Source organism: Pseudomonas sp. ok266 (genome assembly GCF_900110195.1).
GTDB classification, from domain to species: Bacteria; Pseudomonadota; Gammaproteobacteria; order Pseudomonadales; family Pseudomonadaceae; genus Aquipseudomonas; species Aquipseudomonas neuropathica.
In genome coordinates this window covers 56,098-110,832 of sequence record NZ_FOCU01000013.1, presented here as the reverse complement: position 1 = coordinate 110,832, position 54,735 = coordinate 56,098, and the positions used below count along the sequence as shown (strand labels likewise).

At 58.3% G+C, this 54,735-nt stretch carries 58 protein-coding genes and 1 tRNA gene (1 of these 59 only partly in view); 41 read left to right on the top strand and 18 right to left on the bottom strand.

The annotated features are described in order from the left end of the window. Positions 1-187: 187 nt before the first annotated feature. The 6 genes from BMY54_RS23425 to BMY54_RS23400 all read left to right on the top strand — a co-directional run bounded on the left by BMY54_RS23425 (position 188) and on the right by BMY54_RS23400 (position 4,582). Entirely contained in the window at positions 188-607 is a 420-nt protein-coding gene (locus BMY54_RS23425) for a hypothetical protein (RefSeq protein ID WP_139213441.1), read from the top strand. 261 nt (positions 608-868) lie between these two features. Then, on the top strand, positions 869-1,342 hold the full coding sequence (locus tag BMY54_RS23420) for a hypothetical protein (RefSeq protein ID WP_139213440.1): 474 nt from the start codon (positions 869-871) through the stop codon (positions 1,340-1,342). Positions 1,343-1,852: 510 nt separating this feature from the next. Further along, positions 1,853-2,155: a hypothetical protein gene (locus BMY54_RS23415; protein ID WP_093438349.1), complete on the top strand. Its 303-nt coding sequence runs from the start codon at positions 1,853-1,855 to the stop codon at positions 2,153-2,155. A 199-nt stretch (positions 2,156-2,354) separates the two neighbouring features. Continuing rightward, on the top strand, positions 2,355-2,750 hold the full coding sequence (locus tag BMY54_RS23410; RefSeq protein WP_093438344.1) for a hypothetical protein: 396 nt from the start codon (positions 2,355-2,357) through the stop codon (positions 2,748-2,750). A gap of 55 nt (positions 2,751-2,805) precedes the next feature. Then, positions 2,806-3,807 (top strand): hypothetical protein, encoded by a 1,002-nt coding sequence (locus tag BMY54_RS23405; protein ID WP_093438341.1) that lies wholly within the window; start codon positions 2,806-2,808, stop codon positions 3,805-3,807. A 241-nt stretch (positions 3,808-4,048) separates the two neighbouring features. Then, positions 4,049-4,582, top strand: a complete 534-nt coding sequence (locus BMY54_RS23400; protein ID WP_093438338.1) for a hypothetical protein — start codon at positions 4,049-4,051, stop codon at positions 4,580-4,582. Between the two features lie 307 nt (positions 4,583-4,889). On the opposite strand, the gene nadB is transcribed toward BMY54_RS23400, so the two are convergent. Continuing rightward, positions 4,890-6,497, bottom strand: coding sequence for an L-aspartate oxidase (gene nadB / locus BMY54_RS23395; protein WP_093438334.1), 1,608 nt, complete (start codon positions 6,495-6,497; stop codon positions 4,890-4,892). Between the two features lie 558 nt (positions 6,498-7,055). On the opposite strand from nadB, the gene rpoE reads away from it, so the two are divergent. The 3 genes from rpoE to BMY54_RS23380 are packed head-to-tail and all read left to right on the top strand — an operon-like array spanning position 7,056 to position 9,229. Next, positions 7,056-7,637 (top strand): RNA polymerase sigma factor RpoE/AlgU, encoded by a 582-nt coding sequence (gene rpoE / locus BMY54_RS23390; protein ID WP_003172477.1) that lies wholly within the window; start codon positions 7,056-7,058, stop codon positions 7,635-7,637. A gap of 30 nt (positions 7,638-7,667) precedes the next feature. Next, a complete protein-coding gene (locus BMY54_RS23385; RefSeq protein ID WP_034153146.1) occupies positions 7,668-8,255 on the top strand; it encodes a sigma-E factor negative regulatory protein in 588 nt (195 codons plus the stop codon). A gap of 8 nt (positions 8,256-8,263) precedes the next feature. Continuing rightward, entirely contained in the window at positions 8,264-9,229 is a 966-nt protein-coding gene (locus BMY54_RS23380; protein WP_093438329.1) for a MucB/RseB C-terminal domain-containing protein, read from the top strand. 14 nt (positions 9,230-9,243) lie between these two features. Here BMY54_RS23380 and BMY54_RS30665 read toward each other — a convergent pair whose 3' ends face one another. Then, positions 9,244-9,405 carry a hypothetical protein gene (locus tag BMY54_RS30665; RefSeq protein WP_175559653.1) on the bottom strand — a complete coding sequence of 54 codons (162 nt, stop codon included), beginning with the start codon at positions 9,403-9,405 and terminating at the stop codon, positions 9,244-9,246. Between the two features lie 34 nt (positions 9,406-9,439). Here BMY54_RS30665 and BMY54_RS23375 point away from each other — a divergent pair, with 34 nt between their 5' ends. Beyond that, complete coding sequence (locus BMY54_RS23375) at positions 9,440-10,870, top strand: DegQ family serine endoprotease (RefSeq protein WP_093438324.1); 1,431 nt, start codon at positions 9,440-9,442, stop codon at positions 10,868-10,870. Between the two features lie 81 nt (positions 10,871-10,951). Here BMY54_RS23375 and BMY54_RS23370 read toward each other — a convergent pair whose 3' ends face one another. Further along, complete coding sequence (locus tag BMY54_RS23370; protein WP_034153149.1) at positions 10,952-12,385, bottom strand: M48 family metalloprotease; 1,434 nt, start codon at positions 12,383-12,385, stop codon at positions 10,952-10,954. A 98-nt stretch (positions 12,386-12,483) separates the two neighbouring features. On the opposite strand from BMY54_RS23370, the gene BMY54_RS23365 reads away from it, so the two are divergent. Then, on the top strand, positions 12,484-12,723 hold the full coding sequence (locus BMY54_RS23365) for a sulfurtransferase TusA family protein (protein WP_007911399.1): 240 nt from the start codon (positions 12,484-12,486) through the stop codon (positions 12,721-12,723). Positions 12,724-12,754: 31 nt separating this feature from the next. Next, entirely contained in the window at positions 12,755-13,825 is a 1,071-nt protein-coding gene (locus tag BMY54_RS23360) for an AI-2E family transporter (protein WP_093438320.1), read from the top strand. 138 nt (positions 13,826-13,963) lie between these two features. Here BMY54_RS23360 and BMY54_RS23355 read toward each other — a convergent pair whose 3' ends face one another. Both BMY54_RS23355 and BMY54_RS23350 read right to left on the bottom strand, forming a co-directional pair. Further along, on the bottom strand, positions 13,964-14,437 hold the full coding sequence (locus BMY54_RS23355; RefSeq protein ID WP_093438315.1) for a peroxiredoxin: 474 nt from the start codon (positions 14,435-14,437) through the stop codon (positions 13,964-13,966). Positions 14,438-14,447: 10 nt separating this feature from the next. After that, on the bottom strand, positions 14,448-15,008 hold the full coding sequence (locus BMY54_RS23350; protein ID WP_034153153.1) for a glycine cleavage system transcriptional repressor: 561 nt from the start codon (positions 15,006-15,008) through the stop codon (positions 14,448-14,450). Positions 15,009-15,338: 330 nt separating this feature from the next. Here BMY54_RS23350 and dapA point away from each other — a divergent pair, with 330 nt between their 5' ends. The 6 genes from dapA to BMY54_RS23315 all read left to right on the top strand — a co-directional run bounded on the left by dapA (position 15,339) and on the right by BMY54_RS23315 (position 22,911). Then, positions 15,339-16,217 (top strand): 4-hydroxy-tetrahydrodipicolinate synthase, encoded by an 879-nt coding sequence (dapA, locus tag BMY54_RS23340; protein WP_093438308.1) that lies wholly within the window; start codon positions 15,339-15,341, stop codon positions 16,215-16,217. Between the two features lie 17 nt (positions 16,218-16,234). Beyond that, complete coding sequence (gene bamC, locus BMY54_RS23335) at positions 16,235-17,350, top strand: outer membrane protein assembly factor BamC (RefSeq protein ID WP_093438304.1); 1,116 nt, start codon at positions 16,235-16,237, stop codon at positions 17,348-17,350. 6 nt (positions 17,351-17,356) lie between these two features. Continuing rightward, positions 17,357-18,118: an MBL fold metallo-hydrolase gene (locus BMY54_RS23330; protein ID WP_093438300.1), complete on the top strand. Its 762-nt coding sequence runs from the start codon at positions 17,357-17,359 to the stop codon at positions 18,116-18,118. A gap of 28 nt (positions 18,119-18,146) precedes the next feature. Next, the gene (purC, locus tag BMY54_RS23325; protein WP_093438296.1) at positions 18,147-18,860 is read left to right on the top strand and encodes a phosphoribosylaminoimidazolesuccinocarboxamide synthase; all 714 of its coding nucleotides are present in this window, start codon (positions 18,147-18,149) and stop codon (positions 18,858-18,860) included. An 83-nt stretch (positions 18,861-18,943) separates the two neighbouring features. Continuing rightward, positions 18,944-19,033, top strand: a tRNA-Ser gene (locus tag BMY54_RS23320). Positions 19,034-19,410: 377 nt separating this feature from the next. Further along, positions 19,411-22,911: a glycosyltransferase gene (locus BMY54_RS23315; protein ID WP_093438292.1), complete on the top strand. Its 3,501-nt coding sequence runs from the start codon at positions 19,411-19,413 to the stop codon at positions 22,909-22,911. A gap of 117 nt (positions 22,912-23,028) precedes the next feature. Here BMY54_RS23315 and BMY54_RS23310 read toward each other — a convergent pair whose 3' ends face one another. Beyond that, positions 23,029-23,220 (bottom strand): YegP family protein, encoded by a 192-nt coding sequence (locus tag BMY54_RS23310; protein WP_093438287.1) that lies wholly within the window; start codon positions 23,218-23,220, stop codon positions 23,029-23,031. Between the two features lie 276 nt (positions 23,221-23,496). Between BMY54_RS23310 and BMY54_RS23305 the strand changes: the two genes are divergently transcribed. From BMY54_RS23305 to BMY54_RS23280, 6 genes are all read left to right on the top strand, one after another. Further along, positions 23,497-24,462, top strand: coding sequence for a glycosyltransferase family 2 protein (locus tag BMY54_RS23305; protein ID WP_093438283.1), 966 nt, complete (start codon positions 23,497-23,499; stop codon positions 24,460-24,462). Between the two features lie 3 nt (positions 24,463-24,465). Then, positions 24,466-25,176, top strand: a complete 711-nt coding sequence (locus tag BMY54_RS23300) for a class I SAM-dependent methyltransferase (RefSeq protein WP_093438280.1) — start codon at positions 24,466-24,468, stop codon at positions 25,174-25,176. Beyond that, positions 25,173-25,559 carry a GtrA family protein gene (locus tag BMY54_RS23295; protein ID WP_093438275.1) on the top strand — a complete coding sequence of 129 codons (387 nt, stop codon included), beginning with the start codon at positions 25,173-25,175 and terminating at the stop codon, positions 25,557-25,559. The genes BMY54_RS23300 and BMY54_RS23295 overlap by 4 nt, the downstream gene beginning before the upstream one ends. Beyond that, positions 25,556-27,652, top strand: coding sequence for a DUF6311 domain-containing protein (locus BMY54_RS23290; protein ID WP_093438271.1), 2,097 nt, complete (start codon positions 25,556-25,558; stop codon positions 27,650-27,652). Before BMY54_RS23295 ends, BMY54_RS23290 begins: the two co-directional genes overlap by 4 nt. 73 nt (positions 27,653-27,725) lie before the next feature. Further along, positions 27,726-28,646 (top strand): LysR substrate-binding domain-containing protein, encoded by a 921-nt coding sequence (locus tag BMY54_RS23285; RefSeq protein ID WP_093438267.1) that lies wholly within the window; start codon positions 27,726-27,728, stop codon positions 28,644-28,646. Positions 28,647-28,833: 187 nt separating this feature from the next. Beyond that, positions 28,834-29,199 (top strand): 5-carboxymethyl-2-hydroxymuconate Delta-isomerase, encoded by a 366-nt coding sequence (locus BMY54_RS23280; RefSeq protein ID WP_093438263.1) that lies wholly within the window; start codon positions 28,834-28,836, stop codon positions 29,197-29,199. A gap of 3 nt (positions 29,200-29,202) precedes the next feature. Here BMY54_RS23280 and BMY54_RS23275 read toward each other — a convergent pair whose 3' ends face one another. Both BMY54_RS23275 and BMY54_RS23270 read right to left on the bottom strand, forming a co-directional pair. After that, positions 29,203-30,138, bottom strand: a complete 936-nt coding sequence (locus tag BMY54_RS23275) for a LysR family transcriptional regulator (RefSeq protein ID WP_093438259.1) — start codon at positions 30,136-30,138, stop codon at positions 29,203-29,205. A 185-nt stretch (positions 30,139-30,323) separates the two neighbouring features. Then, positions 30,324-31,508, bottom strand: coding sequence for a cyanate transporter (locus BMY54_RS23270; protein WP_093438254.1), 1,185 nt, complete (start codon positions 31,506-31,508; stop codon positions 30,324-30,326). A gap of 412 nt (positions 31,509-31,920) precedes the next feature. Between BMY54_RS23270 and BMY54_RS23265 the strand changes: the two genes are divergently transcribed. From BMY54_RS23265 to BMY54_RS23250, 4 genes are all read left to right on the top strand, one after another. After that, the gene (locus tag BMY54_RS23265) at positions 31,921-33,570 is read left to right on the top strand and encodes a phosphoethanolamine transferase (RefSeq protein ID WP_093438249.1); all 1,650 of its coding nucleotides are present in this window, start codon (positions 31,921-31,923) and stop codon (positions 33,568-33,570) included. A gap of 163 nt (positions 33,571-33,733) precedes the next feature. Then, positions 33,734-34,867: a ribonuclease D gene (gene rnd / locus BMY54_RS23260; RefSeq protein WP_093438244.1), complete on the top strand. Its 1,134-nt coding sequence runs from the start codon at positions 33,734-33,736 to the stop codon at positions 34,865-34,867. Next, a complete protein-coding gene (locus tag BMY54_RS23255; protein WP_093438239.1) occupies positions 34,864-35,157 on the top strand; it encodes a YcgL domain-containing protein in 294 nt (97 codons plus the stop codon). The genes rnd and BMY54_RS23255 overlap by 4 nt, the downstream gene beginning before the upstream one ends. 104 nt (positions 35,158-35,261) lie before the next feature. Further along, complete coding sequence (locus tag BMY54_RS23250) at positions 35,262-36,194, top strand: D-2-hydroxyacid dehydrogenase (protein ID WP_034153168.1); 933 nt, start codon at positions 35,262-35,264, stop codon at positions 36,192-36,194. A 123-nt stretch (positions 36,195-36,317) separates the two neighbouring features. Here the strand turns inward: BMY54_RS23250 and BMY54_RS23245 are convergent, their stop codons facing one another. After that, entirely contained in the window at positions 36,318-36,911 is a 594-nt protein-coding gene (locus BMY54_RS23245) for a nitroreductase family protein (RefSeq protein ID WP_093438234.1), read from the bottom strand. Positions 36,912-37,190: 279 nt separating this feature from the next. Between BMY54_RS23245 and BMY54_RS23240 the strand changes: the two genes are divergently transcribed. Both BMY54_RS23240 and BMY54_RS23235 read left to right on the top strand, forming a co-directional pair. Continuing rightward, the gene (locus BMY54_RS23240; protein ID WP_093438229.1) at positions 37,191-37,640 is read left to right on the top strand and encodes a YcgN family cysteine cluster protein; all 450 of its coding nucleotides are present in this window, start codon (positions 37,191-37,193) and stop codon (positions 37,638-37,640) included. 35 nt (positions 37,641-37,675) lie between these two features. Next, positions 37,676-38,905 carry a hypothetical protein gene (locus BMY54_RS23235; RefSeq protein ID WP_093438226.1) on the top strand — a complete coding sequence of 410 codons (1,230 nt, stop codon included), beginning with the start codon at positions 37,676-37,678 and terminating at the stop codon, positions 38,903-38,905. Between the two features lie 102 nt (positions 38,906-39,007). Here the strand turns inward: BMY54_RS23235 and BMY54_RS23230 are convergent, their stop codons facing one another. From BMY54_RS23230 to BMY54_RS23215, 4 genes are all read right to left on the bottom strand, one after another. Then, complete coding sequence (locus BMY54_RS23230) at positions 39,008-39,385, bottom strand: YgaP family membrane protein (RefSeq protein WP_093438222.1); 378 nt, start codon at positions 39,383-39,385, stop codon at positions 39,008-39,010. Positions 39,386-39,466: 81 nt separating this feature from the next. Further along, entirely contained in the window at positions 39,467-39,937 is a 471-nt protein-coding gene (locus BMY54_RS23225; protein ID WP_007911337.1) for an RNA methyltransferase, read from the bottom strand. Positions 39,938-40,129: 192 nt separating this feature from the next. After that, positions 40,130-40,501 (bottom strand): YajD family HNH nuclease, encoded by a 372-nt coding sequence (locus BMY54_RS23220; RefSeq protein WP_007911336.1) that lies wholly within the window; start codon positions 40,499-40,501, stop codon positions 40,130-40,132. A 48-nt stretch (positions 40,502-40,549) separates the two neighbouring features. Continuing rightward, positions 40,550-41,236, bottom strand: a complete 687-nt coding sequence (locus BMY54_RS23215) for a spermidine synthase (RefSeq protein ID WP_093438218.1) — start codon at positions 41,234-41,236, stop codon at positions 40,550-40,552. A gap of 79 nt (positions 41,237-41,315) precedes the next feature. On the opposite strand from BMY54_RS23215, the gene BMY54_RS23210 reads away from it, so the two are divergent. Continuing rightward, entirely contained in the window at positions 41,316-41,600 is a 285-nt protein-coding gene (locus BMY54_RS23210) for a hypothetical protein (protein ID WP_093438214.1), read from the top strand. Here the strand turns inward: BMY54_RS23210 and BMY54_RS23205 are convergent. Then, positions 41,597-42,070, bottom strand: coding sequence for a cyclic nucleotide-binding domain-containing protein (locus BMY54_RS23205; RefSeq protein WP_034153174.1), 474 nt, complete (start codon positions 42,068-42,070; stop codon positions 41,597-41,599). The genes BMY54_RS23210 and BMY54_RS23205 overlap by 4 nt on opposite strands. A gap of 202 nt (positions 42,071-42,272) precedes the next feature. Further along, the gene (locus BMY54_RS23200) at positions 42,273-44,327 is read right to left on the bottom strand and encodes a S9 family peptidase (protein ID WP_093438209.1); all 2,055 of its coding nucleotides are present in this window, start codon (positions 44,325-44,327) and stop codon (positions 42,273-42,275) included. A 234-nt stretch (positions 44,328-44,561) separates the two neighbouring features. On the opposite strand from BMY54_RS23200, the gene BMY54_RS23195 reads away from it, so the two are divergent. The 3 genes from BMY54_RS23195 to BMY54_RS23185 are packed head-to-tail and all read left to right on the top strand — an operon-like array spanning position 44,562 to position 46,406. Further along, on the top strand, positions 44,562-45,059 hold the full coding sequence (locus tag BMY54_RS23195) for an MFS transporter (protein ID WP_093438204.1): 498 nt from the start codon (positions 44,562-44,564) through the stop codon (positions 45,057-45,059). Between the two features lie 15 nt (positions 45,060-45,074). Beyond that, on the top strand, positions 45,075-45,851 hold the full coding sequence (locus BMY54_RS23190) for a class II glutamine amidotransferase (RefSeq protein ID WP_008085906.1): 777 nt from the start codon (positions 45,075-45,077) through the stop codon (positions 45,849-45,851). A gap of 12 nt (positions 45,852-45,863) precedes the next feature. Continuing rightward, positions 45,864-46,406: a DUF2937 family protein gene (locus BMY54_RS23185; protein ID WP_007911321.1), complete on the top strand. Its 543-nt coding sequence runs from the start codon at positions 45,864-45,866 to the stop codon at positions 46,404-46,406. A 109-nt stretch (positions 46,407-46,515) separates the two neighbouring features. Here BMY54_RS23185 and BMY54_RS23180 read toward each other — a convergent pair whose 3' ends face one another. Continuing rightward, positions 46,516-47,427: a LysR family transcriptional regulator gene (locus BMY54_RS23180; protein ID WP_093438200.1), complete on the bottom strand. Its 912-nt coding sequence runs from the start codon at positions 47,425-47,427 to the stop codon at positions 46,516-46,518. Between the two features lie 160 nt (positions 47,428-47,587). On the opposite strand from BMY54_RS23180, the gene BMY54_RS23175 reads away from it, so the two are divergent. The 5 genes from BMY54_RS23175 to BMY54_RS23155 all read left to right on the top strand — a co-directional run bounded on the left by BMY54_RS23175 (position 47,588) and on the right by BMY54_RS23155 (position 51,971). Next, a complete protein-coding gene (locus BMY54_RS23175; protein ID WP_034153180.1) occupies positions 47,588-48,874 on the top strand; it encodes an MFS transporter in 1,287 nt (428 codons plus the stop codon). Positions 48,875-48,936: 62 nt separating this feature from the next. Beyond that, positions 48,937-49,689 carry a 5-oxoprolinase subunit PxpA gene (locus BMY54_RS23170; RefSeq protein WP_093438196.1) on the top strand — a complete coding sequence of 251 codons (753 nt, stop codon included), beginning with the start codon at positions 48,937-48,939 and terminating at the stop codon, positions 49,687-49,689. Further along, the gene (locus BMY54_RS23165) at positions 49,686-50,390 is read left to right on the top strand and encodes a 5-oxoprolinase subunit B family protein (RefSeq protein ID WP_093438192.1); all 705 of its coding nucleotides are present in this window, start codon (positions 49,686-49,688) and stop codon (positions 50,388-50,390) included. The genes BMY54_RS23170 and BMY54_RS23165 overlap by 4 nt, the downstream gene beginning before the upstream one ends. Continuing rightward, positions 50,387-51,304, top strand: a complete 918-nt coding sequence (locus tag BMY54_RS23160; protein ID WP_093438188.1) for a 5-oxoprolinase subunit C family protein — start codon at positions 50,387-50,389, stop codon at positions 51,302-51,304. The genes BMY54_RS23165 and BMY54_RS23160 overlap by 4 nt, the downstream gene beginning before the upstream one ends. Before the next feature lie 118 nt (positions 51,305-51,422). Next, positions 51,423-51,971 (top strand): hypothetical protein, encoded by a 549-nt coding sequence (locus tag BMY54_RS23155; RefSeq protein WP_093438183.1) that lies wholly within the window; start codon positions 51,423-51,425, stop codon positions 51,969-51,971. Between the two features lie 63 nt (positions 51,972-52,034). Here the strand turns inward: BMY54_RS23155 and BMY54_RS23150 are convergent, their stop codons facing one another. Together BMY54_RS23150 and BMY54_RS23145 are read right to left on the bottom strand one after the other, a co-directional pair. Continuing rightward, entirely contained in the window at positions 52,035-53,213 is a 1,179-nt protein-coding gene (locus BMY54_RS23150; protein ID WP_007956512.1) for a vWA domain-containing protein, read from the bottom strand. 25 nt (positions 53,214-53,238) lie between these two features. Further along, positions 53,239-54,084 (bottom strand): AAA family ATPase, encoded by an 846-nt coding sequence (locus BMY54_RS23145; RefSeq protein ID WP_025110627.1) that lies wholly within the window; start codon positions 54,082-54,084, stop codon positions 53,239-53,241. Between the two features lie 200 nt (positions 54,085-54,284). Here BMY54_RS23145 and BMY54_RS23140 point away from each other — a divergent pair, with 200 nt between their 5' ends. Further along, entirely contained in the window at positions 54,285-54,515 is a 231-nt protein-coding gene (locus BMY54_RS23140; RefSeq protein WP_093438180.1) for a DUF4160 domain-containing protein, read from the top strand. Continuing rightward, positions 54,503-54,735, top strand: partial view of a helix-turn-helix domain-containing protein gene (locus BMY54_RS23135; protein ID WP_093438176.1) — the start only. It continues 265 nt past the right edge of the window; the window shows 233 of its 498 coding nt (coding positions 1-233); the start codon lies at positions 54,503-54,505; its stop codon lies off the right edge, out of view. Before BMY54_RS23140 ends, BMY54_RS23135 begins: the two co-directional genes overlap by 13 nt.

The window sequence follows — 54,735 nt, the reverse complement described above, 5'->3', positions numbered from 1 at the left end:
CGTTAAGTGGTTCATCAAAGGAGGCTTCAAACGCGTGATGCAGCTATCTGCTTTAATTTGGCTTAAGGCGTTTACTTGGAACGCTCTTCGAGTACGCAATAATCTTGGTTAAGGATCGTGAGTTGGTGGTCGTCAATGTTTGCATTTTGGTTCGCGTGAATCACGCCAGATAGGATGAGTGAAGATGATGAGTGTGAATAAAAAGCGTTTGGTTTTTTTGGTGGGGGCAATGTTTCCACTCCTCAGTTATTCAGCATCTGCGGAAAAAAATTGGATAGGCCTTGCCACGTCTGACGATGGTACAAAGTGGGAAGCCAAGACCGGCTCGTTTGAGTTTTCAAAAAATAAGAGCGATGTGCCTATCGCGGTAATAGCAGGAAGGATGGTCAGCGCTAAGCCATCTAAAATAGATTTGAATAAGTGGTACGTCTCTGCTGGAGACTGCAAAAGTAAAATGGGAAAGCTGGTAACTTTAAGTGTTAGTGGTGAGTATAAATTCGAAAATGATTTTCTATTTGAGAGCGGGAATGTCGCCTCAAGTATCGCCAAATTCATTTGCGATGTGGCCGATCAAGCCATAAAAAATGCTGATGGTAAGAGTTTATAAGTTTCTTTTTAAACATTGACTTAGCGGATAGTCCCTGCACCGCTGCGTTGAAGAGACGAATAAAACTGTATGATTTTCTCGATCAAATACCCTATAAATCACAATAGGTAGGGCTTGAAATTGAACAAAGGACGTTCCACTTCCAGTGCCGTGCTTTTTATTACGCTTCACGCCCTCTCTGGATCCGCTGCTGCTGAGAGTCAATTATGGGTTAATACAGATCGCACGGATCGACACACCTGTCCTTCGATTGAGTGTGGGGTGGCAGGTCGTCTGATGTTCAGAGAGAGCGTCAAGGCTCTTGAGGAAAATGGTGGGTGGGTGCGGGTAACTAAACGATACTCAGCTTCCTGTGTGAATGGGAAAAGTGAGTATGTGAAGGATGGAAATGCATCCTGTATAAGCTCAAATGGCATCGCGGACGGTAAGTTTGCTGAGTGGGTTCAAGCTAAAGATTTGGCTGTGAATCGCCCTGAAGATCCAGCAAATGGCGCAATTGGTGATAATGCGCTCATTAAGGGGTCGGATGATTACAGACTTTATAGAGCGCAATTCTCTCAAGGTGCCCGCAAGCTAATCAATGAAGGCATTTGCAGCGAGAGCGACTTTGAAGAAATGGGTGGGTGGATGTCCTCACCGAATAGAGGAAAGGGGATGTACTTCACTTATTGCGGAGGGATGACACTTAGCAATAAGGTTTATCTGGACGTGGGAACTGGCGAGACCAGCCGCTGATCTTCTCAATATTCCTCAGGTAACCCCTGCATAAATGTCAACCGAAATTTAAAAACCCTCACTATGGCTACCGGGCAACGCACCAACGAAAATAAATCGTTGTCCGGCTGACTATTCAGATTCCTACCGGCTCCTCCATGGATCCGACCAGAGAACACCGAGTGCCAAGCGCGACCAGCTCGCCAACGCTCAAATGTCCCCGGTAAGCAGACCCCGTGTCTGGCTCCAGTAGGAAGGAGCGAACATTGAAATTGCTGATCGTTAGTCGGTGCCTCTTGAGGGCATCGCTGGGAAGCCTTGCACGGGATTGGGGCCACCGTGTACTGCTCAATGTTCATGGGGGCCTTTAACTTAAAGATTCTAAAGATTACTCATTGAGTAACTCTGATTATTATTCTTTAAATAAATCTTTGCTTTTGTCTTAAAGATTCTCTCAAGCTCTCTCTAAGTTAGGGACTGGTCTGGCGACCATGAATATCCCATTCTCTCAGTTCGTCTCAAAGGAGGCCCATGCGATTCCACTTCAAACTCAATGGTCTCGATCATCAACATCGTGAAACCTTGTTGTCTATCGAATCGGCAATGACCGGTCGATCCGCTACCGCTTTGTTCGATCTAAAAGCTCTCGATGTTTTCACTAACCGGCCCCCAGAGAAAACCAGTGAGTTCGTCTCGGGCAAGTTGGGAACATTCCTAATGAAGTCCCTTGAGGCTCTTATGGCTGCTACTGGTCTCGACCTGATCGCTCTTTACGGAGCCGTGAAGGGTGTTCCCGTTATCCTCAAAGCTCGTCCCATAGCAGCTCAGCAATAACCCAGTGTCGCCTCACTGGTGCCCTTCAGATGCCTTCAGGCTTGCCATGTCCTGATCCAGCATTAGCCACATAACCCAAACCAAGAACCTTTTGATCGACCTTGGAAGATGCCCATGCGGCTCCCTCCTTGCCGTCTTGTCGTGCGCGTCTATGGCGCCAAGGTCGATCAAAGGGTCACCTCATAGGAGATCCAAACCCATGAATATCACCATAACCAAAGTCCTGAAGAACGAAGTAACTGTGTCGGGGCAGACCCTCAATCGTGAGTACGTCGAAAGCGTCATGTTGCCCTTGCTGATGGCCCAGTGTGGCCGGAACAACGGCACCAAGTTTGGCGTTATCAAAGCCTTCGAGGAAGCCGGTTTGTCCCTCAAGGCCATCCAAGAGGACGCTCAGGTCTACTTCATGACCAAACGGGAGCAGAAAGAGACCCGTGAGCAACTCCAGCGGGAAGCTGACGAGCGTGCTGAGCGTTTACGCGAGCGGACGCCACGCGAACTGGCCCAAGCGAAAGCTGAAAGAGAAGCCCGTGCTGCTGCCATCCGTGAACAAGCTCAAAGGGTTTTGGCAGCACGCTCCCGTAATAACGGCTGATAGCTCCAGACCTGCACCAATCACTTCCCTACTTTTCTTCAGGAGACCTATTCCAATGAAACAGCTTAACCAATACGTCAAACCATCGACTTACAGCACTGCTCTCACCGATAGTCAAAATGGGTCGATCCGCTTCAATACGGCTGATGTCTGTGTGGAGACACAAGCGGCCACCGATGTGTCCGTCTATGTTGAAGCCCTTACAGAGGCCCTCAACGATTACCTCAACGGTGATGAGTGGCGCCAAGCGGCAATCGAACACACCCCTTGTGAATTCCGTCCGGCTGGCTCTGAAGCAACTGGTCAGCAAATCATCACGATGGCTGATCGCTCCGTCACTTTCGATCCTCGTAAGAACTGGGATAACCAGACCGTCTCGAAGGGCGAAGTCCTAGCCGGGTCTGTGATCTTCACCGAGCCAACCGATACAGCATTGGTCATTAGCAAGCGCTTCACCATCCTCGACCATAACCTGATGGCGGGATTCACTGAAGGCTCAATGCACCAGACCGGTGAGAAGCTCTTACGGGACATCGAACATGATGCCGCTGGCAAGATCGCCGGTATCCTCTCTAGCGCTCCATCCACTGAAAGCGTGTCAGCGACTAAGCCAACCGGTAAGCCTGTGGAGGTCGCTGAGGATCTGATCGACATCTTGACGATGAACATCAACCAGACCGTAGGTAGCTCGCTGTCGGACTTTGTGGTTCTGCTGCCGGTGTCGTTGCTCGCGGTTCTTGAGCGTGCTGCTCAGCGTGCAGGTGTTGAAGACATTGAGTCTCTGATTGGTGCCTCTGTGCAGCCTTATAGCGGTACTGACCGTGGCCTGTTCCTGCTGCCTAAAATGTTCACCTCGCTGAGTTATCGCGAAGGTGGTAACGGGGACATCTGGAGGATCCAAGCGACCCGTAATGGCGCCCATCAGTGCTGGGACGTGGAGATCATGACAGTTGTGGACATCGTGGCTAACGGCAAGGTCAAAGTGAAGCTGACTGCGGATGGTCTTCAAACTCAAACCGTGGCTTTCCCGATGATTACCAACATCAAGCTGACCTGAGGAATATCCTTTGGAAGCCCCGTAAGCCCGACCCGAGAGGGATCGGCAGGGGCAACGCTTAACAAAACCCCTCACCAACGAGGATAGGCAATCTCGCTTCAACCCTTCGCCCGTCGCTGGGCAATCATCCATACACAGTCTTTCTGTTTGCTCTCTGTGCCACCGGCCAGAACCCGTCATGGGGTCTGTGTGCTGGTCTGTGGGAGCGAACTCAGAGAGCAAACAAAAAGGACACCATGAAATGACAATCGACATCCAACACAAGCATGCCTCTCACGTTATCATCATCGAAGGACAAGCCTTTAAAGCTAACGACTCCGGTATGTGGGATCTGACAGACATCTGGAAGACTCTGGAACTGCCCAAGGGCAAGCAACCCGGCCAATGGCGAACCAAAACCGCTGAGCATCTGGAACGAATGCAATTTCTGCATGCGTTAAACAATGGTCGCTCCGGCTCCAAGGTATTTGCGACCAAACGGGCGACCATCGAGTATGCCGGGTGGGTCTCCGAAGACTTCAAGGATATGGTCTATGACGCCTTCGAGGCGATCCTTGAGATGCCGGAGGTAGCAATGCTGGTGGCCGATAAGATGGCCTCGCTGGGTAACGTCTATAGCGCAGACATCCTCAGGCGCATGACCTTCAATGACAGGTGCGACTGGAAGTCCCTCAAGACTCCCCGCAAGAACACTCAGGTTGGTCTCAAGGCTGCCGTAATGCGGGGCCACTTGAGTCCTCAAAAAGCCGCAGAGCTGGGCTTGAGGGCACGATAACCAAACTTAAGGAAATCTCATGGACAACCTACAGGCTGCCTACTGGGTCTGCATGGTTGTCCATCTGGTCTTGTGGCTGTACGGGCACTTCAAGACCTCTTAATGAGAATCTGACAGAAAAATCTGAAAGACCACCTCATTAATACTGACTGCCAAGGTTCCCCCGTAGGCCCTCGCGCAGGCCCGCACAGGCGCCATAGAGACCCTCATAGGCAGACGATAGAGACCCCAGAGCTGGGACAAATATGGCGCAAAGCTGTTACAAAACGGGGTCTTAGCGTGCTACGCTCAGGTCTCCTAACGTGCCTCATCTGGTCGGTGTAAGGATCGTATCCTTCGCCTCTGGCAGCATCTCTGGATAGTCCAGCGTGTAGTGCAGACCCCGAGATTCCTTGCGTTCCATCGCTGACTGGATCATCAGTTCAGCTACCTGAGCAAGGTTCCTCAGTTCAATCAAGTCTCTGCTTACTCGGTAGTTGCTGTAGAACTCGTCGATTTCGTCCAGCAGCAGGCGCACACGGTGCTGCGCCCGTTGCAGGCGCTTGTTGGTGCGCACGATGCCGACGTAGTCCCACATGAACCGCCGCAGTTCATCCCAGTTGTGCGCGATGATCACGTCCTCGTCGGAGTCGGTGACCTGGCTGGCGTCCCAGACGGGCAGGGCGCTTGGCGCGGCGACATCGTCCAGTTGCGCGAGAATGTCCGCCGCCGCCGAACGGGCATAGACGAAACATTCCAGCAGCGAATTACTGGCCATGCGGTTGGCGCCATGCAGGCCGGTGAAGCTGGTTTCGCCGATGGCATACAGGCCCGGCACATCGGTGCGACCGTTCTGATCGACCATCACGCCGCCACAGGTGTAATGCGCGGCCGGGACGACCGGGATCGGCTGTTTGGTGATGTCGATGCCGAATCCCAGGCAGCGCTCATAAACAGTCGGGAAGTGACTTTTAATGAACGCTTCGGGTTTGTGGCTGATGTCGAGATACACGCAGTCAACGCCCAAACGCTTCATTTCATGGTCGATGGCCCGGGCGACGATGTCACGCGGTGCCAGCTCGGCGCGCTTGTCGAAGCGGGACATGAAGCGTTCGCCATTGGGCAGCTTCAAATGGGCGCCTTCGCCGCGCAGGGCTTCGGTGATCAGAAAACTCTTGGCCTGCGGGTGATACAGGCAGGTCGGGTGGAACTGGTTGAACTCCAGGTTCGCCACCCGGCAACCCGAACGCCAGGCCATGGCGATGCCGTCACCGCAGGCGCCGTCGGGGTTACTGGTATAGAGATAGACCTTGGCAGCACCGCCCGAGGCCAGAATCACGAAGCGTGCACCGTAGGTGTCGACTTCGCCAGTCTTGCGGTTGAGTACGTAGGCGCCGAGGCAGCGTTCGCCTTCCATGCCCAGGCGTCGTTCGGTGATCAGGTCGACGGCGACCCGCTGCTCCAGCAGTTCGATATTCGAACGCTCTTTGGCCTGGGCCAGGAGGGTTTTGAAGATGGCAGCGCCGGTGGCATCGGCCGCATGGATGATGCGGCGGTGACTGTGGCCACCTTCGCGGGTCAGGTGAAATTCGAATCCGCCGTCTTCAGTGCCGGACTGATCGTCGCGGGTGAAGGGCACGCCTTGGTCGATCAGCCACTGGATGGCCTCTCGGCTGTGCTCGACGGTGAAACGCACTGCGTCTTCGTGGCACAGACCGCCGCCGGCGTTCAGGGTGTCGTCGACGTGGGATTCGACAGTGTCGGTGTCATCCAGCACAGCTGCGACGCCGCCCTGGGCCCAATAGGTGGATCCGTTGGCGAGATCGCCTTTGCTCAATACGGCAATGCGCAAATGACCCGGCAGGGTCAGCGCGAGACTCAAACCGGCAGCACCGTTGCCAATGACCAGAACATCATGTTGGAATTGTTGGCTCATTACAGGATTCCGCTCAAAGCGACCCGGGTCGGGGGTGGTGCAGGACTGCCGGATCGGCGAGTCAAGACAGCCACACAGCCCACTAGTATATAGAGGGGGGGAGCGGCACAATAGCCGGGCCGATATGGCATTGTGAAACTACTGTGACCGAAAAAACCGTGTGCTTCGTCGGAAGTTTTTCTCACCCGTTTGGGGAAAAGACGACTGTATCGGTGCTGAAACAGCCTTTTTCTGCACAGGGTCGCCCAATGTCAGGTGGTGAAGGCTATAAATAATTGGAACTTTTGCCAAAGGCCCAAGATCAATAGTCGGTGCCAGAGATAAGGGACAGTGTCGGCTTCAGTGCGGAATCTGCGGTTGGATTCCTGCCGGCGAAACCGATGACAAGATTATTCGCGCAGCCGGTTTATCCCGAGCTGCGCTTTTCGTGCGTGCCAAATCAGAGCCCGCAGGAAACTTGCCTGGAGGGGGAGAACTTTTGCGAAAAGCCCGAGTCTATGTTTGCAAGTCTGGTCGTTTAGTTATGCAAGTCTCCTTCGGGCTTATCGAGGAGTGTTCATGCTAACCCAGGAAGAGGATCAGCAGCTGGTCGAGCGCGTTCAACGCGGCGACAAGCGAGCTTTCGATCTGTTGGTGCTGAAGTATCAGCACAAGATTCTCGGGTTGATCGTGCGTTTTGTGCACGACACCCATGAAGCCCAGGACGTGGCTCAGGAAGCCTTTATCAAGGCGTATCGAGCACTTGGAAACTTTCGCGGCGACAGTGCGTTTTATACGTGGCTGTACCGTATTGCCATTAACACGGCAAAGAATTACCTGGTTTCACGCGGCCGCCGGCCGCCGGATAGCGATGTAAGTTCCGAAGATGCAGAGTTCTACGATGGCGATCATGGCCTCAAGGATCTCGAGTCACCAGAACGTGCACTGCTGCGGGATGAGATCGAAGGCACTGTCCATCGAACCATTCAGCAACTGCCAGAGGATTTGCGTACTGCGTTAACTTTACGTGAATTCGATGGTCTGAGTTACGAGGACATTGCGAGCGTCATGCAATGTCCGGTGGGTACCGTGCGCTCCCGGATTTTCCGCGCCCGGGAGGCCATCGATAAAGCCCTGCAGCCGTTGTTGCAGGAAAACTGAGACAGCGGCGACAGCCAAGAGAGGAACGCCATGAGTCGTGAAGCCCTGCAGGAATCGCTGTCCGCAGTGATGGATAACGAAGCGGACGAACTGGAATTGCGTCGAGTGCTCAATGCACTGGATGATGTGGATACCCGTGAGACCTGGGCTCGTTACCAGATCGCTCGGGCAGCCATGCACAAGGATCTGCTGCTTCCACGTCTGGATATCGCTGCGGCAGTGTCTGCTGCACTGGAAGACGAAACGGCTCCGGCCAAAGTATCTCGCAGCCCATGGCGCAATCTTGGCCGTCTGGCTGTTGCAGCCTCGGTGACTGTTGCCGTTCTGGCCGGTGTTCGTCTGTACAACCAGGACGAAATCGCTGGTGTCGAACTGGCTCAGCAATCCAATCAGCCAACCCTGGCCACCCCACAGGTCAAAGGTCCGGCTGTTCTGGCAGGCTATAGTGAAAGTTCGGAAGCCACTGGCCCTATGGCCAACGGCGTACTGCAAGGTCAGCCAGGCTGGCATGATCAGCGTCTGCCAGGCTACCTGCGTCAGCACGCACAACAGGCCGCACTGAAAGGCACTGAAAGCGCGTTGCCATACGCACGTGCAGCAAGTCTGGAAAACCGTTAAGGAGGATCATGCGCGCCATACCTCTACTTTCGCTTCTGCTCAGTGGCTGGTTCATAGTTCCAGCCCACGCTGATGAGGCCCAGGACTGGTTGACCCGTCTGGGCCAGGCCGAGCAGCAGCAAAGCTTTCACGGCACTTTCGTATACGAGCGTAACGGTAGCTTTTCTACCCATAACATCTGGCATCGCGTCCAGAATGGCCAGGTTCGCGAGCGTTTACTCCAGCTCGACGGTTCGGCGCAGGAAGTCGTGCGCATTGATGGACACACTCAATGCGTCAGCGGCACCCTGATTGCCGGTCTGGGGGATTCCCCCAACTCAGCCGCTCGTCCTCTCGATCCGCAAAAGCTGAAAAACTGGTATGACCTTGCCGTCATCGGCAAATCGCGCGTGGCTGGGCGAGACGCAGTGATTGTATCGCTGACGCCTCGCGATCAGCATCGTTACGGTTTTGAATTGCATCTGGACAAGAAAACGGGTTTGCCGCTGAAGTCGTTGCTGCTGAACGACAAGGGGCAGTTGCTCGAACGCTTCCAGTTCACCAGTCTCGATACTGACGAAGTCCCGTCGGACAAAGATTTGCAGGCTGATGCCGACTGTAAAGCGATAACGCTCGACAGCGACAAGGCTTCGGCGGTCAAGACCGCTCAGGTCTGGCATTCGGACTGGCTGCCGCCGGGTTTTGAACTGACCAGCAGCACCTCGCACAAGGACCCGGAAACCAAGACTCAGGTCAACAGTTTGCTGTACGACGACGGCTTGGCACGTTTTTCGGTTTTCCTTGAGCCTTTGAACGGCGCAACCGTCACTGACACCCGCACGCAACTGGGTCCAACCGTTGCCGTTTCACGTCGCCTGACAACGCCTGAAGGCGAGATGATGGTCACCGTGGTTGGTGAAATTCCAATTGGCACTGCCGAACGAATTGCTCTGTCGATGCGAAATACCGATGGCACTGCAACCAGTAAGCAGTGAGCTGATTTCAGTCATTACCACGTCTTCATCGAGACGTAGATGAAATGTTTGCTGAGCATTTTCATTTGCAAATACCCCGAAAATTTTTTATAGGTCAGAGCCTCACGGCTCTGGCCTTGTTTGTTGTTGCCGGAACAAAAATGCCGGTCGGTGGTTTCCGGCGTTCCTTGCTCCATATCGCTTAACCCTGCTCGTCGTAACGGGAGCTGTATGTCGATACCAAGTTTGAAATCCTATCTCTCCATTTTCGCCACTGTGCTGTTGCTCGGTCAGGCGGTGCCTGCGGCGCAAGCGGCCGATCTGCCTGACTTCACCCAATTGGTCGAACAAGCTTCGCCAGCCGTGGTGAACATCAGTACCACGCAGAAACTGCCGGATCGCAAAGTGAACCAGCAGATGCCTGATCTGGAAGGCCTGCCGCCGATGCTGCGCGAGTTCTTCGAGCGCGGCATGCCGCCTCAGCAGCGTTCGCCGGGTGGTGGTCGTCAGCGTGAAGCGCAGTCGCTGGGTTCGGGCTTCATTATCTCCCCGGATGGCTACATCCTGACCAATAACCACGTAATCGCCGATGCCGACGAGATCCTCGTCCGCCTCGCCGATCGCAGTGAAATGAAAGCCAAGCTGATCGGCACCGATCCACGCTCCGACGTGGCTTTGCTGAAAATCGAAGGCAAGGATCTGCCGGTGCTCAAACTCGGCAAATCCCAGGACTTGAAAGCCGGTCAGTGGGTCGTGGCAATCGGTTCGCCGTTTGGCTTCGACCATACCGTGACTCAAGGCATCGTCAGCGCCGTTGGCCGCAGCCTGCCGAACGAAAACTACGTGCCGTTCATTCAGACCGACGTGCCGATCAACCCGGGCAACTCCGGTGGTCCGCTGTTCAACCTGAACGGTGAAGTGGTCGGCATCAACTCGCAGATCTACACCCGTTCGGGTGGTTTCATGGGCGTGTCGTTCGCGATCCCGATCGACGTGGCAATGGATGTGTCCAACCAACTGAAGAGCGGCGGCAAGGTCAGCCGTGGCTGGCTCGGCGTGGTCATTCAGGAAGTGAACAAGGATCTGGCCGAGTCGTTCGGTCTGGATAAACCGGCCGGCGCGCTGGTTGCCCAGATTCAGGATGACGGCCCGGCAGCCAAGGGCGGCCTGCAAGTCGGCGACGTGATCCTGAGCATGAACGGTCAGCCGATCGTCATGTCTGCTGATCTGCCGCATCTGGTCGGCGCACTGAAAGCTGGCGCCAAAGCCAATCTGGAAGTGATTCGTGAAGGCAAGCGCAAGAATGTCGAGCTGACCGTTGGCGCGATCCCTGACGAAGACAAAGAGCTGGATGCACTGCCGAAGTCCGGCACTGAAAGCACCAGCAACCGCCTCGGTGTGTCGGTGGGCGAGCTGACCGCCGAGCAGAAGAAAACCTACGACCTCAAAGGTGGTGTGGTGATCAAGGAAGTGCAGGACGGTCCTGCGGCGCTGATTGGTCTGCAGCCAGGTGACGTGATCACGCACCTGAACAACCAGGCCATCGGCTCCACCAAGGAGTTCGGCGAGATCGCCAAGGCACTGCCGAAGAACCGTTCGGTGTCGATGCGCGTTCTGCGTCAAGGTCGTGCCAGCTTCATCACCTTCAAACTGGCTGAATAATCCAGCGCTAAGGTAAAAAAGAAACCGCCTCGAAAGAGGCGGTTTTTTTATGTCTGAAGCTTTGTCTGGATGGCAGGAGGCTTAGCCCATCATGTCCTTGACCATCCGCTCCTGTTCCATCAGCTCACGCTGGCGGGCATCGATGCGTGAAGACAGCGGGAAGTTGCTGCCCGCCTTGCGCTTGGCAAAATCGAGTTGCTGGATCGCCTGGCGATAATCGCCAACCAGCGCGAAATACTCGGCCCGCGCCTGGTGCAGGCCAATGATGTTCCCCGACAAGCCACGGGTTTCGGCGACCTGATACCAGACATCCGGATCATCCGGGCGGGATTTGAGTAATGCTTCCAGCGCCTTCTCGGCATCCGGCGCGCGATTCTGTTTCAGCAGCAGATCCACTCGAACCTGATTCAGCGGATAGTTGCCCGGATATTGTGTAAGCATCCGGTCCACACGGGACTGTGCATCCGGCAAACGATTATTGGTGATGTCCAGATCGACTTGGGCAAGGTTGTAGATGATTTCGTTCGGCGACGTCGCCAGCAATTGCTTGAGATTCTCGCGCGCTTCATTCAACTGGCCACCCTTGATCTGCGCAATCGCCAGACCGTAGCGCGCCACATCGTTCTTCGGGTTTTCATCCAGCTGCGCACGGAAACGCTTGGCGCCCAGGCCCGGGGTTTCTTCGTAGATCAACTGCACGCGCGCGCGGATCAATTGATAGCGCTTGGAGTCTTCAATGCCGCCCGGTTTGGCCTGTTCGGCACGGTTGCGGGTGTCGGCAATACGCGATTCGGTCACCGGGTGAGTCAGCAGGAATTCCGGTGGCTTGGCGTCGAAACGGTATTGACGCATCAGGCGTTCGAACATGGTCGGCATCGAGCGCGGGTCATACCCGGCCTTCTCCAGATTGAGAATGCCGATGCGGTCGGCTTCCTGTTCGTTCTGCCGGGAGAAGGTACGTTGCGACTGAATCGCCGCTGCCTGCGTACCGGCGATGGTCGCAATACCAGCGTCACCGCCACCGGCTGCGGCGATGACGATCCCGGCCAGCAGCGCGGCCATCATCGGCACCTGCATTCGTTGCGATGCCTCGACGCCACGCGCAAAGTGGCGTTGCGACAAGTGCGCCAGTTCGTGCGCCAGTACCGAAGCGTATTCACCTTCGGTCTGCGCATTGAGGAACAAACCGCCGTTGACCCCGACCACGCCGCCCGGCGCCGCAAAGGCGTTGAGCTGCGGGCTGTTGATCAGAATGAATTCAAGACGTCGGTCAGTGACTTGACTGGTCTCCACCAGCTTATAGACGCTGGACTCGACGTAGTCCTTGAGCTGCGGATCGTTGAGCTGTGAAACCTGGCTGCGCAACATCGCCAGCCAAGCGCGGCCAAGCTGGTATTCCTGTTGCGGCGAGACAATGGCAGAACTGGCGTCGCCGAGTGACGGCAGATCGTCGGCAAAGCCTGGTGAGGCGAGCAGGCAAGCGAGCGTCAGCAGGGTAGGGCGCAGAAAAGTCATGCACAAAGCCTTAGAAGACAAAGACCTTACTGTAGCCGGACACCGAAGCTGCGACCAGATATTCTAGGCAGCTCGAAGACCTGAACCGGAGTGACGCAATGACTGACGCTGTAGCCCATGACGTGGAACTGGACGCCAGTGGCCTGAATTGTCCGTTGCCGTTGCTCAAGGCGAAAATGGAGCTGAACAAGCTTCAGAGTGGCGCCGTCCTCAAGGTGATCGCCACCGATGCGGGCTCGCAACGCGACTTTCGCACCTTTGCCAAATTGGCCGGTCATACGCTGCTGCGCGAAGAAGACGAAGCAGGTGTTTACCGTTACTGGTTGAAAAAGGCCTGAAATCGACAGCGTTACAATCTAAGGATTATTGATGTTCAAAGTGTTACGCGACTGGATTCAGCGCTATTTCTCCGATGAGGAAGCGGTGGTGCTGGCGGTGCTGCTGGTTCTCGCCTTCACGGCCGTGCTCACCCTCGGCGGCATGCTCGCGCCGGTGTTGGCGGGGATGGTGCTGGCGTATCTCATGCAGGGCCTGGTGGTCACGATCGAGCGTCTGCGCGTGCCGGGTGGTGTGGCGGTAGGATTGGTGTTTGCGCTGTTCATGGGCGTGCTGATGCTGTTTATCCTTGTGGTGTTGCCGTTGCTCTGGCATCAGTTGATCACCCTGTTCAATGAGTTGCCGGGCATGCTCGCCAAATGGCAGTCGCTGCTGTTGCTGCTGCCGGAACGCTATCCGCACCTGGTGTCCGATGAGCAAGTGTTGCAGGCGATCGAGGCGGCGCGTGGCGAGATCGGCAAGTTCGGCCAGTGGGCGCTGACGTTCTCGCTGTCGAGTCTGCCGCTGCTGGTGAACATCATGATCTACCTGGTGCTGGTGCCGATTCTGGTGTTCTTCTTCCTCAAGGACCGGGTCATGATCGGCGAGTGGGTGCGTGGCTACTTGCCGCGTGAGCGCGCGCTGATCACTCGGGTTGCGCAGGAGATGAACCGGCAGATCGCCAACTATATTCGCGGCAAGGTCATCGAAATCGTGATTTGCGGCGGCGTGACCTACATCGCGTTTGTCGCCCTCGGACTCAACTATGCGGCGCTGCTGGCGTTGCTGGTCGGTGTGTCGGTGGTGGTGCCGTATGTGGGCGCGGTGGTGGTGACCGTGCCGGTGCTGCTGATTGCGCTGTTCCAGTGGGGCTGGAGCGATCAGTTCATTTATCTGATGGCGGTCTACGGGATCATTCAGACACTGGATGGCAATGTGCTGGTGCCGCTGTTGTTCTCGGAGGCGGTCAATTTGCACCCGGTGGCAATCATCTGTGCGGTGCTGTTGTTTGGCGGGTTGTGGGGCTTTTGGGGCGTGTTCTTTGCGATCCCGCTGGCGACCCTGTTCAAGGCAGTGCTGGATGCGTGGCCGCGCAAGGAACCGGTGGTGGCGCCACTGCTCTAGTGGTTGATCCCGATTATTCGGTGAAGTCAGGGCCCATTCGCGAGCAAGCTCGCTCCCACACTGGATCTGTGGCGTTCACAAGTCCAATGTGGGAGCGAGCTTGCTCGCGAAGGCGTCAATGAGGGCGACGCAAAGCCATCAGGCTTTATTCAAGTCCTGCGCAGCTGCCAAAACAGCATCCACATGCCCCGGCACTTTCACGCCACGCCATTCCTGACGCAGCACACCGTCCTTATCAATCAGAAACGTGCTGCGATCTACGCCCAGGTATTCCTTGCCGTACAGCTTCTTCAGCTTGATCACATCGAACAGTTGGCAGACGGCTTCGTCCTTGTCGCTGATCAGCTCGAACGGAAACTCCTGCTTGCACTTGAAGTTCTCGTGGGACTTCAGGCTGTCGCGGGAGATACCGAAAATCTCGGTATTGGCGGCCTTGAATGCGGCGTATTGATCACGAAAGCCCTGGCCTTCTGTGGTGCAACCCGGGGTGCTGTCCTTCGGATAGAAATAGATCACCACTTGCTTGCCCTTGAGGGCAGACAGGCTGACAGTCTGCCCGCTGGTGGCAGGTGCTGCGAAATCGGCAACCGGTTGGTCGATGACAACGGCCATGAAAGTTTCCTTACATTGGGTTCTGTGGGCGCCAAGGCTCGATCAGTGCGTCCAGGTTCATCGCGTCGGAGAAGTCGAGGAACTGGTCGCGCAGCCAGCTGATCTGGGTGCCGGCGGGCAGGGTCACGGTAAATGTGGCGTTGAGCATGGTGCCGCCGGTCTGCGGCGCCTGATACGTGTCGCAGGTCAGGTTTTCCAGTTCGACGTTGTGATCCATGAAGAACTGGCACAGCTCATTGATGATGTCCGGGCGATACGCCGAGCTGACATACGCCACGTACGGCAGGGCCTGCGGACGATTTTCCAGCGGCGCGCTGCGCACCACGTTGGCGGTGAAAGCGTGTTTCTTGGCCAGGCCCGGCAAGCTGCCTTCCAGGCGGGCGAGGGCATCCCAACTGCCGGAGACCTCGAGGACCAAAGCGCTGCACTCGCCGTGGCGAGTCAGGCGAGAAGTAACCACGGCGCAGCGATTTTCATGGCTGGCGCGGCACAGGACGTTAGTCAGCTCCATGGGGTTGGCGCCGAGGGCACTGATGACAAGGAATTGTTCGCGAACTGTGGGGGTGGACATGCAGCATTCCTAAAGCGATGAGCGGTCGGTAGGTTTAAGGGCGTTGGCCACCGGGGAGTGCCTGTTCTGGCTGTCCGTACAAAGAGGCCCGGCAAGCGCTCGCGGCTCGCTCCACTATAGCGGGAGCGCGTCGATGCGACGCAGGAACGGGGTCTGGGAGGCCGTAAAGGGAGGCTGGAACCCGGCGTACAAGCTGATCAGTACCGATCAAAGTCTGAAGGGTAGCGAAAAGCGGCGCCAAGGGGAATGGCGGCAGCGCAGTACTTCGCTTGTGCAAGCATCTTGGCGCCAGTACCATTACCGCTCTCTTTTTCCGGCAGGAGCGGTTTCATGATTGCGGGCAGTATGGTGGCACTGGTCACTCCCATGGATGCACAAGGGCGTCTTGACTGGGACAGCCTCAGCAAACTCGTGGACTTCCATCTCAAGAACGGCACCCATGCCATTGTCGCGGTCGGTACTACCGGCGAGTCGGCAACCCTTGATGTAGAAGAACACATCGCCGTCATCAAAGCCGTAGTCAAACAGGTTGCCGGGCGCATTCCGGTCATCGCCGGCACTGGCGCCAACTCGACCCGCGAAGCTGTCGAGCTGACCCGCAACGCCAAGGAAGCCGGTGCCGACGCCTGCCTGCTGGTGGTTCCGTACTACAACAAGCCGACTCAGGAAGGTCTGTACCAGCACTTCAAGCACATCGCTGAAGCGGTCGACATTCCGCAGATTCTCTACAACGTTCCTGGCCGCACGTCTTGCGACATGCAAGCCGAGACCGTGATCCGCCTGTCCACCGTGCCGAACATCATCGGTATCAAGGAAGCCACCGGCGACCTGAAGCGTGCCAAAGCAATCATCGATGGTGTGAGCAAGGATTTCATCGTGCTGTCCGGCGATGATCCGACCGCCGTTGAGCTGATCCTGCTGGGCGGCAAAGGCAACATCTCGGTGACGGCGAACGTCGCGCCGCGCGAAATGGCCGATCTGTGCGAGGCTGCGCTCAAAGGCGACGCCGACACCGCACGGGCGATCAACGAAAAACTGATGCCACTGCACAAAGACCTGTTCATCGAAGCCAACCCGATTCCGGTGAAGTGGGCTTTGGTGGAAATGGGCCTGATGCACGAAGGCATCCGCTTGCCACTGACCTGGCTGAGCACACCTTGTCACGAAACGCTCCGCTCGGCCCTGCGCCAGTGCAGCGTCCTGGTTTAATTGAGGAAGTACAACGCATGAAGCGAATGGCCGGACTTTCCGCACTTGCCTTGATTATCTCCAGCACCAGCGGCTGCGGATGGGTCTGGGGGCCGGAAGGTTATTTCCGCGACCGTGGTAGCGATTACCTGCAAGCGCAACAGACTGCACCAATGCAACTTCCACCGGAAGTCAGCACTTCCAAGCGTCTGGATCCGCTGTTGCCGATCCCGCGTAACGTTGCTGATGACACCGAGAAGGGCGAATACATTGTGCCGCGTCCTCAGCCGCTGTCGGCCGTTGCCGATGCCAGCGATTACTCGCTGCAGAAGAGCGGTGACTCTCGCTGGGTTGTGGCCCAGCACCCACCGGCCGAAGTCTGGCCAGTGGCGGTGCAGTTCTTCCAGGACAACGGTTTCCGTCTGGATGAACAGCGCCCGCAGACCGGCGAGTTCACCACCACCTGGCAGCATTCCGACGAGCTGTCCGCGGCCATGGCCAAGCGCCTGAGCGCAGCCGGCATCGCCAGCGACAGCGAAACCCGCGTGCGTGTGCGGATCGAGCCGGGCGTGCAGCGCAACACCAGTGAAATCTACGTTGTCAGCGCCGAGCGTCCTGCCGGCAGCACGGCCGACGTGGCCTTCACCAACCGTTCGGTCAACACTGGCCTGGACGCAGCGCTGGTCGACGACATGCTCGCGAGCATGAGCCGGATCTCCGAGAAGGGCGGTTCGGTGTCGATGCTGGCCTCGCGTGATTTCGATACGCCAAGCCGTGTCAGCCTCAGCGAAGACGGCAGCGGCAACCCGGTGTTGAACGTCGGTAACGATCTGGATCGTGCCTGGTCGAGCGTTGGCCGTGCACTGGAACAAGGCGAATGGCGCGTTGAAGACATCAACCGTAGCCTGGGCCTGTACTACATCAACCTGGCCGAAAAAGCCGAGAAGAAAGACGACAAGCCTGGTTTCTTCAGCAGCCTGTTTGGCAGTGCGCCGAGCAAGGAAGAAGTTGAAGCCCGTGCCGAGCGTTATCAGGTTCGCCTGAGCAAGGTTGGCGAGAACATTCAGGTGACCGTCGAGAAAAACATCAACACCGTCGCGCCGGCTGAAGTGGCACGCAAAGTGTTGAGCGTGATTCAGGACAACCTGGGCTGATCAACCATGCGTTTTGCCGTTCTCGGCAGCGGTAGCCAAGGGAACGGCACGCTGATCGCCAGTGCTGATACGTATGTGCTGGTGGATTGTGGTTTTTCCCTGCGGGAAACCGAAAAACGCCTGTTGCGCCTGGGTGTGAACCCGGCGCAACTGAGCGCGATACTCGTAACCCACGAACATGCCGACCACGTGCATGGCGTGGGTTTACTGTCTCGGCGCTACAATCTACCGGTCTACCTCAGTCGCGGCACACTGCGCGGGATGCGCAAACCGATTGAACCCGCAGGCTTTCTGGCCGGCGGCGAGCAACTGCAGATCGGTGCACTGAGCATCGGGGTCATTGCCGTGGCCCATGATGCGCAGGAACCGACCCAGTACGTTTTCAGTGATTACCAGCAGCGGCGCTTCGGCCTGCTGACCGACCTGGGTTCCTACTGCGAGCGGGTGCTGGATGGTTATCGGGACCTCGATGCATTGATGATCGAGTCCAACCATTGTCGCGACATGCTGGCCCGTGGTCATTACCCGTACTTTCTCAAGCAGCGGGTGGGCGGCGAGCTGGGACATTTGAACAACCATCAGGCGGCATTCCTGGTGTCCGAGTTGGGCTGGCAGGGCTTGCAACACCTGGTCCTGGCCCATCTGAGCAGCAAGAACAACCTGCCGCAGCTGGCCCGGCAATGTTTTGTCGACACCCTCGGGTGCGACCCGGACTGGCTGCAACTGGCCGATCAAGATTCAGGGCTCGACTGGCGCCACATCGCCTAGCCCACCTACTTAGCAAGCGGAGCCCATCATGGAAAAACGTGAAGAACTCTACCGCGGCAAAGCCAAATCGGTTTACAAGACCGACGACGCTGACCGCTTGATCCTGCTGTTTCGCAACGACACCTCGGCGTTCGACGGCAAGCGCATCGAGCAGCTCGACCGCAAAGGCATGGTCAACAACAAGTTCAACGCCTTCATCATGCAGAAACTCGAAGCGGCCGGCGTACCGACCCAATTCGACAAACTGCTGGCCGACAACGAAGTGCTGGTCAAGAAGCTGGACATGATCCCGGTCGAGTGCGTCGTGCGTAACTACGCCGCTGGCAGCCTGGTCAAGCGTCTGGGCGTTGAAGAAGGCCTGAAGCTCAACCCGTACACCTTCGAGCTGTTCCTGAAGGACGACGCCAAGGGCGACCCGTTCATCAACGAATCCCACGTCGTGGCCTTCGGTTGGGGCACCGCCGAGCAACTGGCGCGCATGAAAGAACTGTCGCTCAAGGTCAACGAAGTCCTGACCAAGCTGTTCGATGACGCCGGCCTGCTGCTGGTCGACTTCAAGCTTGAATTCGGCGTGTTCAGCGACGGCTCCATCGTCCTCGGTGACGAGTTCAGCCCGGACGGCTGCCGTCTGTGGGACAAGGACACCAAGAAGAAGATGGACAAAGACCGCTTCCGTCAGGGCCTCGGTGACGTTATCGAAGCCTACGAAGAAGTCGCCAATCGTCTGGGTGTACCGCTTTAATCGACGCAAGCATCTGATAGCACGAAGAAAATTTCGAAAGAGGGTTTGCTTTCGGTAAAAGTGTTGTTATGATGCGCGCCGTTGGAGAGATGCCAGAGTGGCCGAATGGGACGGATTCGAAATCCGTTGTACCTTCACCGGTACCTAGGGTTCGAATCCCTATCTCTCCGCCATTACATAGAAAAAGCCCCGTAGATGAAAATCTACGGGGCTTTTTCGTTTCTGCGAATCCAGTATTCGTGGCGATAGCGCTGAAGCGCGTCGTGCATGGTGAGGTCCTACGCAGAGAGGCAATTTAAGTAAACACAGCCTCTGCCGACATTAGAGACACAACGTTCACAGGACTCACCGACCCATTTAAAGCCGCGCTCGCAGAGTAGGGGCTGTCATTATTGGCCAGCGATCGGCTGCCAAATCACACCTGTCGTCGTTTATCCTCTGTCCAGTCATGAGGCCAGCGCTCTCACTAAAGTGGATACTTGCTCACCTCGGCCGTGAAAGGCGCATCCAGCGAGTTCCAGCCTCGCTCCCTATTTGAATTGGTTTGAATATGAAAATTCCACCATCAGCCCAAGGTGCTCACCGCGTTTCTGAACGTCAGTCCGTCAAGTCAGGCAGCAGCGCCGCACCCCACGTCGAAGACTGCGAAGTGCTGGTTGCGCAGCCGCCAGCGTTCGAGGATGGCGAGCCGCCAGTCGGCGTGGTTATCCATGCGTATTACCCCGAAGTGCTGAAAGATATTCTGCGTCGTTTGATTAAACAGACTGAACGCCTGCACCTCTACGTAACCTGCGTAGCCGGTCGTGAAGATGAGATCTGTGCTCAACTGACGGCCAGCACACTGAGTTTTTCGCTATACCGGGTGCCGAATCACGGCAGGGATGTTTTGCCGTTTCTGCGGGTGCTGCCGTTCTTGCGTGCCGATAACATCCGCATGCTGGTCAAGCTGCACACCAAGCGTTCGCTGCACTTGGGCGGGGAGATCGATTGGGGCGTTGAACTATTCGATGATCTGCTGGACCCGGTACGATTCAGTCGAGCGCTGGAACACCTGGCCGACCCGGTGCATGTGCCGATGCTGGGTCCTCAGCGATACCTGGTGCCAGTCACCCGATTCCTCAGCGAAAGCAACCGCGCGTTGCTTGTCACCCTGGCCGAGCGTGGCGGTATTGAGCCGCAGGGCATCAACGAAGCGGATTATTTTGCCGGCACCATGTTCTTTGCGCGCATTGAAGTGTTTGCGCCTTTGGAGCGGATTCAACTGACGGGCAGCGATTTCGAAGTTGAAAGTGGCCAGCTCGACGGCACCCTGGCACACACGTTAGAGCGTTTTTTCGGCGTTCTGGCGAATGTTGGCCGGCAGCAGCGCAATATTGACCTTTATCAGCGCTGGCTGGCGAGTCGGCAACTGGCCGCCGTCGAGGTCGAAGGTTTGCCCGCGCGACTGGCGAGCTGGCCGCGGCAACCGGACGTGTTGTTGGTGTTGACCGACACTACGGGTGATATCGGACTGTTGCGTTCGAGCCTGGAAAGCATTGACCGCCAGCTTTATCGGGCGGCGGCCATCGTGGTGCTCTCCAATGCCGAACCTGTAGGCGTGACGCCGGCCGATAATCTGGTCTGGCTGCCGTTGGCCGAATCGTGGCCGAGCCAGCTCAATGAACTGTTACAGGAGATCGACGTTGACTGGTGGTACCTGTTGCGTGGCGGAGACGAACTGGATCCCCACGCGCTGCTTTTGCTCGCCGAAGGCATCGCGCTCAATCCCGGTGTCAGCGCATGCTACAGCGATGAAGACTCACTGACCGCTGAAGGCTGCCAGAGTCCGGTATTCAAGCCGGATTTGAATCTGGATATGTTGCGCAGTTATCCCTATGTCGGCCGCGCACTGGCTTTCAGTCGCGAGGCCGCGCTGTCTGCCGACGGCTTTGATCCAGCCTTCAGCGAACTGGCGCCCCATGATTTGCTTTTTCGGCTGATTGAAACTCACGGTCTGGGCACTGTCGGGCACCTCGCGGATGTGCTGGTGCATCAGGCCATCAATTTCCCTCAGTGGCTCGGTGAACCGCAAGTCATCGCGAACTCGGCAGCCATCGTCGGGGCGCACTTGCAGCGTCTGGGCGTGGCGCATGAGCTGCTGGCCGGACCTTTGCCAATGGCGAATCGTGTGGTCTACCAACATGCGGAACAGCCGCTGGTGTCGATCCTCATTCCCACCAAGGACTGCCTGCCGATGCTGCTGCGCTGCATCGAAAGCATCATGGAGAAAACCAGCTACACGAATTACGAACTGATCATCGTCGACAACAACAGCGAAACAGCCGAGGCGCGAGACTGGTTCAACGGTATGGAGCTGTTGAACAATCCCAAGGTGCGCATCCTGCGTTATCCGCACCCGTTCAACTTTTCGGCGATCAATAATTTTGCGGCCAGTCATGCCCGCGGCGATTACCTGGTGCTGCTCAACAATGACACGGCGATCATTGATGGCGACTGGCTTGGTGCACTGCTCCATCACGCCCAGCGGCCGGAAGTGGGGATAGTGGGCGCCAAACTGTTATTCCTCGACGGGACTGTTCAGCATGCAGGTGTGGTACTCGGGTTGCGTGGTGTTGCAGACCACCCGTTTATCGGCGATTCAATGCAGTCCAACGGCTACCTTCACCGCTTGCATCTTGATCAGAATTACAGCGCGGTCACCGCCGCCTGCCTGATGATCAGCACCGAGCTGTACCAGCAAGTGGGGGGGATGGACGAGGTCGGCCTGGCCGTTTCCTTTAACGATGTGGATCTGTGCCTGAAAGTCGGCCAGGCTGGACGGCTGATTGTCTGGACGCCCTATGCGCTGCTCGTTCACGAAGCCAGTGTGAGCCAGAACAACGTCGACACGACCAAGGAAGAAGCCAAGCGCAAACGGTTCAAGGGCGAACAGTCGGTGATGTACCAGCGTTGGCTTGCGCAAATCGCCAACGATCCGGCCTACAACCGCAACCTGACCCTGGAGGGCAGTGGCTTTTCCTCCAAATACCGTACCGACACTGATTGGCACCCGTTTGCCAGTCGTGAGTTGCCTCATGTGCTGTGCCACCCTCTCGACTCTTTCGGCAGCGGACACTACCGCGTGCGTCAGCCTTTCGCTGCCCTGAAAGCTGCGCAACTGATCGGCGGAACGGTGAGCGACGAGGGACTGCAACCGACAGAACTGGAGCGCATTGCGCCGGACACGATCATTTTCCAGGGACAGCACACAACGCCTCATCTGGAGTACATGCAGGACACCAAGGCATTCTCCAGGGCGTTCAAGATTTACGAGCTGGATGACTATATTCTTGACGTGCCCGCTGGCAACTTGAACCACGAATTGCTGCCCAAAGACATCTCCAAACGCTTGAAGAAAGCCGTAGGGCTGTGCGATCGGTTGGTGGTGTCTACCGAGCCGCTGGCCAATGCGCTGAAGGGCTTCAATGCCGACATCCGGGTGATGGAAAACCGTCTGCCGAGCCATTGGTGGAGCGACCTGACCAGCCAGCGCCAACAAGGCCGCAAGCCTCGGGTTGGCTGGGCCGGCGGCTCGAGTCACAGCGCCGACCTGCAAGTCCTTGCCGAAGTGGTTCGTGCGCTGGAAGGAGAAGTTGAATGGGTATTCATGGGGATGTGCCCACCAGTACTGCGTCCCTATGTCCATGAGTTCCATAGGGGGGTGAGTATCGAAAAATACCCGCAAAGACTGGCTGAGCTGAACCTCGACCTGGCTTTGGCACCTCTGAAAGACAACTTTTTCAACGCCTGCAAAAGCAATTTGCGCTTGTTGGAATATGGCGCCTGTGGTTTCCCCGTGATCTGTTCGGACATCCCTTGTTATCGGGGTGATTTCCCGGTGACGAGGGTCAGGAACCGTTCGCAAGACTGGATTGCCGCTATTCGCGAACATCTGGCTGAGCCCGATGCCAGCGCCAAGGCTGGAGACGCCCTGCGCAGCGTTGTACTCAATCAGTGGATGCTCAAGGACGAACATCTGTTGGCATGGCGAAACGCCTGGCTGGCGGACTGAACAAGAGGCCAGCGTTGCGCGCTGCTTCTTCAATGTCTTTCGATACAAGCCCGAAAAAAAGCCTCACAGCCTTAAAGCTGTGGGGCTTTTTCATATCTGCAGGATCGTGCAGAGCGGCTAGATCTCCTTGACCGGCGTCTCCCCCCGCACAGCCTTGATCAGCCCGATCACATGCATGCAATCCGCCTTGTTCACATACGACTCGCCACTGGCGATGGTCTCGTGGTTACCCGCTCTCAGTCTCCAGCGCCATTGTCCTTTGCCGGTGCTCGGGGTGCCTCTGGATTGCCTGTAAATCTCGAAATACATTCAGTTCGCTCCATGCGATTCATTGTGCGACAGCCGCTGTGGCGCATGGTCGCAAGCCTAGCGCAGACGGCTTTTTTGGCTATCGGACATTTGTTTCCAATCGTTCGCGGATGTTTCTGAAGGACGCGGGCTAGAGCGCAGCAATAGGCCTGTGGATTGGCCAAAATGACGCCGTCTGATCCTTGCAACACCGTCGACGCTGCTGCTTAATACGGGACGGCTCATGGCGTCGAATATCGTTCGGCGACCGACAAACACTATAAGAAGAGCACTCCTTTGACTGAGCACGGAACGCAACAGGCCGGGCGGGTGACGTTATCGCTGGTGGTCCCCGTTTTTAACGAAGAGGACAGCCTCGACACGTTTCTGCGGCGCATCAATGAAGTCTTTCAGACGCAGGCGTTGATCGACCTTGAACTGGTATTCGTCAACGACGGCAGTACCGATGCCACGCTTGAGCGCCTGCTCGAACATCAGCGGGACGATGCGCGTCTGCGTATCGTCGATTTGAGTCGCAACTTCGGTAAAGAAGCAGCGTTGTCCGCCGGTTTGCAGATCGCGACCGGGCAAATCGTGGTGCCGATCGACGCTGATCTGCAGGACCCGCCCGAGGTCATTGTGCAGATGATCGAGCGTTGGCGAGAAGGTTTTGAAGTGGTGCTCGGTCACCGCATCAGCCGTCGCAGCGACACCTGGGCCAAGCAGACATCAGCGCACTGGTTTTACCGCCTGCACAACAAGATCGCTGAACAGCCTTTGCCCGAGAATGTCGGCGATTTTCGTCTGATGGATCGCTGCGTGGTTGATGCCTTGCTGACCCTGCCGGAGTCCCGGCGCTTCATGAAAGGCCTGTTCGCCTGGGTCGGCTTTCGCACCACTCACGTCGATTACGAGCGCCCGGAGCGCGTGGCGGGGCAGAGCAAGTTCAATGGCTGGCGCCTGTGGAACTTCGCGCTGGAAGGCATCACCAGTTTCAGCACTGAACCGTTGCGGATCTGGACGTATGTCGGCGCACTGGTGTCGCTGGTGTCATTTGCCTTCGCCATATTCATTGTCCTACGCACGCTGATTCACGGTATCGACATGCCCGGTTATGCCTCGCTGATGGTGGCCGTGACCTTTCTCGGTGGACTGCAATTGATCGGCATCGGTGTGCTCGGTGAGTACCTGGGCCGCACGTATATCGAATCCAAACGCCGGCCGGTTTTTCTGGTGCGTCGCGTCTATGACCCCAAGGACTGACACATGGATCTCAAGGAAACCGACATCCTCGGCGACGCCATCAACGAGCACTGGTATTACTGCTCCAAAGCCGCCGCCACCCGGCGTTTGCTGGGAAATGCACCCATCAGCCGAATCCTCGATGTCGGTGCCGGCTCGGGATTTTTCTCCCACCATTTGCTGACGCACACCGATGCACGCGAAGCATGGTGCGTGGATATCAGCTACCCCGCCGACTCCAGCGCGACCACCGCCGGCAAACCGGTGCACTACCGTCGCGGGATCGAAACCATCGAGGCCGATCTGGTGTTGCTGATGGACGTGCTGGAGCATGTCGATGATGACCTCGGTCTGCTCAAGATGTACGTCGACAAAGTGCCATCGGGCAGCCGGTTTCTGATGACGGTACCGGCATTCCAGTTCTTGTGGAGTGGCCACGATGACTTTCTTGAGCACAAGCGCCGTTACACCCTGGCGCAGTTCGAAACCCTGGCGCGTGATGCCGGTTTGACGGTGCAGCGCGGTGCCTATTATTTCGGCGCGGTGTTTCCGATTGCGGCGGCGTTGCGCTTGCTGCCGCAAGGCGCGCAAGCCCAGCCGCCGCGTTCGCAACTCAAGCGTCATCATCCGCTAGTGAACGGTGTTCTCAAGACGCTATGCAGTCTTGAACTGCCGTTGATGGGCATCAACCGTCTGGCCGGTTTGAGTGTGTTCGTGTTGGCGCAAAAACCGTGACCTCAACCGAAAAGTCAGCGCTGCTCCAGCGCGGTTTGCGCTTTGCTGTGACCGGTTTGTTTGTCACGGCTCTGCATGCGCTGGTGGCGGTGCTGTTCATCAACTTCATTACTGCGCAACCGCCGCTGGCCAACGGCGTGGCGTTCATCGTGGCGACGGTGATGTCCTACGTGATCAATACCACCTGGAGTTTCTCGGCACGTTTGCATGGCAGAACGTTACTGCGTTTTCTGCTGGTGTCGGCGTGCGGGTTTCTATTGGCGATGCTGGTCGCCTGGGTGGCGCAGATGGCCGGGCTGCACTATCTGCTGGGCATCGTTGCGGTGGCACTGACGATTCCAGCGTTCACCTTTGTCTTGCACAATTTCTGGACTTATCGATGAAGGCTTCACCAAACCATCCTGCGCTGGGCGTGTTGCCTTTACTGCTCGGCGTTCTGGCATTTTTCTGTGTGATCGGGCCGCAAGCGCTGGATCCGCAAAACATTGCCTGGCTGGAGCAGGGCGATCCGGCGACGCATTATCTGGGCTGGGAATATTTTCGCCATTCACCCTGGACCTTTCCGCTCGGACTCAACCCTTCCTATGGTCTGGAGCTGGGCAGTTCAATCATCTTTTCCGACTCCAATCCGCTGCTGGCGTTGCTGTTCAAACCGTTCAATGCGTGGTTGCCGGCGACCTTCCAGTATTTCGGTCTGTGGCTGCTGGCGTGTTTCGTGCTGCAAGCCTGGTTCGCCTGGAAACTGCTGGGGCTGATGACCGGCAATCCGCTGATTCGTTTGCTGGGTACCGGTTTGCTGGTGGTTTCACCGCCGATGTTTCTACGCATGGGCGGACACCTTTCCCTGTCCGGGCATTTTCTGATTCTGGCGGCGCTGTACCTCGCGTTGTTGCCGAACCTGTCTCGACGACGCCTGGCCTGGGGCGCGTTACTGGCGGTGACGGCGATGGTGCATGCGTACCTGCTGGCGATGGTGGCGCTGATCTGGGTAGCAGATCTGCTCGGCAAAACTTTCAGCCAACAACTGACTCGGCGTCAGGGGCTGCTTGAAGGCGTTTCGCTGTTTGCCGTGGTGAGTGTGTGTTGCTGGCAGGCCGGTTACTTCGCCATTGCCGACGGCGGGCAATCCGGCGGTTTCGGGTTGTACCGGATGAACCTGTTGTCGCCACTCGACCCAGCGGGCTGGTCGTTCATCTTGCCGGATCTGCCAAAAGCCAGCGGCGATTACGAAGGCTTTAATTATCCGGGGCTGGGTGTGCTGTTGCTGGTGCCGTTGGCGCTGATTGCCTTGCTGAGAAATCGCCAGCCGCTGAAGGATGAGCTTCGCGTTCGCCCTTGGCTGTTGCTGGCGTTGATCGGTTTATCGTTGTTTGCGCTATCGAACCAGATCGGTGTCGGCGCGCACACGTTCAGCTATCCGCTGCCGAAAATCGCCCTCAAACTGGCCAATATTTTTCGCGCGTCGGGGCGGATGTTCTGGCCCGTGTTATACGCGCTCATCCTGATGGTGATGTTCCTGCTTGTACGCGGTTACCGGCCACGTATCGTTGTCGCGTTGTTGGCACTGGCATTGACGATACAGATTGTCGACACGCGCAACGGCTGGATGGGCTTGCGCAACAGCAAAATGATGACGCCCGCCGCAGAATGGCCAACGCCGATGCGTGATCCATTCTGGGTGAGTGCGGCGGCGCATTACCCGAACGTGCGCAGTCTGATGCCACAGAATCAGTCCGAACGCTGGCAAGTGATTGCCGATTTCGCTGCGACCCATGGTCTGAAAACCGACGCGGTCTATCTGGGACGCATGAGTTCAACAGCGCTGGATCAGGCTCGGCAGAAAACGCAGCACATGCTCGAATCAGGGCAATACGATGCCGACTCGTTGTACATCCTCGACGACTCCGTGCTGGCCGATGCCGCCAGATACGTCAACAGTGAAACGGATCTGCTGACCCGAGTGGATGGCCTGGTGGTGCTGGCGCCGGGCTGGAAGCGTTGTTCGCAGTGCCTGAGCGTGCCTGATGAAGGACGCCGAATGTCATCGCTGGCACTGATGCGTCCCGGTCAGGCGCTGATCTTCAACTACTCCGCCCGGCAGTTGACCAGCGGTTGGTCGACCCCGGAAAACTGGGGTACATGGTCGGCGGGGCAGCAGGCGCAGGTCGACTTGCGGGTGTCACCCGAGGCGCGTTCGATTGCGCTGGAGGTCATGGCATTCGTTTTGCCGCAACACCCGGCGCAGCGAGTGATTGTCAGTTTGAATGGCGAGCAGGTACTGAGCACGCGGCTGGTGCAACATCAGGATAATCATCTGGAGATCCCTATCAGTCCTGCGATCCGTCAGCATCTGGCAGACAATGATCGCCTGACGATCGAGCTGCAATTGCCCGACGCCATCAGCCCTGAACAACTGGGCATCAATGACGATTCACGGGTCATGGCGCTGGGCTTGAAACGCCTGACGGTGAACTGACGCAGCGTGGTGATGGACGCCGGGGCCCCGGCCTTTCTACACTGCCGGTATTCCGGGGGGCAGGGGGCAATGGATGAACCGCAATGAACTACGCAAGGCTGACATCAACCTGATGGTGGTGTTCGAGACCTTGATGCTCGAACGCAACGTGACCCGGGCGGCCGAGAAGCTGTTTCTCGGCCAGCCGACCATCAGCTCGGCGCTCAATCGCTTGCGCACCATGCTCAATGATCCGCTGTTCATCCGCGTCGGTCACCGCATGGAACCGACCGCCCGCGCCGAAGATATTTTCCGCCATCTCAAACCTGCGCTGGATTCGCTGTCGGTGGCGCTGAGCCTGACCCGCGATTTCGATCCGGCCGTGAGCACCATGACGTTTCGCATCGGTCTGTCCGATGACGTCGAATTCGGCCTGTTGCCGCCGCTGTTGCGTGCGCTGCGCCAGGAAGCGCCGAACGTGGTGTTTGTGGTGCAACACGTCGATTACTGGCGCATCCCCGATCTGCTCGCGGCGGGCGACATCACGGTCGGCATCAGCCAGACCCGAGGCTTGCCGGCCAATGCCAAGCGCAAATTGCTGCGGCACATCCAGCCGAGCATCCTGCGCGCCGACGCCAGCGATACACCGCTGACGCTGGATGAATATTGCGCGCGCCCCCATGTACTGGTTTCGCACACGGCCAACGTCAGTGGTTTTGCTGATGAGTGGCTGGCCGAACTCGGTCGTACTCGCCAAGTGGTGCTGTCGGTGCCGCAATACAGCGCGTTGCCGGCGCTGCTGGCGGGCACTGACTTGATTGCCAGTCTGCCGGATTACGCGGCGGCAGCCATGGCCACTTCCGGATTGCTGTTTAAGGAGCCGTTTCCGTTTAAAACACCGACGCTGGATTTGTCGATGGTCTGGCTCAGCCACGTCGACAGCGATCCGGCGGAGCGCTGGTTGCGCTCCAGGCTGGAGCAGTTCATGAGCGAGCGGCCACTGACGCCATCCTGAGCCATAACACACACTTTGTGGGAGCGAGCTTGCTCGCGAAAGCGGTGTATCAGGCACCTTAAGTGTCGCTGAACGATCGCATTCGTGAGCAAGCTCGCTCCCACATTGATATGTGAAAGTCCCCGGGAAGGTAGGGCAGAGCTGTGCTATATGTACGACCTTTCTGCCAACTGACTGGGGACCTGCAATGCCACACCTGCACATGGAATACACCGCCAACCTGCCGCAGTTGAACGCCGATGTCGCGTTGATGCGGCTCAACAACACCCTGGTGGGCTCTGGTCAGTTCGCGGCGGAGTTCGATATCAAAAGTCGTGCGGTGAAAGTCGAGACCTTCAAGGTCGGAACCGCCATGGCCGAGCGCGCCTTCGTCTATGTGAAGCTGGCGCTGCTCAGCGGGCGTTCGCCGCAGATCAAGAAGCAGTTGTCAGAGAGCCTGTTGGCAGTCTTGCAGGACCTGTGCGAATGGCCGGCCGGTGTCGAGGTGCAGTTGTGTGTCGAACTGGTCGACATGGATCGCGAGTCCTACAGCAAAACCGCGATTGGTGTGTAGGACTCAGGCCGCTTCGAGTTCGCTGCACACCTTGACCACCTGCTCGCGCAACCACAGGTTTGCGCTGTCCTGATCAACGCTCTGGCTCCATTGCATGTCGAGGGTAAAGCCCGGCAAGCCATTTGGCGCCTCGCAGTGATTGAACACCGCCTCGTTGGTCAGTAAACGCTGGATACGGCGCGGCAGGGTGAGGATGAAGTCGGTCCCCGTGATCATTTTCAATGCCGCGCTGTAGCTGTTCGAGCGCGCGACGATCTGACGCTTCTGCGCCTGCCGCGCCAGCCAGCCATCGACCATGTTGGTGGTCGACGTCCATGGCGTCGGGAACACGTGCCGGCGTTCGGTAAAAGCCTGCAGGCTCAGGCGTGGCTCCAGTGGCGTGGCGCGTTTGTCGAAGACGCAGACCAGATCGTCCTCCAACAGCATTTGTGATTTCAGGTCAGCGTGATGACGGTGGAAGTTGGGGCCGAAGCTGATCACCAGATCGAGGCTGCCGTCGCGCAGCTCATCCGCCGGGACATCGGTCTCGAACTTGTGCATGTTGACCATCACCGGCAAATCATCGAAATCGAAACGCTTCAGCAGGCGCGGCAGGATCAGTTGCTCGAAGTATTCCGGGGCGCAGATGTTGAAGGTGACGGCTTGTCGGGTCGGGTCGAACGTGGGGGCACCGGCGTGGCACAGGTTGATGCTTTCGAGGATCTTCTGCACATGCCCGTACATGGTGCTGGCCTTGTAGGTCGGACGCATGCCGGTGCGGGTGTTGATAAACAGTTCGTCTTCGAAACTGGTGCGCAGTTTTTTCAAACAGTAGCTGACCGTGGACTGGCTGACGAACAGGGTTTCTGACACATCGGTGACGCTGCTCTGCTCATAAACAGCGACAAACACCATGAGATCCTGCATGTCGAGCTTTCTAAGCAAGTTACTGTTCAGCATCCGTTCCGTCTCGCTGTGCTCCTTGCGCTGAATCCGCGCAAACGTGTGCGAATGATCCTAACGGAACGATGGTGCCAGGACAAAGCCCTGTAGGACGTTTCACAGTCAGTTGTGGGACAGAAAGTTTTAGTAACACGACGTCTCGGGGCAAACCGCAGAAAGATGGCCAGAGGCCTTTAGCCCGATCAGGAAAAGTGCCTCGCGTAATGCCGGGGATCGAAGCGCCATACCATCAACAGCATCACCACCATTACCGCGGTCAATGACCACCACGCCCACTCGAAGCTGCCCAGTTGATCGCGGATCATTCCAGCCAGCAGCGGCGAGAGACCAGCAATCAGATAGCCAATGCCTTGCACAAATGCAGTCAGGCCACCGGCACGTTGCGGGTTGTCGAGATGATCAAGCGAGACAATCAGGCTCATCGGGAACAACCCGCCAATGCCCAGCCCCAACAGGCATGGCCACAGCAGGCTGAATTGTTGCGGGCTGAGGATCAGGCCGCAAAATCCGCCGATGATCAGAGCCAGTAGCGTCATCAGAATCACACGCCGATCCCGGCTGCGATTGGCGATAGCCGGAACCACCAGACCGGAAATCACCTCCATGGCCGTCAGCAAACCCAACAGCAGCCCGGCGTTCTGTTCGCTCCAGCCGTTTTCCACGTAGTACGGCGCGAGCCAAGCCAGCACGCAGGTATAGGACGCTGTCCCCAGACCAAAGAAGAGGGCCAGCAACCAGGCACGGGAATACTTGAAGAACGAATCCTTGCCGGCTGTCGCCGTCACCGTGGAGGACAGCTGGTTGCGTTGCGACCACCAGAACAGCAGAGCGATGAATGCCAGGATCGCCCAGATCGCCAAACCGCCGCGCCAGCTCCCGGTTTGCAGCATCACCAGCGGTGCGAACGAGGCCGCAATGGCCGCTCCACCCATGATCGACGTGACATATAAACCCATGCACAGCGCGACATTGTCGGCGAAGCGCGATTTGATCAGCTTCGGCATCAATGCCTGAATCAACGCAATGCCGACGCCAGCCAGCACCGCGCTGACGATCATTTCGGCTGCCGATTCGATAAACAGCCGCGACAGCGTCGCCAGGCCAATGATCAGCAAGGACAGCAACACCGTCCGTTGTTCGCCCAGCCGCTGACTGATGCCAATGCCGAAAAACATCGCCAGACCCATCGCCATCACTGGCAGCATGGTCAGCAGTGACGCGACGCTGAAACTCAGCGGGATGTCAGTGCGAATGGCCGACAGTAACGGACCGAGCGCCGCCATCGATGGACGCAGATTGAGGGCGACGAGCATGATCGCGAGCATCAACCAGACAGCGGGGCGAGCGGTAGCGCGGACGTTTTCCATCATCAGACCTTTGGGTGGGGCAGATGATTAAGCGCGGAGCGGTCTGGTCCGGGCAAACCAGAAAACCCACAGCAGTATTTAAAAAGTCGATATTCCCACTCTCTGTGGGAGCGAGCCTGCTCGCGAAAGCGGATTGTCTGTTGGCAAAAGTGTTGAATGTGCCGGCCTCTTCGCGAGCAGACTCGCTCCCACAATGGACAGCCGTGCTGTTTTTCTGAATAAAACCCGAACCATTCTCAAATACGTCACACGTTTCATCGCTTTGCCGAAAGCCAACTAATCGTTGGCGTCTTTTTCACAAAAAATTGATGGTTGCCTGCTTAAAGTTTCTCGTGCCTTGGTTAATGAAATTTTCACAATCGAAATTTCTGTCATTGACCGAGGCTCTTCTTTTCAGGAATCGCCCATTTCTATGTTGAAGTTAAAAGCCGTGCGCCCGGAATGGGTGACGTTGATTGCCAGCGCCTTTCTTTTAATTGGCTGCAATTTTGTCCTTTGGCAGCACCTGTTCGAGATCACCGCCGCCGATGGCAAGGGCATCGCCATGCGCGTGGCGTTCGGGGTGATGATCCTTGCGGCATTCAACATCGTGCTGACGCTTCTGGCATTCCGTCCGTTGCTCAAGCCGCTGTTGACCCTGATATTTCTGATCAGCGCCGGCGTGGCTTATTTCATGAGTCAATATGGCGTCATGATCGATGCCGGCATGTTTCGCAACTTTGCCGAAACCAATGCAACGGAAGTGCGTGATCTGCTCTCGTTGAAGTTGTTTGCTTATATTCTGTTGCTCGGTGTATTACCGTCCTGGTTGTTGTGGAAAGTGCCAGTCAACTATCGTCGATGGCACCGTGAGTTAATCAGCAAAGTTATTGTCGGTGTTGCTTCTGTGGCGGTGATTGGTGGGGTGGCGCTGGCCAACTATCAGGGCTTGTCATCGCTGTTTCGCAATCACCACGAAATTCGCTTGATGCTGGTGCCCAGTAATTACATCGGTGCTTCGGCGGGTTATCTACGTGAGCAAGTGGTCTCGGCGCGGCAGCCATTCATCAAGATCGGCGAGGACGCCGAGCGCAATCCGGATGTGAAGCTTCAACCGCGTAAATCGCTGACCGTGCTGGTGGTGGGTGAAAGTGCCCGGGCGGAGAACTTCGGCATCCTCGGTTACCACCGTGACACCACGCCGACACTCGATAAGGAAGCCGGCCTGATCGCTTTCACTGACGTGCATTCCTGCGGGACGGAAACGGCGGTATCGGTGCCGTGCATGTTCTCCAACATGGGCCGCAAGGATTATGACGCCAGCAAGGCGAAGAATGAGGAAGGCCTGCTCGATGTGCTCAAACGTGCCGGTATCGATGTGATCTGGCGTGACAACCAGTCCGGCTGCAAAGGCACTTGCGACCGGGTCACCCTGCAAGATGTCAGCAATCTGAAAGATCCGGCGCTGTGTGCCAACAGCGAGTGCCGCGACGAAATCCTCCTGCAAGGTCTGCAAAGTTTTATCGACCATCTGGACAAGGACACCGTGCTGGTTTTGCACCAGATGGGCAGTCACGGCCCGGAATACTTCAAGCGTTATCCCAAGGAATACGAGCACTTCACCCCGGTGTGTGAAAGTAACGCGCTGAACAATTGCAGCCGCGAAAGTATCGTCAACGGTTACGACAACACGCTGGTGTATACCGATCACGTGCTGTCGAGCCTGATCGATGTATTGCGCAGCAATCAGGACAAAGTTGATACCGCGATGTTGTACCTGTCGGACCACGGCGAGTCGCTGGGCGAGTACAACTTGTTCCTGCACGGTACGCCTTACATGTTGGCGCCAGAGCAACAAAAGCATGTAGCGATGCTGGCGTGGTTCTCCGATAACTATCAGAAGGCTTATTCGGTCGACACGCATTGCCTGCAAATGAGCCGCGACAAACCACTGAGCCAGGACAACCTGTTCCACTCGATGCTTGGCCTGCTCGAGGTCAGGAGCAAGGTCTATCAGCCGGGTCTGGACATGTTTGCCGGTTGCCGTGGTGCGGTGATCGACGGCGTACTCGCCAAGGACTGAGGCCAATCGGCTCCGTCGTTCTGATACGACGGGGCTTTCTGCTTCTTTTGTCAGACTATTCTTGCTCTCTGGCAGGACATTTCGTTACAGCTCTTGCCCTTCACAGGCGCGTAAATCGCCAGTGGCGATATATACTGCGCGCCATTCTTCAAGGGAGAGCCGTGTGGCCATCGATATTCACTGGATTCGCGACAACGAAAGCCTCGCGCAGTTTTGCGCCGAGTGGCAGCAGCTGCCGTTCGTTGCCCTCGACACCGAATTCATGCGGGTCGACACCTTCTACCCGATTGCCGGCCTGTTGCAGGTGGGCGACGGCAAACGCGCCTACCTGATCGATCCGCTGACCATCAATGCCTGGCAACCGCTGGCTGCGTTGCTTGAGAACCCGGCGGTACTCAAGGTCCTGCACGCCTGCAGCGAAGACCTCGAAGTGCTGTTGCGCCTGACCGGCAGCCTGCCGGCCCCGATGTTCGACACGCAACTGGCCGCCGCTTACCTGAACCTCGGTTTCTCGATGGGTTATTCGCGACTGGTGCAGGAAGTGCTCGGCATTGAACTGCCGAAGGGCGAGACCCGTTCCGACTGGTTGCAGCGTCCGTTGTCCGAGACGCAAATCAGCTACGCCGCCGAAGATGCGGTGCATCTGGCGGAGGTTTTCGTACAGCTGCGACCGAAACTGTCTGACGACAAATTCGCCTGGGTGCTGGAGGACGGCGCTGAGCTGGTCGCCAACCTGCGCCGTGAAACCGACCCGTACGAGGTCTATCGCGAGGCCAAACTGGCGTGGAAACTCTCGCGTGCGCAACTGGCGGTTCTGCGTGAACTGTGCGCCTGGCGGGAAAAGGAAGCCCGCGCCCGCGATCTGCCGCGCAACCGCATCGTCCGCGAGCATTCGCTGTGGCCACTGGCCCGCACGCAACCGGACAACCTCGCGGCGCTGGGCAAAATCGAAGACATGCACCCGCGTACCGTGCGTCAGGACGGCCAATTTCTGCTTGATCTGATCAAGCGCTCTGGCAGTGTGGGGCCTGATCAATGGCCGCCCGCCGTAGCGGAGCCCTTGCCGATCGAAGCCGCCGCGTTGATCAAACAATTGCGCGCATTGGGCCAGGCTGAGGCCGAGCGCCTGGGCATTGCCCCGGAACTGATGCTGCGCAAGAAAACCCTCGAAGCCCTGGTCAAAAGCGGCTATCCCGAGGGTCCTTACCAATTGCCTGAGTCGTTGCGTGGCTGGCGCCGCGAACTCATGGGCCAGAAGCTGCTCGACAGCCTGGCCACCGCCGGAGAACAGCCTTGAAACGTATTTGCTCTATTTACCAAAGCTCGAAGCGCAAGGGCATGTATCTCTATGTGCTCAAGAGCGATGAGCTGGAACGCGTGCCCGAGGCCCTGATGGCGGCTTTCGGCAAAGCCATATTTGCCTTCAGTCTGGTGTTGACGCCTGAGCGCAAACTGGCCAGCGAGGACATCGTCGTGGTCCTGGAAAACCTCGACAAGCAGGGCTACCACCTGCAAATGCCGCCGGCCGAGGACGAGTACATCGAGCACTTGCCCGAAGAGTTGCTGCGACGCAACGACCCGGTCTGATCTGCGCGGCTCTGTTCTGAGTCTCGGTTTACCCTGGAACTGTTTTTACCGCGATGGCCGCCCGAATCCGGCGGCTGTCTGCACGGTTTGCGAAAGGTTTGAAGATGCGCGTTCTGATTGCTGAACACGACCACGCGATATACGCCCGGCTGCTGCGTCAGGCAGCACCCGAGCTTGAAGTACTGACCAGCGGCGACTCCGCCGAGCTGGCCCGCCAGGCCGCCGATTGTCCGGTGTGGCTGGGGCAGCCGGATTTGCTCGCGACTCTGTTGCGCCAGGGGCATCAGCCACAATGGCTGCAATCGACCTGGGCCGGTATCACACCCTTGCTCGCAGACGGCTTGCGCCGCGATTACCGTTTGACCCGTGCAGTGGGGATTTTCGGTCAGGTAATGGCCGAGTATGTGCTGACCTACATTCTTGGCCATGAGCGCGAAGTGCTGGCGCGACTGGTCAGCCAGGTCGAGCGTAAATGGGACAACCGCAGCGGCCAGAGCCTGGTCGGGCGCAAAGTGCTGATCGTCGGCACCGGCGATATCGGCCAGAGTGTCGCGCAGTTCCTGCTGCCGTTCGGCATAGAGCTGTACGGGATTGCCAGCAGCGCCCGTGAGCAGGCGCCGTTTGTCGAGGTCGGTTCGATGGCTGATCTGCCGCGACTGGTGGGTGAAGTGGATTACGTGGTCAATCTGCTGCCGAACACCGAACACACCCACGATATCTACGACGCGGCGCTGTTCAAGCAATTCAAGCCAACCGGGTTGTTCATCAACGCCGGGCGCGGTGTCGCGGTGGTCGATGCCGACCTGGTGGAAGCGTTGAAGGAAGGCCATCTGGCGGGGGCGGTGATCGACGTTTGCCGTCAGGAGCCACTGCCGCAACGCCATCCATTCTGGACCGCTTGGGGCTTGCTGCTGACCGGGCACAGTTCGGCGCCGACGTCACCGGCGTTGATGGTGCAGCTGTTTGTCGAGAACCTGAAGGCGTATCAAGCGGGTGAAGCGTTGCGCGGGGAAGTGGATTTCAACCGCGGCTACTGACACACCACAATCAATGTAGGAGTGAGCCTGCTCGCGATGGCGGTGTGTCAGACAGCATTAATGTCGACTGACACGGCCTCATCGCGAGCAGGCTCACTCCTACACTTGGTTTTGCGCTGTGGCTTAGAGGGTGAAGTCGCCTTCCGCCGCCAGTTCATTCAGCGGGCGGCGCGGGCTCGGCTCTTCACGGGCCTGCAGGTATTCAGCCAGCGTTGCCTTGTCACCGAGCTTGCCGACGGCAACGGCCGCATGCAGCGCATAACCATCAGGAATGTTCAGCTCTTTGCGCGTCAGTTCCTGATCGAACCCGGCCATGCCGTGGGTGTGCCAGCCACTGAGGCTTGCTTGCAGCGCCAGATGGCCCCACGCCGAGCCGGTGTCGAAGGTATGCCACAGCGCCGGGGTTTCTTCAGTGGCGCCTGGTGCAGTGAAGGTGGTTTTCGAAATCACGATTACCAAGGCCGAGGCATGCTGCGCCCAGCTACGGTTGAATTCGTTGAGCAGACCCAGATAACGCTCCCAGTTTGGCGTATCGCGACGCGCATAGAGGAAACGCCAAGGCTGCGAGTTGTACGCCGAGGGCGCCCAGCGTGCGGCTTCGAAGAAGCTCAGCAGGGTTTCTTCCGGGATCGCTTCGCCAGTGAAGGCGCGCGGCGACCAGCGGTCGGTGAATTGCGGGTGAATGGCGTAATCGGCAACGCGTGGGTTGGCACTCATCAAGAGATTCCTTGCTACGTTTGAGTCAGGGATTTGAATGAAAACCCGGCGGGATCAGTTGCGCTGAGCGATGGGGTTTTCCGAGCCTGAGGGTTCACCACAATGCAACGCGGTCGAGCGTTAATGGCTTGCGGGCAAGGCTCCTTGCGACTGGCAAAGCTACGCGCCGCCACAAAAACTGACAAGCCCCGCGCAACCGGCAGTCGCCGGCGCTTGGCCCGCAAGGCCTTGGGCACTAGACTGGCGGCCTTTTCACCACCTGATGTTGATGCTTGAGCCATGGCCGCCAAAGTCGAACCGTTCTGGAAACGCAAAACCCTCGATCAACTCGATCACCAGGAATGGGAATCGCTGTGCGACGGCTGTGGTCTGTGCTGCCTGCAAAAGCTTGAGGATGAGGAAGACAACAGCGTTTATTACACGCGCATTGCCTGCAAACTGCTGGACCTGAAAACCTGCCAGTGCAGCGATTATCCGAACCGCATCAAGTTTGTCCCGGACTGCATCCAGCTCACCCCGGGGCAGGCCGAAGAGTTCAAATGGCTGCCGCCGACCTGCGGTTATCGACTGGTCAGCGAGGGCAAGGATCTACCGTTGTGGCACCACCTGGTCTGCGGCGATCGCGACGCGGTGCACCACGAGCGGATTTCCCAGTCCGGGCGCATGCTCGCCGAAGGCAGCGTGCCGGAGGATGACTGGGAAGATCACCTGATTTTCCGCGCGGGCTGAATACCTGCTGATTCAAGCTTTACCAAGGAGTGCGTATGGCTGTCGGATTGCAGCGAGCGTTGATGATGGCGCTGCTGGCGCTGAGCGCCCCGGTGTGGGCGGCGAAGAAAGTCGATCTGGATTATCACGTGCGCCTGTTGCCGCAAAGCGATCAGGCCGAGGTGCGCCTGACCCTGGGCAAAGGCGAGGCGGTGCGCAGTCTCGATTTCGACCTTGGCGACGGCAGCCATTACAGCGACTTCAAGGCAGACGGCCAATGGCTGCTGACCCCGGGCAAAAACGCCCGGGGCGTCTGGCGCCCGACCAGTGACAAGGCCAGCCTGACTTACCGCGTGCGCATCAGCCACGGACGCAAGAACGGCAGTTTCGACACCCGCATGACCCCCAGCTGGGCATTGATGCGTGGCGATGAACTGGTGCCGCCAGCCAAACTCGATCAGCAGGACGGCACCGAACTGGTCGCGCGCCTGCAATTCGAATTGCCCGATGGCTGGAAAAGTATCGAAACCGCCTGGCCGCGTATCGGCAAGAACAAATTCCGCATCGACAACCCGTCACGCCTGTTTGATCGTCCGACGGGCTGGATGCTCGCCGGCCATCTCGGCAGCCGCCGTACGCGCCTGGGCGAAACCGAAGTCACCGTGGCTTCGCCGCAAGGGCAGGGCATGCGCCGGATGGACGTGCTGACCCTGCTTACGTTCGTCTGGCCGCAGGTGCAGGCGGTTTATCCACGCCATCCGGCTAAACTGTTGATCGTCGGTGCCAATGACCCGATGTGGCGCGGCAGCCTCGGCGCACATGAATCCATCTACGTGAACACGCGATTGCCGCTGGTCAGCGAAAGCGGCAGCAGTGCGCTGGTGCGCGAGCTGGCGCAGGTGTTCGGGCGGATTAACGACGAGCAGCGCAGCGACTGGATCAGCGAGGGTTTTGTCGAGTATTACGCCATTGAACTGGTGCGCCGTGCCGGCGGCATGAGCGATGAACGTTATCAGGCGCTACAGACGAAGCTGGCCAGGGACGGCCAGAAAGTCACGACGTTGCGCGGCGAGCAGATCAGCCCGGCGCAAGTGGCGAAAGCGGTGGTGGTGTTGCAGGAACTGGATCGCGAGATTCGCTTAAAGACGCGCAACAAGCGTTCGCTGGATGATGTGTTGCGTGGGGCGATGCATCTGGGGACGGTGAGTACCAAGGAGTTTGTGCAGCTGGCCGAGAGCGTGCTTGGCGAGTCCTCCAAAGTCCTTGATACCGCGTTGCTTCAGTGACACCGCTATCGCGAGCAGGCTCACTCCTACAAGGGACCGTATTCCAAATGTAGGAGTGAGCCTGCTCGCGATGGGGCCTCTAACCCCACCGCAACTCTTGGATCAAACCCCGGCTTTCGGCGACTTCACCGAATCATTGCCGGTCACGGTGGCGGTGCTGGTCGCCGCCTCGGCATTGGCTTTCAGCTTGCTCAACTCTTCCCCGGCCCGTTCGATCTTCGCCCGCACATTGTTCATGTCCTGACGACTCTTCTCGATCAGGCTTTTCATCGAACTGTGCCCGGTAATCCCGCGCGCCATGGCCACGCCGCCAATCGCCACCTGAATTAAACCGAACACACCGCCACGGCGCAGGCCCTTGCCGACCATGATCACGCCGCCCGCCAGCGAGCCGATGCGCTCCCAGCCTTCGACGTTCTGCTCGGAACGGCTCTGGAACGGGGTGGATTCGATACGTTCGACACGTTTGAGCTCGGTCATGATCTTTCTCCAGGCAATGAGTAATGGATAAACAAGCTGACTGCCGGAGCGGTCAGCTCGTTCCATCGGATCTGCGATGTTTCAGCGGAATTTGGGCCCGGAGCGGGTGTTCAAGCCCTTGGCCATGCGGTCGTAAAGCACGACGTTGACCGTGGCGGCGAGGTTCATGCAGCCGGTGGTCGGGATGTACACGACGTCTTCGCACCAGTCGCGGATCTCTTTGTCCAGCGAACCGTCTTCGGGGCCGAAGATATACAGGGCGCGATCCGGGTGGGTGTATTCCGGCAGCGGGCGGGCGCCTTCGACCAGTTCCACGGCGACGGGCACGCAGTTGAGCGGGAGGATCTTTTTCAGATCGTCGATACCGATCAGCGGGATGTCGTAGTGCACGCGTTTGGTGTCGGTGACGAAGTCGGCGGCGCGTTCATAACGCTTGCCGGTGTAGAACACCGACGCCACGCCGTAGCAGCCTGCGGCGCGCATCACCGAACCGACGTTTTCCGGTGATTTGGGGTTATACAAACCAATGCAGCTGTACCGTTTGTCTGCCACGAGCGGGGTGCCTTCGGGAAAAAGAGCGCGATTATACGGGGATTGAACGGTTGTGGTCAGATCATGGAATGGCGGTGCCTGAGCGGCCGCCTTCGCGAGCAAGCTCGCTCCCACACTGGATCGGTGTCATACACAAAACCACTGTGGGAGCGAGCTTGCTCGCGAAGAGGCCAGTCAGGCCAATGAAGAACTTTAATCTTCTTTCTTCATGAGGCCGGCGAGGGCAGCAAACGGGTTATGCGTCGCCTTGGCGATCTTCGGCGTGCTCAGCGAGCCTTCGCTGAAATACTGCTGGTCGGTATAGCGCGAGTGTTCGTTGTCGTGGCAATACAGGCACAACAGCTCCCAGTTCGAGCCGTCCTGCGGGTTGTTGTCGTGGTTGTGGTCGCGGTGGTGCACAGTCAGTTCGCTCAGGCGCTTGCCGGAAAACTCACGGGTACAGCGGCCACAGACGTGCGGGTACATCTTCAGGGCTTTGTCGCGGTAGCCCATTTCCTTGTCGCGCTGGTTGTCGGCGAGGATGCGATCCAGCTTCGACGTGTTGGTTGGGGTGGACGAACTCATGGGTTCACCTTTGTAAAAGACTGATGACGGTTATACGCAGAGTTTAGCTCAGCCCTTGAGCTTCTCGGCAATCCAGATCGTGTGGCGCGTGCCCTTGTTGCCGTGGGCGAAGACCTGGACTTCTTCGGCCTTGAAACCGGCCTTCTTCAATTTGTCGGAAAAAAGCCGGTCGGCGCTGGCCGACCACACTGCGAGCACGCCTTTCGGGCGCAGGGCTTTGGCGCAGGCATTCAGACCAGCGGCGGAGTACAGCCAGCTGTTGGCTTTCTGGGTCAGGCCTTCGGGGCCGTTGTCGACGTCGAGCATGATTGCGTCGAAACCGTTCGGCTCACTTTGCAGCACCTTGGCCACGTCTTCCTGACGGATCACCGTGCGCGGATCCAGCAGCGGACGGCCGGACTTTTCGCCGAGCGGGCCACGGTTCCACTCGACCACGCCGGGGACCAGCTCCGCGACCACCACTTCGGCAGTCTTGCCCAGATGCTTGAGCGCGGAGGCGAGGGTGAAACCCATGCCCAGACCGCCGATCAGCACCCGCGAATTCGGCCGGCCAGCGACCTTGCGGCACGGAATTTCGGCCAGCGCATCTTCGGAACCGTGCATGCGCGTGTTCATCAATTGTCCGCCGTCGCCGCCCTGGATCTTGATGACAAAATCCTCGCCATACTCGAACAGGCACAGGGCACCGCCGCTTTCAGGGATCGGGGTGGTGTCGAGCAGAACGAAACGTTTCATGGAAATCTCTACAAGGGGGAAGGCAAGCAGGCCCGTTGGGAGTAGCCTGAGCGCAGACTAAGGCCAAACGGAGCCCTTGATGAAGCGCACCATTCTAACGGTCATTGCCCTGGCCGCGCTCTCGATTACTGCAGTGCAGGCGCAGCAGGTCGTTCCAGTCAGCCCGGCGCCGCAACCCGGCTCGCCTGGCACCGCTACACCGACACCGTATCCGCAGATCACGCCGATCAACATTCCCAAGTCGGGTGCCGGCAGTGGCAGCCCGCCGCTGGTGCCGATTGAAATGCCCAGCCCGCCGAGCAAGGATCAACCGGTGCCGGGCATTGAGCCAGGCGGCACCAAAGCGAAAAACCCCGGCGGTTAAACCTGTTGCGCCGCCAGTTGACCGTCGGCCATGCGCAGGCGTTTCGACAGCGAGACGGCGAGGGCGCGGATGATCTTCGCGGCGATCTTCGGCGCGTCGTTGAGCATTTTTTCCAGCGAATCCTTGCCGAGGTTCAATAGCTGACAGTTTGTCGCCGCCACGCACGTTGCCGAGCGTCGTTCGCCATCGAGCACGGCCATTTCGCCGAAGGCCCGACCGCTGCGCAGGGTGGCCATGGTGATGACCTGGCCATCGGGGCCGGTTTTCTGCACGGCGACCTGGCCGGTGTGGAGGATGCACATGAAACTGCCGGCATCGCCCTCGCGGAAAATCGCCTCGCCTTCAGCCACGGTGCTGATGCTGAAGTAGCCGGAAGCGGCCGCAAAGTCGGCCAGCTGCAATTGATCGAACAGGCCACAGTCCATCAGCCAGTCGCGGATTTCGTTGTTCAGGAAGGTCGGTTCTGACATGTCGTCACGGTCTTTTTGTTTTCACTGTTTCAGGCTTCACACGATCCCTTGTAGGAGTGAGCCTGCTCGCGATAGCGGTCGGTCATTCAAATCATCTTTAACTGACATACCGTTATCGCGAGCAGGCTCACTCCTACTGGGGATCTGTGGGGTATCGGCCTCTTGGGTCTGCAATTAAGACCCAAGTGACCGACGGAGTTCCTCAGGCCAGACCCAGAACCTTGAAAACAAATGCGTATTCGAGTGCTACGTCACGTAATCCCTGATAACGCCCGCTCATCCCGCCATGCCCGGCGCCCAATTCAGTCTTGAGCAGCAGCACGTTGTCGTCGGTTTTGGATGCGCGCAGTTTCGCCACCCACTTGGCCGCTTCCCAGTACTGCACGCGGCTGTCGTTGTAACCGGCGATCACCAGCGTCGCTGGATAACCCTGCGCACTGACGTTTTCGTACGGCGCGTAAGCCTTGATCCGCTCGTAAACCTCCGGCTCTTCGGGATTGCCCCACTCGTCGTACTCGGTAACGGTCAGCGGCAGTTCCGGGTCGAGCATGGTATTGAGCACATCGACGAACGGCACTTCAGCAATCGCCACGCCGAACAGATCCGGACGCTGGTTGAGCACAGCGCCAATCAGCAAACCACCCGCGCTGCCGCCGCTGATCGCCAGTTTATCGGCCGTGGTAATGCCGTTGAGGATCAGAAACTCGGCACAGGCAATGAAGTCGCTGAAGGTGTTGTGTTTGTGTTCCTGCTTACCGGCGCGATACCAGGCCTCGCCCAATTCACCGCCGCCGCGCACATGCGCAATCGCGAAGGCCATGCCACGATCCAGCAGACTCAGGCGGGCGTGGGAGAACCACGGATCAAGACTCGAACCGTAAGCGCCATAACCGTAGAGATACAGCGGCACGGCTTTGCCAACCATGTCGCGCTTCATCACCAGGCTGATCGGTACTTGCGTACCGTCCGGCGCAGTCGCCCACAGGCGTTGGCTGACGTAGGCATCGGCGTCGAACGGGCCGAGCACCGGGGTTTCTTTCAACACCACTTGTTCGCCGCTGGCGAGGATCAGTTGGCGAACTTGCGCCGGACGGTTCAACGCCTCGTAGCGCAGGCGAATGCGGTCGCTCTCGAACTCCAGGCTGTTTTGCACATAGAGGCTGTAGGCCGCGTCCGGCAATTGCACGCGATACGGCGCCAGACCGTGTGGGTGAACTTCTATGATCGGCAGGCCGCCCTCGCGCAGGCTCAGGGTCATGGCCTCGGTGTTGAGGCTGACGCCATCAAGCATCACCGTATCGCTGTGGGGGATCAGGTTCTGCCAGTCGGCTTCGGTCGGCGCGGTGCCGCTGTCCGGTGCCTGATACAAGGCATAGTTGATGCCGTCACGGTTGGTGCGGATAAACCATGTCCACACGCCATCGAGCAGGCCATGATCGACATCATATTCATGATCCTCGACCCGTGGCGCCAGGCAGGTGAACGGCAGGTGCGGCTGGTTGGCGTCCAGCGCCCAGACTTCGCTGGTGGTCTTGCTGCCCAGCGACAACAGCAATTGCTGCTCGGAGCTGGAACGGTAGCAATGCAGGAAGAAGCGCCCGTCGGGCTCGTGGAACACCTCTTCGGCGGCGGTGCCGTCGAGGCGGTAGCGGAAGAGTTTGTGCGGGCGGTGCGTGTCGTCGAGTACGCCGAAGAACAGGGTCAGACTGTCATTGGCCCAGGTCATACTGCCGTCGCAGTCTTCGAATTCCAGTTCGCTGACTTTGTCGTTGGCCAGTTCCTTGACGAACAGCGTGTAGATCTCATCGCCCGAGGCATCGACGCTGTAGGCCAGACGCTGGTGATCCGGGCTGATACTGAATGCACCCAGCGAGAAGAAACCGCCGTTGGCCAGTACATTCGGGTCGAGCAGCAGTTGTTCGCGACTTTCATCGAGGCTCAGGCTGTCGTCCGCCGGACGCGGGCAGCGGTAATGCCGGGCGTATTCATCGCCCGCTGTGGTGCGCGTGTAATACAGGTACGGGCCCCACGGCGAGGGCAGGGACAGGTCGGTTTCAAGAATCCTGCCCTTGATCTCTTCGAACAGGCTTTCACGCAATTCGGCCTGATCGGCGGTTTGCGCTTCCTGGTAGGCGTTTTCGGCTTTTAGGTAATCGAGCACCGCGTCGGTGTCGCGCTCCTGCAGCCAGGCATACGGGTCGGCACCAGGCGCCTTGTGGGCAATCGGGGCACTGAGGACGTTGGCGGATTCGGGCATGGAAGGCTCTCGGATGTACGGAATAAGGGTTTTCGCGGATCTTGAAACCGCCGCAGCCCCCTGTGGGAGCGAGCTTGCTCGCGAAGGCGTCGTGTCAGATGACATTTGTTTCACTGACCCACCGCTTTCGCGAGCAAGCTCGCTCGCACAGGGTTTGCTGCTGGCCGTCTGGTATTGGGACAAGCCGCACGGGCGAAAAGTCGTTACTATAAGCGCCTCTTTGCCTGCCTTGCCATGGACACCATGACCGAGAACGACTATCTGATCGCCTGGGGCCTTTACGCCTTTGCTGCTGTGGGCTGCCTGTTGGTATGGATGCGCCTGACCACCTGGATGTGGCGCTGGTTGCGCGAACCGCTGCGCGTCTTGATGGCCGTGTTGTTGTTCAGCCCGACCATCATTGATCCGGTGAAAGCCAAAGTTGCGCCGTCCATCGCCATTACTGCGCTGGATCTGGCCTTCAAGGTCGGCAACAACGCATGGCGGGCGATCTCTGATCTGTTCATGTACAGCATGATCGCTTTCGGCATCTACCTGATCTTTGTGCTGATCCGCTTTCCGATCGAACGGGCTTCCCGTGCGCGTCGTGAACAGACAGAGGCCGCCAAAGCAGCCGCCCGCGCTGATGACCGCGACGACGATCAGCCGTTTGGCGGCGCCGGCGATGACCGCTATGGCCGTCCACCTCTGCCAAACAATCCGCAGCGTATGCGGGTCGAGCCGCGCCTGTAACCCGAGAGTCCGCACATGTGTGAATTACTGGGCATGAGTGCCAACGTGCCGACCGATATCGTGTTCAGCTTCACCGGCCTGATGCAGCGCGGCGGTCGCACCGGTCCGCACCGCGACGGCTGGGGCATCGCCTTTTATGAAGGCCGTGGCTTGCGCCTGTTTCAGGATCCGGCGGCGAGTTGCGAGTCCGAAGTCGCCAATCTGGTGCAGCGTTATCCGATCAAAAGCGAAGTGGTCATCGGCCACATCCGCCAGGCCAACGTCGGCAAGGTCTGCCTGTCCAACACCCACCCGTTCGTCCGTGAACTCTGGGGACGCAACTGGTGCTTTGCGCACAACGGCCAGCTCGCCGATTTCACCCCGATCAAAAGCTTCTACCGGCCGGTCGGCGATACCGACAGCGAAGCGGCATTCTGCGATTTGCTTAACCGCGTGCGTGCAGCATTCCCGGAGCCGGTCGATATAGAAGCGCTGTTGCCGGATCTGGTCGCCGCGTGCGCCGAATACCGCAGCAAAGGCGTGTTCAACTGCCTGCTCAGCGATGGCGACTGGCTGTTCTGCTATTGCTCGACCAAACTCGCCCAGATCACCCGCCGCGCCCCGTTCGGCCCGGCGCGCCTGAAAGATGTCGACGTGATCGTCGATTTCCAGGCGGAAACCACGCCCAACGATGTGGTCACGGTGATCGCCACCGAGCCTTTGACCGAAAACGAAACCTGGACCCGCTACGAACCGGGCCAATGGAGCCTGTGGCGACGCGGCGAATGCGTCAGTCAGGGCAAGACCGAATAAGGATTGCACCCCATGTTGCTCAGTTATGTACGGCTGGTGTTGTTTGCGGCGGGCCTGTTGATCGGTGTCCAGGTGCCAGGCTTCATCAACGATTACGCGAAACGCGTGGAGGCGCACCTGATCGAGGCGCAGACCGGCCTGCGCGGTTTTCAGGGCACCGCCGAGCAGTTTTTCAAGGGCGATATGCAGGCGCTGGTCGCGCATTACCGCGCCAGTGAAGACCCGGTGTTTCGTAGCGATGCCGACAGCCTGAGCACCTTGCTCAGCCGTCAGATCGCGCTGGACAAGCAGTTCCAGGCGATGCAAGGCCCGTGGTACATCCGCTTTCTGCAAGTGGTGCTGGCCGCCGACCCGGACATTCGCAAGGAAACCTGGAATGGCTACAGCTACCAGATCCTGCTGACCCCGGAAGCAATGATCTGGGGCATGAGCGGTGCGCTGTTGCTGTCGTTCGGCATCGAGTGCCTGTTCCGCTTGATCGATTGGGTCGTGCTCGGTGGCCGCCGCCTGCGCCAGAGCCGGCCGATCGAAGACCGCGACGTGCGCGGCCTCTGATGATCGTTCCCACGCTCTGCGTGGGAATGCTTCAACGGACGCTCCGCGTTCGGCTCTCGAGGGACGCGGAGCGTCCCGGGCTGCATTCCCACGCGGAGCTTAGGAACGATCAACTTAAAGCGATGTAGTCCTTGCCCACCTTGTGCGCATACCCCGCCAGCACCTGCTGACACAACGTCACAATCTCCTCGACCCACTCAACCCCCACCCGCCACGACACCACCACCTGCAAGTTCGGTGGCCGCTGATCCATGTCCAGCAAGGTCAACTCGCCCCGCGCCAATTCCTCAGCCACCAGCACCGGCGGCAGCACGCCAATACCAAACCCATCGCGCAACAACCGCGTGATCGCCGACACCGAATTCACGCAATTCAAGCGCGGCGCCGGCACGCCATTGGTCTGCATCAGCGCCAGAAGATCCTGATGCGGCCGGGAGTTTTTCGAGTAGGTGATGATCCGTTCCTGGGCCAGTTCGGCGAGGTCGGCGTAGTCGCGGTTGTAGATCGAATTGCTTGCGACAATCCAGCCCAGCGGATGGCTGGCCAACTCCAGGCTGCGCACACTTTCATGGCGGATCAGGTCAGTTTGCAGAACGATGTCGAGAAAGCCTTTTTGCAACTGATCGCAGAGGTTCAGCGAGGTATCCGCTACCAGCTCGATTTCCACCCGCGGATACAGGTCGGTCATCTGCGCCACCAACGGGCTGAGCCAAGTGTGAATTACCGTGTCCATCACGCCGATGCGCACCCGGCCGACTTTGCTCGAGCGGGTTTCGATCGATTGCTTGAGCGCCGACATTGTGTCGAGCATTTGCTCGGCATATTCCAGCACTTTCAAGCCTTCGGGCGTCAGGCTGACACCGCGCGAATCGCGCAGAAACAGCTTCACCCCCAGCTCGCCTTCCAGCACCGCAATGCGGCTGGAGATCGACGCCTGAGTGGTGAACAGCTTGTCGGCGGTCAGGCGAAAACTCTTCAGTCGGGCGACCCAGACAAAGGTCTCGAGAAACTTCAGGTTCATGGGCAAGGCTCGGGTGACAAATTTTTCTTATGGCTAGGGCGGGTTTTTATTCGTTGGACGCAGCAGGGCCGCGCGACGAAAAATCGACGCATCCGGCCCCCACGATAGGCGTCGTCGGGGCTACGAACAAGACCAATAAAAAAACCTGCGGAGATAAGCCATGCGTGCTCCCGACACCCTAGAAGTCCCCAAGGCAACGGCGCGTCCGGGGCCGTTCGACTGGTATCGCAACATCAATCAGCAGGAGCGTCGCACGTTCTGGAGCTGCAAGATCGGCTACGGTCTGGACGGCATGGACACGCAGATGCTCAGCTTCGTCGTGCCGACACTGATCGCGATGTGGGGCATCACCACTGGCGAAGCAGGACTGATTCACACCAGCACGTTGATCGCTTCGGCCATCGGCGGCTGGGTTGCGGGGATTCTCTCTGACCGCATCGGCCGTGTACGCACCTTGCAACTCACCGTGCTGTGGTTCGCCTTCTTCACCTTTCTCTGCGGCTTCGCGCAAAACTACGAACAACTGTTGATCGCACGTACCTTGATGGGCTTCGGTTTCGGCGGCGAGTGGACGGCCGGTGCAGTGCTGATCGGCGAGGTGATCCGCGCCAAGGACCGAGGCAAAGCGGTGGGCATGGTGCAATCCGGTTGGGCGCTGGGTTGGGGGCTGACGGCGATTTTGTATGCGCTGCTGTTCTCGGTGTTGCCGCCGGAAGACGCCTGGCGCGCCTTGTTCATCCTCGGCATCGTGCCGGCGATTTTTGTGATTTTCGTCCGTCGTCTGGTCAAGGATCCGGAGATATATCGCGAGGCCAAGGCCCAACAAACGCCGGAGACTCAGTCGAAGTTCTACGAGATCTTCGCCCCCGGCATGCTCTTCACCACGTTTCGCGCTTCACTGCTGACCACCGGCGCGCTGGGCGGCTATTACGCGATCACTTCCTGGCTGCCGACCTTCCTGAAAAACGAACGCGGCTTGAGCGTACTCGGCACCGGCGGCTATCTGGCCATGGTGATTGTCGGTTCCTACGTCGGCTATGTGATCAGCGCCTATCTGACTGATCTGTTGGGGCGGAAAAAGAACTTCATCCTCTTCGCTGTCGGTTCGTTCACCATCGTTCTGCTCTATACGCAACTGCCGGTGAGCAACGGCGTGATGCTATGGCTGGGCTTCCCGCTGGGCTTCTTTGCCTCGGGGATTTTCAGCGGCATGGGCGCATTTCTGACCGAGCTGTTCCCTACGCGAATTCGCGGTTCGGGGCAGGGCTTCTGCTACAACATCGGTCGGGCGCTGGCGGCCCTGTTTCCGCTGCTGATCGGCCTGCTCAGCCAGAAGGTGCCGTTGAGCGTCGGCATTGGCGCCTTCGCGGCGGTGTCCTACGGCGTGGTGATTATCGCGGCACTGAGTCTGCCGGAAACCCGTGGCAAGCAACTCGATGCGCAGTAACTGATAACCTGCAAAGCAAAGTCCTACAGATAAAAAGACAAGCACCTACAGGAGTGTTCACCGTGAGCCGCCTGCTATTGAATTGCGACATCGGCGAGAGTTTCGGCAGCTGGACCATGGGTCTGGACGCCGAAATCATGCCCTTCATCGATTGCGCCAACGTGGCCTGTGGTTTCCACGCCGGCGATCCGAGCATCATGCGCAAGACCGTCAGTCTGGCCCTGAGCCACGGTGTGCAAATCGGTGCACACCCGGCCTATCAGGATCTGGTCGGTTTCGGCCGTCGCTCCATGGCGTATTCGGCGCAAGAGCTGCAAGACATCCTGCATTATCAGATTGGCGCCCTCGATGGCATCTGCAAAGCCCAGGGCGGGCGTGTCAGTTACGTCAAACCCCACGGCGCGATGTACAACGAAATGATGGCCAACCCGGCACAATTGCGTGCGGTGATTCAGGCGGTGGCCGCTTACGACCGCAGCCTGCCGCTGATGCTGATGGCCACCCGCGACAACGCTGCCGCGCAGCAGATCGGCGATGAGTATGGCGTGAACCTGTGGTTCGAAGCGTTCGCTGACCGTGCTTACGACAGTGCCGGCAAACTGGTTTCACGACAATTGCCGGGCGCGGTGCATCACGACCCCGAGGTAATCATCGAACAAGCCCTGACCATTGCCCGTGGTGACAACCTCGCCGCCAGCGATGGCAGCGCCTTGCGCCTGCACGCCAATACCCTCTGCGTGCACGGTGATAACGCCAGTTCGGTGGCCGCCGTGCAGCGCATTCGCGAGGCCTTGAATCAGCAGAGTGCCTCATGAACCCAAGGATTGAAGTGGTGGCGCTGGATTGCCTGATGCTGCGTCTGTTTGATGAGATCGCCGAAGCCAACATGCCGTGGATGCTCGCTGCCAGTGAGCGTTTGCGCGGGGCATTCGGCGCGCAACTGATCGATCTGGTGCCGTCCTATACGACGTTGATGGTGCATTACGATCTGACTGCACTGAACCCGAGTCAGGCGCGGGAATTGATTGCCGAGGCGTTGATCGACCTGTCGCCGAATGCGCGAACTGGCGGTCAATGTCATGTGTTGCCGGTCTGGTATGACCTCAGCGTCGGGCCAGAATTGAGCCTGCTCGCCGAGCGTAGTGGGCTGGCAGTGGAGGAGGTGATCCGTCGTCACAGCGGACGTGAATATCAGGTATTCGCCCTGGGTTTCGCACCCGGGTTCGCCTTTATGGGGCTGGTCGAAGAGGTTCTGGCGGCGCCACGTCTTAACACGCCGCGCAAGAAAGTCGCCGCGGGCAGTGTCGGCATTGCCGAGCGCCAAACCGCTGCGTATCCCGTGGTCTCGCCCGGTGGCTGGAACCTGATCGGCCGCACTCCGGCGAAACTGTTCGATCGCACACGGGATGGCTACAGCCTGATGCAACCGGGCGACACGGTGCAATTCGAAGCGGTCAGTCATGCCGAGTTCATCAATCTGGGCGGCGATGACACACCACTGGAGGCGCTGGCATGAGCCGACTGAGGATTGAAGCGAGTACACCGCTGTGCCTGTTGCAGGACGCGGGCCGTTTCGGCGTGCGGCATCTGGGCGTGACCCAGGGCGGCGCGGCAGACTGGTGTTCGATGAGTTGGGCCAACTGGCTGCTCGGCAATGAACTGGACGCAGCGGTGATCGAAATCACCCTCGGCGGCCTGGCCGTGGTGGCCGAAGAGGAGTGTTGGCTGGCCTTGGCCGGTGCGGATCTTGCCGCACGGATCGACGGGCAGCCGCTGGCGCCGTGGCGCAGTTTCAAGTTGGGCAAAGGGCAGACGTTGCAACTCACTCAACCGTTGCTTGGTGCCCGGGCTTATCTGGCCGCGCCCGGCGGTTTTCAAGCACCGCAGGTCTTGGGCAGTAGCGCCACGGTTGTCCGCGAAGAACTCGGTGGACTTGATGGCATGGGCTTACCGTTGGCGAAAGGGGCGGTGCTGAGTTATTGCGGTGAATCGCGGCTGCTGCGGGAAGTGCCTTTGCCGTTGCAGCCGGATCTGAAATCGAATGCACCGCTGGATCTGGTACTCGGCGCGCAGATCGGCCAGTTCAGCGGACAGAGCCTGTTTGATGTGTTTAACACGACCTGGGCTGTGGACAGTCGCGCTGATCGCATGGGCATTCGCTTGTTGGGCAGCGCCTTGCACTATCAGGGACAACCGATGATTTCCGAAGGCATTCCGCTCGGTGCGGTGCAAGTGCCGCCGGACGGGCAGCCGATCGTCTTGCTCAATGATCGCCAGACCATTGGTGGATATCCACGCTTGGGGGCGTTGACGCCGTTGGCGCTGGCGCGGCTGGCGCAGCGTCTGCCGGGTGACAAGGTTCGGTTCACCCCGGTCATGCAGGAACGTGCATGGCACGACCATATCAACTACCTGAAGTCCTACTTGTAATTGTCCGTATTTCGGACTGAAGACCGAGACGTTTCCTGACACTTTGGTAAGTCGCCCTACATCACGCGTCGAGAGGGTGTGGAACTATCGGTCTTCATCTTTTACAAGGAAGTTACAGATGCGTTTTATGAAAGTGATGGCCCCGTCAGAGGGCGAGTGTGCGAACCGTGTCGATGGGCACATTGTCGGTTTTTATGAGGATGTGGGCAGCGTGCCGGTTTATCGGGCGAGCATCGATCGTTTCTACAATGTGCAACGACTGGACGCCGAACATGCCGGTAATCAGGACATCGTTGCGCGTATCGAGACATTCATGTCCACCGCAACGGTCGACATGATGCGAATGTTTCACTGGAATCACCGCACAGAGGCACGCGGTCAATCCATGGAACTGATTGCCGAGGGGAAAAGCTGCGAAACGGAGGCGACCCGGGTCAGGTTTCGTTTTCTGTCGCCAGAGGGCGAGATGAAGAGTGAAATGACCCTGAGTTCTGAAACGGATATTGAAAAAACTCGCAGGGTAGAGTTGGAAAGCGGTGGGGTGAAAGTGGTCGCCAAAGGGAAGAAAAAACGTCGCGGGCAAAAAACTGCCTCAGTCGGGCCGGCGATTCAGGACACCGTTTTTATGGACAGGCTCTGCAAGACCTATCTCGCATCAGGTTGGTAAAACGGCCACCGATTCCGTACGGAATTGAGGGTTCCCACGCTCACGTGGGAACCCCTCTGGCCGTTATTTCGACAAAAACCGCATCCCTTCCTCAAGCCCGCGCAACGTCAACGGATACATCTGATCCTCGATCAGATCCCGCACGATATTGGTCGACGAGGTATAGCCCCAGGTGTCTTTCGGGTACGGATTGATCCAGATGAGCTTTTTGTACTTCTCCATGAAGCGCTGCATCCACACGTAACCCGGCTCTTCGTTCCAGTGCTCGACACTGCCGCCGGCCTGGGTAATTTCATATGGCGCCATGGCGGCGTCACCGATGAAGATCACTTTGTAGTCGGCGCCGTACTTGTGCAGCAGGTCCTGGGTCGAAGTGCGCTCCGAGGTGCGGCGCATATTGTTCTTCCACACCGATTCATAAATGAAGTTGTGGAAGTAGAAATACTCCAGATGCTTGAACTCGGTCTTGCAGGCCGAGAACAGTTCCTCGCAGATCTTCACGTGCGCGTCCATCGAGCCGCCGATGTCGAACAGCAACAACAACTTCACTGTGTTGCGCCGTTCCGGGCGCATCTGAATATTCAGCAGACCGGCGTCCTTGGCGGTGTGGTCGATGGTGCCGTCGATGTCCAGCTCTTCTGCCGCGCCTTGGCGGGCGAATTTGCGCAGTCGGCGCAGGGCGACTTTGATGTTGCGCGTGCCCAATTCCACCGAATCATCGAGGTTCTTGTACTCGCGCTGATCCCAGACTTTCACGGCTTTGCCCTGGCGCTTGCCAGCATCGCCGACCCGAATGCCTTCCGGGTTGAAGCCACCGGAGCCGAACGGGCTAGTGCCGCCAGTGCCAATCCATTTGTTGCCGCCGGCGTGGCGCTCCTTCTGTTCCTCCAGACGCTTTTTGAACTCTTCGATGAGCTTGTCCAGGCCACCAAGGGACTGGATCTGAGCACGCTCCTCATCCGTCAGCGAACGCTCGAACTCCTTGCGCAGCCAGTCTTCGGGAATCAATGCCTGCAAGTGATCGTCGAGCTTTTCCAGGCCATTGAAGTAGGCGCCGAACGCGCGGTCGAACTTGTCGAAATGACGTTCGTCCTTCACCAGAATCGCCCGCGACAAGTAATAGAACTCGTCCATGTCGGCGAAGGTCACGCGCTGTTTCAGCGCGTTGATCAGGTCGAGCAGCTCACGCACCGACACCGGCACCTTGGCTGCACGCATTTCATTGAAGAGGTTGAGCAGCATAACGATGGCCCCTGCTTACAAGTGCTTAGCGAGAGCCGCGACGGCTCATGAACGCCAGGCGCTCAAGCAATTGCACGTCCTGTTCGTTCTTCACCAAAGCACCGGCCAGTGGCGGAATCGCCTTGGTTGGATCGCGCTCACGCAGCACCGCTTCGCCGATGTTGTCGGCCATCAGCAGCTTCAGCCAGTCCACCAGCTCCGAGGTCGACGGCTTCTTCTTCAGGCCCGGCACCTTGCGCACGTCGAAGAACACGTCCAGCGCTTCGCTGACCAGATCCTTCTTGATGTCCGGGTAGTGCACGTCGACGATTTTTTGCAGGGTAGTGCGGTCGGGGAAGGCAATGTAATGGAAGAAGCAGCGGCGCAGGAAGGCGTCCGGCAGCTCTTTCTCATTGTTGGAGGTAATGATGATGATCGGGCGTTTTTTCGCCTTGATGGTCTCGTCGATTTCGTAAACGTAGAACTCCATCTTGTCGAGTTCTTGCAGCAGGTCGTTGGGGAATTCGATGTCGGCCTTGTCGATTTCGTCGATCAGCAAAATGACCCGCTCCTCGGACTCGAAAGCCTCCCAGAGCTTGCCCTTCTTCAAGTAATTGCGCACGTCGTGGACTTTTTCGTTGCCCAATTGCGAGTCGCGCAGACGGCTGACCGCATCGTATTCGTAGAGACCCTGATGGGCCTTGGTGGTGGACTTGATGTGCCAGGTGATCAACTTGGCGCCGAACGATTCGGCCAGTTGCTCGGCGAGCATGGTCTTGCCGGTGCCCGGCTCGCCCTTGACCAGCAGTGGCCGTTCCAGGGTGATGGCGGCGTTGACTGCCAGCTTCAGGTCATCGGTGGCGACGTAGGCCTGGGTGCCTTCGAACTTCATCTGCTAATCCTCGAACGGTAACGCCGACCTGACGGGCAGGGCGGGGGCGAAATAATCGGATGCCCGACTATAACGCGCAGCCCGGTCGACTGTGAACGCAGACGGCTTATTCAGTCTCTGAATGGGGCGTCACATGTTGACTCAGTCTCGGCCGATGGCCAGTATTCAGGTATCGCCGATTTGGCGATAGCCTCTCGGGCATGACGACTAAATACCGATTTCGCGACAAATACCGCATTCAGTTGCGCGAGAAGGATCACCCGCCGCCCCATGTTCACCTCATCGGTGGCGGCGTGGAAGTGATGCTGAGCCTTGAAACCGTTGAGGTCATGACTGGCAAGGCGCCGCCACTGATTATCAAGGAAGCGCTGGCGTGGGTTGCGACTCATCGGGTGCAACTGTTGGAGGACTGGAAACGATGTTACCCATGAAAAGACCTCGCCTGTCAGCAGTGCAGGCACTGTCAGATTTTCGATTGGCACTGACCTTCATTGATGGACAGGAACTGACACTTGATCTCGGACGGGATATTAAAGCTTATCCAGGGCTGCAACCATTGCTCGATCCCGAGGTGTTTTTGACTGCGACTCTGGACGACTACGGCTGGACTGTCGAATGGCTTGAACCCGATATTCAGATTGGTGCAGACAC

What these genes read in the sequence shown, in the direction of transcription:
- BMY54_RS23425 (WP_139213441.1), top strand. Translation starts at nt 188, where the DNA reads ATGAGTGTGAATAAAAAGCGTTTGGTTTTTTTGGTGGGGGCAATGTTT.
- BMY54_RS23415 (WP_093438349.1), top strand. Translation starts at nt 1,853, where the DNA reads ATGCGATTCCACTTCAAACTCAATGGTCTCGATCATCAACATCGTGAA.
- BMY54_RS23410 (WP_093438344.1), top strand. Translation starts at nt 2,355, where the DNA reads ATGAATATCACCATAACCAAAGTCCTGAAGAACGAAGTAACTGTGTCG.
- BMY54_RS23405 (WP_093438341.1), top strand. Translation starts at nt 2,806, where the DNA reads ATGAAACAGCTTAACCAATACGTCAAACCATCGACTTACAGCACTGCT.
- BMY54_RS23400 (WP_093438338.1), top strand. Translation starts at nt 4,049, where the DNA reads ATGACAATCGACATCCAACACAAGCATGCCTCTCACGTTATCATCATC.
- nadB (WP_093438334.1), bottom strand. Translation starts at nt 6,497, where the DNA reads ATGAGCCAACAATTCCAACATGATGTTCTGGTCATTGGCAACGGTGCT.
- rpoE (WP_003172477.1), top strand. Translation starts at nt 7,056, where the DNA reads ATGCTAACCCAGGAAGAGGATCAGCAGCTGGTCGAGCGCGTTCAACGC.
- BMY54_RS23385 (WP_034153146.1), top strand. Translation starts at nt 7,668, where the DNA reads ATGAGTCGTGAAGCCCTGCAGGAATCGCTGTCCGCAGTGATGGATAAC.
- BMY54_RS23380 (WP_093438329.1), top strand. Translation starts at nt 8,264, where the DNA reads ATGCGCGCCATACCTCTACTTTCGCTTCTGCTCAGTGGCTGGTTCATA.
- BMY54_RS30665 (WP_175559653.1), bottom strand. Translation starts at nt 9,405, where the DNA reads ATGGAGCAAGGAACGCCGGAAACCACCGACCGGCATTTTTGTTCCGGC.
- BMY54_RS23375 (WP_093438324.1), top strand. Translation starts at nt 9,440, where the DNA reads ATGTCGATACCAAGTTTGAAATCCTATCTCTCCATTTTCGCCACTGTG.
- BMY54_RS23370 (WP_034153149.1), bottom strand. Translation starts at nt 12,385, where the DNA reads ATGACTTTTCTGCGCCCTACCCTGCTGACGCTCGCTTGCCTGCTCGCC.
- BMY54_RS23365 (WP_007911399.1), top strand. Translation starts at nt 12,484, where the DNA reads ATGACTGACGCTGTAGCCCATGACGTGGAACTGGACGCCAGTGGCCTG.
- BMY54_RS23360 (WP_093438320.1), top strand. Translation starts at nt 12,755, where the DNA reads ATGTTCAAAGTGTTACGCGACTGGATTCAGCGCTATTTCTCCGATGAG.
- BMY54_RS23355 (WP_093438315.1), bottom strand. Translation starts at nt 14,437, where the DNA reads ATGGCCGTTGTCATCGACCAACCGGTTGCCGATTTCGCAGCACCTGCC.
- BMY54_RS23350 (WP_034153153.1), bottom strand. Translation starts at nt 15,008, where the DNA reads ATGTCCACCCCCACAGTTCGCGAACAATTCCTTGTCATCAGTGCCCTC.
- dapA (WP_093438308.1), top strand. Translation starts at nt 15,339, where the DNA reads ATGATTGCGGGCAGTATGGTGGCACTGGTCACTCCCATGGATGCACAA.
- bamC (WP_093438304.1), top strand. Translation starts at nt 16,235, where the DNA reads ATGAAGCGAATGGCCGGACTTTCCGCACTTGCCTTGATTATCTCCAGC.
- BMY54_RS23330 (WP_093438300.1), top strand. Translation starts at nt 17,357, where the DNA reads ATGCGTTTTGCCGTTCTCGGCAGCGGTAGCCAAGGGAACGGCACGCTG.
- purC (WP_093438296.1), top strand. Translation starts at nt 18,147, where the DNA reads ATGGAAAAACGTGAAGAACTCTACCGCGGCAAAGCCAAATCGGTTTAC.
- BMY54_RS23315 (WP_093438292.1), top strand. Translation starts at nt 19,411, where the DNA reads ATGAAAATTCCACCATCAGCCCAAGGTGCTCACCGCGTTTCTGAACGT.
- BMY54_RS23310 (WP_093438287.1), bottom strand. Translation starts at nt 23,220, where the DNA reads ATGTATTTCGAGATTTACAGGCAATCCAGAGGCACCCCGAGCACCGGC.
- BMY54_RS23300 (WP_093438280.1), top strand. Translation starts at nt 24,466, where the DNA reads ATGGATCTCAAGGAAACCGACATCCTCGGCGACGCCATCAACGAGCAC.
- BMY54_RS23290 (WP_093438271.1), top strand. Translation starts at nt 25,556, where the DNA reads ATGAAGGCTTCACCAAACCATCCTGCGCTGGGCGTGTTGCCTTTACTG.
- BMY54_RS23285 (WP_093438267.1), top strand. Translation starts at nt 27,726, where the DNA reads ATGAACCGCAATGAACTACGCAAGGCTGACATCAACCTGATGGTGGTG.
- BMY54_RS23280 (WP_093438263.1), top strand. Translation starts at nt 28,834, where the DNA reads ATGCCACACCTGCACATGGAATACACCGCCAACCTGCCGCAGTTGAAC.
- BMY54_RS23275 (WP_093438259.1), bottom strand. Translation starts at nt 30,138, where the DNA reads ATGCTGAACAGTAACTTGCTTAGAAAGCTCGACATGCAGGATCTCATG.
- BMY54_RS23270 (WP_093438254.1), bottom strand. Translation starts at nt 31,508, where the DNA reads ATGGAAAACGTCCGCGCTACCGCTCGCCCCGCTGTCTGGTTGATGCTC.
- BMY54_RS23265 (WP_093438249.1), top strand. Translation starts at nt 31,921, where the DNA reads ATGTTGAAGTTAAAAGCCGTGCGCCCGGAATGGGTGACGTTGATTGCC.
- BMY54_RS23250 (WP_034153168.1), top strand. Translation starts at nt 35,262, where the DNA reads ATGCGCGTTCTGATTGCTGAACACGACCACGCGATATACGCCCGGCTG.
- BMY54_RS23245 (WP_093438234.1), bottom strand. Translation starts at nt 36,911, where the DNA reads ATGAGTGCCAACCCACGCGTTGCCGATTACGCCATTCACCCGCAATTC.
- BMY54_RS23240 (WP_093438229.1), top strand. Translation starts at nt 37,191, where the DNA reads ATGGCCGCCAAAGTCGAACCGTTCTGGAAACGCAAAACCCTCGATCAA.
- BMY54_RS23235 (WP_093438226.1), top strand. Translation starts at nt 37,676, where the DNA reads ATGGCTGTCGGATTGCAGCGAGCGTTGATGATGGCGCTGCTGGCGCTG.
- BMY54_RS23230 (WP_093438222.1), bottom strand. Translation starts at nt 39,385, where the DNA reads ATGACCGAGCTCAAACGTGTCGAACGTATCGAATCCACCCCGTTCCAG.
- BMY54_RS23220 (WP_007911336.1), bottom strand. Translation starts at nt 40,501, where the DNA reads ATGAGTTCGTCCACCCCAACCAACACGTCGAAGCTGGATCGCATCCTC.
- BMY54_RS23215 (WP_093438218.1), bottom strand. Translation starts at nt 41,236, where the DNA reads ATGAAACGTTTCGTTCTGCTCGACACCACCCCGATCCCTGAAAGCGGC.
- BMY54_RS23210 (WP_093438214.1), top strand. Translation starts at nt 41,316, where the DNA reads ATGAAGCGCACCATTCTAACGGTCATTGCCCTGGCCGCGCTCTCGATT.
- BMY54_RS23205 (WP_034153174.1), bottom strand. Translation starts at nt 42,070, where the DNA reads ATGTCAGAACCGACCTTCCTGAACAACGAAATCCGCGACTGGCTGATG.
- BMY54_RS23200 (WP_093438209.1), bottom strand. Translation starts at nt 44,327, where the DNA reads ATGCCCGAATCCGCCAACGTCCTCAGTGCCCCGATTGCCCACAAGGCG.
- BMY54_RS23195 (WP_093438204.1), top strand. Translation starts at nt 44,562, where the DNA reads ATGGACACCATGACCGAGAACGACTATCTGATCGCCTGGGGCCTTTAC.
- BMY54_RS23190 (WP_008085906.1), top strand. Translation starts at nt 45,075, where the DNA reads ATGTGTGAATTACTGGGCATGAGTGCCAACGTGCCGACCGATATCGTG.
- BMY54_RS23185 (WP_007911321.1), top strand. Translation starts at nt 45,864, where the DNA reads ATGTTGCTCAGTTATGTACGGCTGGTGTTGTTTGCGGCGGGCCTGTTG.
- BMY54_RS23180 (WP_093438200.1), bottom strand. Translation starts at nt 47,427, where the DNA reads ATGAACCTGAAGTTTCTCGAGACCTTTGTCTGGGTCGCCCGACTGAAG.
- BMY54_RS23175 (WP_034153180.1), top strand. Translation starts at nt 47,588, where the DNA reads ATGCGTGCTCCCGACACCCTAGAAGTCCCCAAGGCAACGGCGCGTCCG.
- BMY54_RS23165 (WP_093438192.1), top strand. Translation starts at nt 49,686, where the DNA reads ATGAACCCAAGGATTGAAGTGGTGGCGCTGGATTGCCTGATGCTGCGT.
- BMY54_RS23160 (WP_093438188.1), top strand. Translation starts at nt 50,387, where the DNA reads ATGAGCCGACTGAGGATTGAAGCGAGTACACCGCTGTGCCTGTTGCAG.
- BMY54_RS23155 (WP_093438183.1), top strand. Translation starts at nt 51,423, where the DNA reads ATGCGTTTTATGAAAGTGATGGCCCCGTCAGAGGGCGAGTGTGCGAAC.
- BMY54_RS23150 (WP_007956512.1), bottom strand. Translation starts at nt 53,213, where the DNA reads ATGCTGCTCAACCTCTTCAATGAAATGCGTGCAGCCAAGGTGCCGGTG.
- BMY54_RS23145 (WP_025110627.1), bottom strand. Translation starts at nt 54,084, where the DNA reads ATGAAGTTCGAAGGCACCCAGGCCTACGTCGCCACCGATGACCTGAAG.
- BMY54_RS23140 (WP_093438180.1), top strand. Translation starts at nt 54,285, where the DNA reads ATGACGACTAAATACCGATTTCGCGACAAATACCGCATTCAGTTGCGC.